The 57356-nt window shown below is 70.3% G+C and carries 50 protein-coding genes and 1 tRNA gene (1 of these 51 running past the window's edge); 20 read left to right on the top strand and 31 right to left on the bottom strand.

The window, feature by feature from the left end; genetic code table 11:
• Positions 1-50: 50 nt before the first annotated feature.
• The 5 genes from ITJ50_RS05370 to ITJ50_RS05350 form a co-directional block, all read right to left on the bottom strand.
• Positions 51-254 (bottom strand): cold-shock protein, encoded by a 204-nt coding sequence (locus ITJ50_RS05370; RefSeq protein ID WP_017888049.1) that lies wholly within the window; start codon positions 252-254, stop codon positions 51-53.
• Between the two features lie 180 nt (positions 255-434).
• A complete protein-coding gene (locus ITJ50_RS05365) occupies positions 435-1046 on the bottom strand; it encodes a LytR C-terminal domain-containing protein (RefSeq protein WP_017888050.1) in 612 nt (203 codons plus the stop codon).
• Positions 1043-1354 (bottom strand): DUF3263 domain-containing protein, encoded by a 312-nt coding sequence (locus ITJ50_RS05360; RefSeq protein WP_231564081.1) that lies wholly within the window; start codon positions 1352-1354, stop codon positions 1043-1045. The genes ITJ50_RS05365 and ITJ50_RS05360 overlap by 4 nt, the downstream gene beginning before the upstream one ends.
• A gap of 96 nt (positions 1355-1450) precedes the next feature.
• Positions 1451-2530: a DUF2332 family protein gene (locus ITJ50_RS05355; RefSeq protein ID WP_159557002.1), complete on the bottom strand. Its 1080-nt coding sequence runs from the start codon at positions 2528-2530 to the stop codon at positions 1451-1453.
• Complete coding sequence (locus ITJ50_RS05350) at positions 2530-3003, bottom strand: GNAT family N-acetyltransferase (RefSeq protein ID WP_031260216.1); 474 nt, start codon at positions 3001-3003, stop codon at positions 2530-2532. The genes ITJ50_RS05355 and ITJ50_RS05350 overlap by 1 nt, the downstream gene beginning before the upstream one ends.
• Positions 3004-3068: 65 nt before the next feature.
• On the opposite strand from ITJ50_RS05350, the gene msrB reads away from it, so the two are divergent.
• A complete protein-coding gene (gene msrB, locus ITJ50_RS05345; protein WP_017888054.1) occupies positions 3069-3476 on the top strand; it encodes a peptide-methionine (R)-S-oxide reductase MsrB in 408 nt (135 codons plus the stop codon).
• Positions 3477-3513: 37 nt separating this feature from the next.
• Positions 3514-3589: transfer RNA gene (locus tag ITJ50_RS05340), tRNA-Thr, on the top strand.
• 201 nt (positions 3590-3790) lie between these two features.
• Here the strand turns inward: ITJ50_RS05340 and ITJ50_RS05335 are convergent.
• Entirely contained in the window at positions 3791-4822 is a 1032-nt protein-coding gene (locus tag ITJ50_RS05335) for an aldo/keto reductase (protein ID WP_042539305.1), read from the bottom strand.
• Between the two features lie 53 nt (positions 4823-4875).
• Positions 4876-5661, bottom strand: a complete 786-nt coding sequence (locus tag ITJ50_RS05330; protein WP_042539307.1) for an alpha/beta fold hydrolase — start codon at positions 5659-5661, stop codon at positions 4876-4878.
• Between ITJ50_RS05330 and ITJ50_RS05325 the strand changes: the two genes are divergently transcribed.
• On the top strand, positions 5660-6463 hold the full coding sequence (locus ITJ50_RS05325; RefSeq protein ID WP_031260218.1) for an NAD(P)H-hydrate epimerase: 804 nt from the start codon (positions 5660-5662) through the stop codon (positions 6461-6463). The two genes, ITJ50_RS05330 and ITJ50_RS05325, sit on opposite strands and share 2 nt — an antisense overlap.
• 13 nt (positions 6464-6476) lie before the next feature.
• Here ITJ50_RS05325 and ITJ50_RS05320 read toward each other — a convergent pair whose 3' ends face one another.
• A complete protein-coding gene (locus ITJ50_RS05320; RefSeq protein WP_194590045.1) occupies positions 6477-7619 on the bottom strand; it encodes a glycerol dehydrogenase in 1143 nt (380 codons plus the stop codon).
• Positions 7620-7719: 100 nt separating this feature from the next.
• Between ITJ50_RS05320 and ITJ50_RS05315 the strand changes: the two genes are divergently transcribed.
• The gene (locus ITJ50_RS05315; RefSeq protein ID WP_042539313.1) at positions 7720-8613 is read left to right on the top strand and encodes a neutral zinc metallopeptidase; all 894 of its coding nucleotides are present in this window, start codon (positions 7720-7722) and stop codon (positions 8611-8613) included.
• A gap of 102 nt (positions 8614-8715) precedes the next feature.
• Here the strand turns inward: ITJ50_RS05315 and ITJ50_RS05310 are convergent, their stop codons facing one another.
• On the bottom strand, positions 8716-9648 hold the full coding sequence (locus tag ITJ50_RS05310; protein WP_071250284.1) for a DsbA family protein: 933 nt from the start codon (positions 9646-9648) through the stop codon (positions 8716-8718).
• Positions 9649-9891: 243 nt separating this feature from the next.
• On the opposite strand from ITJ50_RS05310, the gene ITJ50_RS05305 reads away from it, so the two are divergent.
• Together ITJ50_RS05305 and ITJ50_RS05300 are read left to right on the top strand one after the other, a co-directional pair.
• Entirely contained in the window at positions 9892-10992 is a 1101-nt protein-coding gene (locus ITJ50_RS05305; RefSeq protein ID WP_017888061.1) for an ABC transporter ATP-binding protein, read from the top strand.
• 84 nt (positions 10993-11076) lie between these two features.
• Positions 11077-12393 (top strand): DUF4032 domain-containing protein, encoded by a 1317-nt coding sequence (locus ITJ50_RS05300; protein WP_194590044.1) that lies wholly within the window; start codon positions 11077-11079, stop codon positions 12391-12393.
• Between the two features lie 434 nt (positions 12394-12827).
• Here ITJ50_RS05300 and rlmB read toward each other — a convergent pair whose 3' ends face one another.
• From rlmB to ITJ50_RS05280, 4 genes are read right to left on the bottom strand one after another with little or no spacing between them, the layout of a single operon-like run.
• Complete coding sequence (gene rlmB / locus ITJ50_RS05295) at positions 12828-13838, bottom strand: 23S rRNA (guanosine(2251)-2'-O)-methyltransferase RlmB (RefSeq protein WP_017888063.1); 1011 nt, start codon at positions 13836-13838, stop codon at positions 12828-12830.
• A gap of 28 nt (positions 13839-13866) precedes the next feature.
• Positions 13867-15276 (bottom strand): cysteine--tRNA ligase, encoded by a 1410-nt coding sequence (gene cysS / locus ITJ50_RS05290; protein WP_042539317.1) that lies wholly within the window; start codon positions 15274-15276, stop codon positions 13867-13869.
• 32 nt (positions 15277-15308) lie between these two features.
• On the bottom strand, positions 15309-16577 hold the full coding sequence (gene ispD, locus ITJ50_RS05285; protein WP_416354613.1) for a 2-C-methyl-D-erythritol 4-phosphate cytidylyltransferase: 1269 nt from the start codon (positions 16575-16577) through the stop codon (positions 15309-15311).
• Positions 16574-17056, bottom strand: coding sequence for a CarD family transcriptional regulator (locus ITJ50_RS05280; protein WP_017888066.1), 483 nt, complete (start codon positions 17054-17056; stop codon positions 16574-16576). The genes ispD and ITJ50_RS05280 overlap by 4 nt, the downstream gene beginning before the upstream one ends.
• A gap of 141 nt (positions 17057-17197) precedes the next feature.
• Between ITJ50_RS05280 and ITJ50_RS05275 the strand changes: the two genes are divergently transcribed.
• Positions 17198-17800, top strand: a complete 603-nt coding sequence (locus tag ITJ50_RS05275; RefSeq protein ID WP_156463876.1) for a hypothetical protein — start codon at positions 17198-17200, stop codon at positions 17798-17800.
• Positions 17801-18091: 291 nt separating this feature from the next.
• Here ITJ50_RS05275 and ITJ50_RS05270 read toward each other — a convergent pair whose 3' ends face one another.
• Together ITJ50_RS05270 and ITJ50_RS05265 are read right to left on the bottom strand one after the other, a co-directional pair.
• The gene (locus ITJ50_RS05270; protein ID WP_017888068.1) at positions 18092-18772 is read right to left on the bottom strand and encodes a response regulator transcription factor; all 681 of its coding nucleotides are present in this window, start codon (positions 18770-18772) and stop codon (positions 18092-18094) included.
• A complete protein-coding gene (locus ITJ50_RS05265; RefSeq protein ID WP_017888069.1) occupies positions 18769-19935 on the bottom strand; it encodes a sensor histidine kinase in 1167 nt (388 codons plus the stop codon). The genes ITJ50_RS05270 and ITJ50_RS05265 overlap by 4 nt, the downstream gene beginning before the upstream one ends.
• Positions 19936-20081: 146 nt before the next feature.
• Here ITJ50_RS05265 and phoU point away from each other — a divergent pair, with 146 nt between their 5' ends.
• Entirely contained in the window at positions 20082-20750 is a 669-nt protein-coding gene (gene phoU, locus ITJ50_RS05260) for a phosphate signaling complex protein PhoU (RefSeq protein WP_017888070.1), read from the top strand.
• Between the two features lie 31 nt (positions 20751-20781).
• Entirely contained in the window at positions 20782-21330 is a 549-nt protein-coding gene (locus tag ITJ50_RS05255) for an AAA family ATPase (protein ID WP_042539320.1), read from the top strand.
• A gap of 183 nt (positions 21331-21513) precedes the next feature.
• On the opposite strand, the gene ITJ50_RS05250 is transcribed toward ITJ50_RS05255, so the two are convergent.
• The gene (locus ITJ50_RS05250; RefSeq protein ID WP_042539322.1) at positions 21514-22260 is read right to left on the bottom strand and encodes a phosphoglyceromutase; all 747 of its coding nucleotides are present in this window, start codon (positions 22258-22260) and stop codon (positions 21514-21516) included.
• Positions 22261-22304: 44 nt separating this feature from the next.
• Here ITJ50_RS05250 and ITJ50_RS05245 point away from each other — a divergent pair, with 44 nt between their 5' ends.
• Positions 22305-23078: an SAM-dependent methyltransferase gene (locus ITJ50_RS05245; RefSeq protein ID WP_017888073.1), complete on the top strand. Its 774-nt coding sequence runs from the start codon at positions 22305-22307 to the stop codon at positions 23076-23078.
• 96 nt (positions 23079-23174) lie between these two features.
• Here the strand turns inward: ITJ50_RS05245 and ITJ50_RS05240 are convergent, their stop codons facing one another.
• The 3 genes from ITJ50_RS05240 to ITJ50_RS05230 all read right to left on the bottom strand — a co-directional run bounded on the left by ITJ50_RS05240 (position 23175) and on the right by ITJ50_RS05230 (position 25278).
• Positions 23175-24257 carry a YgfZ/GcvT domain-containing protein gene (locus ITJ50_RS05240; protein WP_194590042.1) on the bottom strand — a complete coding sequence of 361 codons (1083 nt, stop codon included), beginning with the start codon at positions 24255-24257 and terminating at the stop codon, positions 23175-23177.
• The gene (locus tag ITJ50_RS05235; RefSeq protein WP_194590041.1) at positions 24257-24859 is read right to left on the bottom strand and encodes an FABP family protein; all 603 of its coding nucleotides are present in this window, start codon (positions 24857-24859) and stop codon (positions 24257-24259) included. Before ITJ50_RS05235 ends, ITJ50_RS05240 begins: the two co-directional genes overlap by 1 nt.
• Before the next feature lie 137 nt (positions 24860-24996).
• Positions 24997-25278, bottom strand: coding sequence for a hypothetical protein (locus ITJ50_RS05230; RefSeq protein WP_140448504.1), 282 nt, complete (start codon positions 25276-25278; stop codon positions 24997-24999).
• A gap of 248 nt (positions 25279-25526) precedes the next feature.
• Here ITJ50_RS05230 and ITJ50_RS05225 point away from each other — a divergent pair, with 248 nt between their 5' ends.
• Genes ITJ50_RS05225 through ITJ50_RS05215 form a run of 3 tightly spaced genes read left to right on the top strand, consistent with a single transcriptional unit; the run spans position 25527 to position 29101 of the window.
• Entirely contained in the window at positions 25527-26210 is a 684-nt protein-coding gene (locus ITJ50_RS05225; protein ID WP_017888078.1) for a response regulator transcription factor, read from the top strand.
• On the top strand, positions 26210-27037 hold the full coding sequence (gene mshD / locus ITJ50_RS05220; RefSeq protein WP_194590040.1) for a mycothiol synthase: 828 nt from the start codon (positions 26210-26212) through the stop codon (positions 27035-27037). The genes ITJ50_RS05225 and mshD overlap by 1 nt, the downstream gene beginning before the upstream one ends.
• A 48-nt stretch (positions 27038-27085) precedes the next feature.
• Complete coding sequence (locus tag ITJ50_RS05215) at positions 27086-29101, top strand: serine/threonine-protein kinase (protein WP_194590039.1); 2016 nt, start codon at positions 27086-27088, stop codon at positions 29099-29101.
• 100 nt (positions 29102-29201) lie between these two features.
• Here the strand turns inward: ITJ50_RS05215 and ITJ50_RS05210 are convergent, their stop codons facing one another.
• From ITJ50_RS05210 to ITJ50_RS05200, 3 genes are read right to left on the bottom strand one after another with little or no spacing between them, the layout of a single operon-like run.
• On the bottom strand, positions 29202-33467 hold the full coding sequence (locus ITJ50_RS05210; protein WP_194590038.1) for an FtsK/SpoIIIE domain-containing protein: 4266 nt from the start codon (positions 33465-33467) through the stop codon (positions 29202-29204).
• A 39-nt stretch (positions 33468-33506) separates the two neighbouring features.
• Positions 33507-34925, bottom strand: a complete 1419-nt coding sequence (locus ITJ50_RS05205; protein WP_052481812.1) for a hypothetical protein — start codon at positions 34923-34925, stop codon at positions 33507-33509.
• On the bottom strand, positions 34922-37540 hold the full coding sequence (locus tag ITJ50_RS05200; RefSeq protein ID WP_194590037.1) for a hypothetical protein: 2619 nt from the start codon (positions 37538-37540) through the stop codon (positions 34922-34924). The genes ITJ50_RS05205 and ITJ50_RS05200 overlap by 4 nt, the downstream gene beginning before the upstream one ends.
• 391 nt (positions 37541-37931) lie before the next feature.
• On the opposite strand from ITJ50_RS05200, the gene ITJ50_RS05195 reads away from it, so the two are divergent.
• Positions 37932-38525 (top strand): hypothetical protein, encoded by a 594-nt coding sequence (locus tag ITJ50_RS05195; RefSeq protein ID WP_194590036.1) that lies wholly within the window; start codon positions 37932-37934, stop codon positions 38523-38525.
• A gap of 33 nt (positions 38526-38558) precedes the next feature.
• On the opposite strand, the gene ITJ50_RS05190 is transcribed toward ITJ50_RS05195, so the two are convergent.
• The 6 genes from ITJ50_RS05190 to ITJ50_RS05165 all read right to left on the bottom strand — a co-directional run bounded on the left by ITJ50_RS05190 (position 38559) and on the right by ITJ50_RS05165 (position 47188).
• The gene (locus ITJ50_RS05190) at positions 38559-38762 is read right to left on the bottom strand and encodes a hypothetical protein (RefSeq protein WP_194590035.1); all 204 of its coding nucleotides are present in this window, start codon (positions 38760-38762) and stop codon (positions 38559-38561) included.
• Positions 38763-38856: 94 nt separating this feature from the next.
• Positions 38857-39138 (bottom strand): hypothetical protein, encoded by a 282-nt coding sequence (locus ITJ50_RS05185; protein ID WP_042539270.1) that lies wholly within the window; start codon positions 39136-39138, stop codon positions 38857-38859.
• 390 nt (positions 39139-39528) lie between these two features.
• Entirely contained in the window at positions 39529-40059 is a 531-nt protein-coding gene (locus tag ITJ50_RS05180; RefSeq protein ID WP_194590034.1) for a hypothetical protein, read from the bottom strand.
• Positions 40060-41013: 954 nt separating this feature from the next.
• Positions 41014-41394, bottom strand: a complete 381-nt coding sequence (locus ITJ50_RS05175; RefSeq protein WP_139179603.1) for a hypothetical protein — start codon at positions 41392-41394, stop codon at positions 41014-41016.
• A gap of 104 nt (positions 41395-41498) precedes the next feature.
• Positions 41499-46799 (bottom strand): DUF6531 domain-containing protein, encoded by a 5301-nt coding sequence (locus ITJ50_RS05170; protein WP_194590033.1) that lies wholly within the window; start codon positions 46797-46799, stop codon positions 41499-41501.
• Positions 46800-46906: 107 nt separating this feature from the next.
• Positions 46907-47188: a hypothetical protein gene (locus tag ITJ50_RS05165; protein ID WP_017888088.1), complete on the bottom strand. Its 282-nt coding sequence runs from the start codon at positions 47186-47188 to the stop codon at positions 46907-46909.
• 207 nt (positions 47189-47395) lie between these two features.
• Here ITJ50_RS05165 and ITJ50_RS05160 point away from each other — a divergent pair, with 207 nt between their 5' ends.
• From ITJ50_RS05160 to pstB, 6 genes are all read left to right on the top strand, one after another.
• Positions 47396-49561 (top strand): RNA degradosome polyphosphate kinase, encoded by a 2166-nt coding sequence (locus ITJ50_RS05160; RefSeq protein ID WP_071404719.1) that lies wholly within the window; start codon positions 47396-47398, stop codon positions 49559-49561.
• The gene (locus tag ITJ50_RS17775) at positions 49558-50505 is read left to right on the top strand and encodes an NUDIX hydrolase (protein WP_071250259.1); all 948 of its coding nucleotides are present in this window, start codon (positions 49558-49560) and stop codon (positions 50503-50505) included. Before ITJ50_RS05160 ends, ITJ50_RS17775 begins: the two co-directional genes overlap by 4 nt.
• A 381-nt stretch (positions 50506-50886) precedes the next feature.
• On the top strand, positions 50887-51993 hold the full coding sequence (locus ITJ50_RS05150; protein ID WP_017888091.1) for a phosphate ABC transporter substrate-binding protein PstS: 1107 nt from the start codon (positions 50887-50889) through the stop codon (positions 51991-51993).
• A 238-nt stretch (positions 51994-52231) separates the two neighbouring features.
• Entirely contained in the window at positions 52232-53182 is a 951-nt protein-coding gene (gene pstC, locus ITJ50_RS05145) for a phosphate ABC transporter permease subunit PstC (protein WP_017888092.1), read from the top strand.
• Positions 53183-53195: 13 nt separating this feature from the next.
• Positions 53196-54281 (top strand): phosphate ABC transporter permease PstA, encoded by a 1086-nt coding sequence (pstA, locus tag ITJ50_RS05140; RefSeq protein WP_017888093.1) that lies wholly within the window; start codon positions 53196-53198, stop codon positions 54279-54281.
• Between the two features lie 49 nt (positions 54282-54330).
• A complete protein-coding gene (gene pstB / locus ITJ50_RS05135; RefSeq protein WP_017888094.1) occupies positions 54331-55110 on the top strand; it encodes a phosphate ABC transporter ATP-binding protein PstB in 780 nt (259 codons plus the stop codon).
• A gap of 203 nt (positions 55111-55313) precedes the next feature.
• Here pstB and ITJ50_RS05130 read toward each other — a convergent pair whose 3' ends face one another.
• The 3 genes from ITJ50_RS05130 to ITJ50_RS05120 form a co-directional block, all read right to left on the bottom strand.
• Positions 55314-56189 carry an anti-sigma factor domain-containing protein gene (locus ITJ50_RS05130; protein ID WP_194590032.1) on the bottom strand — a complete coding sequence of 292 codons (876 nt, stop codon included), beginning with the start codon at positions 56187-56189 and terminating at the stop codon, positions 55314-55316.
• A complete protein-coding gene (sigK, locus tag ITJ50_RS05125; protein WP_056071845.1) occupies positions 56186-56785 on the bottom strand; it encodes an ECF RNA polymerase sigma factor SigK in 600 nt (199 codons plus the stop codon). The genes ITJ50_RS05130 and sigK overlap by 4 nt, the downstream gene beginning before the upstream one ends.
• 524 nt (positions 56786-57309) lie before the next feature.
• Positions 57310-57356, bottom strand: partial view of a hypothetical protein gene (locus ITJ50_RS05120; protein WP_017888097.1) — the 3' end only. The gene runs 583 nt beyond the window's last position; 47 of the gene's 630 nt are visible here — the last part of the coding sequence; the start codon falls outside the window, past its right edge — the gene reads right to left on this strand; it ends in the stop codon at positions 57310-57312.

Genomic DNA, 57356 nt, shown 5'->3' with positions numbered 1-57356 from the left:
GACGAACGCGCCGCCCCTGACGGGACGGCGCGTTCTGGAAGTGGTGCCGCTCAGGCGGGGCGGACGGATTCTGCCTGCGGGCCCTTCGACCCGGTCCCGACGTCGAACACGACGGCCTGGCCCTCCTCGAGGACCTTGTAACCCGACATGTCGATGGCCGAGTAGTGCACGAACACGTCCTGGCCCCCTCCATCCACGGTGATGAAGCCGAAGCCCTTTTCAGCGTTGAACCACTTCACGGTTCCGTTGGCCATGATCTCTTGCTCCCTGGTACTGCAGTGCGGAACGACGTGATCGTCGTCTGCATGGGACTCTGACCGAACGCGCCGGATCAGGCAAGAGGTGTGACGTTGTTTCACGTCGATTCCGTCAGAATTCAACGTGCCCGAAACACACCCGTCACACAATGCGCGAAAAACGCGGTGGTGCCGGGATCAACCGGTGTAGTCCGCGCCGAGGACGACACTCACGTCCGCGTTCGGGAACGCCGCCGACTGCTGCACCGCGGTGACCCCGAGCTGCTTCGCGATGCCCTGCGCGACCGCCGCCTGCGACGCCTGCTGGTAGTAGACGATCGTCGACGTCGAGCCCGTCGTGCCGGCGTCACCGGTCGAGGCGACCTGCCAGCCGGCACCGGTCAGCGCCGCACTCGCCCGGCTTGCCAGGCCCGTGGTGGTCGTGCCGTTCAGGACCACCACGGTGGTGGTGCCCTGCTGCGCCGGCGTCGCGGCCGCGGCACTGCCCGCGCCGGACCCCGCGGAGCCCGATCCGGCCGACGAGGACGCGGACGGCTTCGACGTCGCCGAGGGCTTCGCGGTGGCGGACGCCGACGTGGACGCCGACGGAGAGTCCGAGCTGTTGAAGGAGTAGCTGCCGTTCAGCAGGGCGAGCACGAGCACGCCGATGCCGACGAGCACCCCGGTGGCGAGTGCCGCCCAGGCGAAGGCGATCCAGCCACGGCCGCGACGCTGGGCACCGCGGTGCGCACCGACCCGCGGGCCGTCGGCGACGTCGTCGAACCGGTCTCGGGGGAATCTCGTGCTCATCGTTCCTCTTCACGTCCTTCGGGAGCCACGCCTGGCGCGACGAAGCTGCGCGTGGCCCGGGCGCTGGTGCGCGCGTGCCGGAGCCGCTGCAGCCGGCTGACGAGCTGCGGGTCGTACGCGAGTGCCGCGGGCGAGTCGATCACGCGGTTCAGCACCTGGTAGTAGCGCGCCGCCGACATCTCGAACTCGACCCGGATCTCCGCTTCCTTCGTGCGGTCGTGCCGTGCCCGGTCCTGCTCGAACGACAGCACGCGCTGGGCGAGCTCACTGAGCTGCTCAGTGCTGCGTTCGTCGGTGGGGCTGGTCACGGCGGTTCCGATCACGGTCGGGTAACGGGTCTCGCACATCGTAGGGGTGGAGTCGATCCGGACCCTGGCACGGGGCTGGACTGTCGCGAACACTGGTCACAGGTTCGGCGCACGGAACCAGCGCACGCGGGTACCGAACGGGTCGGAGACGGCGACCGCGACCCCGTCGATCGAGGCCGTCGCGAACGCGTCCGGGTCAGCGGCGTCGACGTCATCGGGGAGCGTCGCGGCCACATCGCGCAGGATCCCGGTGCGCTCGAGGGCGATCCAGTGCACCCCCCGCTGACGGATCCGGTCCACGAACCGTTGCCGGTCCGCGCCCGGCACGTAGACCAGGGTCCCGGTGGTCAGGACGACCGGTTCGACGTCGTCCGGCAGGGCGTCCAGTGCACGGTCGAGGTCACCCGGCAGCGTGCCCCGGATCCGCACGGGAGGCACGGCGAGCGTCGCGCGCGCCGCCTCGCGCATCAGGGCGATCCGGTCCGTCGCCTCGGGCGGGACGGCCTCGACCAACCGGTCGAACGCGCCCGGTGCGGCGAGGTCGATCGGGTTCGGGTCGAGGGCGATCCGTGCGCCGATCCGGATCGGCCTGCTCGCCGGAGCTGGAAGGACCCCGGAGACGTCCGCGACGAGACGGACCGCGGGTTCGTCGACCGCCGTGTGCATCCGGACGAGCTCGGTGCGCGCCCCGCCGTGGTCGTCGCGCCCCGAGGAGTCGGGGCGCGACGACGGCACCGGGGCGCGTTCCGCCGGCACTCCGGACTCCGACGTCCGGTGGTCGAGCGTCACCCGGTCCGGGATCGAGCACAGCCCGGCGGCGGCCCCGGCATCGACCAGGCCGAGCGGCCGTACGGAGCGTTCGGCGAGCGCCGCGAAGAGCGGGACGACCGGGGCGAGCCGCCGCGGGTCGTTGGCCTGCACCGTGGCGGACGCGAGGGCCGTGACCAGCGCGGGGCGGGCCTCCAGGCCGAGCGCGCCGAGCGCACCCGGGTCCGACGGGTCCGCGCCCAGCCGCCGCGCGACCGCGAAGAACAGTTCCGGCTGCCGCTGCTGCTCGGGGACCTCGGCGAGGAGCGCGACGATGGCGTCGTCGAGCGACCGTGCCCAGGCGGCGTACGACGGTGAGACCGCCTCGATGCGGTCGGCGTAGGCGGCGTACCGGGCCCGGGTGTCCATCAGCGCCCGGGCCGGTGCATGCCGACGTGGCGGATGCCGGCCTCCACGTACGGCTCCCCGAACCGCACGAAGCCGTACCGCTCGTACAGGGCCGCGACGTACTCCTGGGCGTGCAGGACGAACGGGTCGTGTCCGTGTTCGTCGAGGACGGCGGCGACGAGCCGGCCGGCGATCCCCTGCCCGCGGTGCTCCGGGTCAGTCGCGACCCGCCCGATGACCCACGCCGGCGACTCGGCGCCGTCCGGGTGGACCTCGTCCACCGCCGGGCGGATGAGCCGCAGGTACCCAACCGCAGCGGTGTCCGTGCCGAACCACCAGTGCTCGGTGTCGGGCTCGCGGTCACGGCCGTCGAAGTCCTCGGCGGTGACCCGCTGCTCGAGCGCGAACACGCGGTTGCGCAGCACGACGATGCCGTACAGTGCGTCCGTCGTCAGACGGGTCCAGCGGGCGTGGTGCACGGAATGCTCGGACATCGTGGCGAGTTTACTGAAGTGGTCGGGAGTGCCCGGAAGAGCCCGACCGGAAGCAGGAGGAACCAATGGCATACAACGTCGACAAGTCCGACGCCCAGTGGCGCGAGGAGCTCTCCCCGGACCAGTACGCCGTCCTCCGCCAGGCGGGGACCGAACGACCGTGGACCGGTGAACTCCTCGACGAGGAGCGCGCCGGCGTCTACACCTGTGCGGCCTGCAACGCGGAGCTGTTCAAGAGCGGCACGAAGTTCGACTCCGGCTGCGGCTGGCCGTCGTTCTACGAGTCGGTGAACCCCGACGCCGTGCAGCTCATCGAGGACAACTCGCTCGGCATGGCCCGGACCGAGGTCCGGTGCGCGAGCTGCGGTTCGCACCTGGGCCACGTGTTCCCCGACGGGTTCGGCACCCCCACCGGTGACCGGTACTGCATGAACTCGATCTCGCTGAACTTCTCGGAGAAGTCGGGCGAGTGAGCCCCGGACGCCCTCACCGGTAGGATGAGCGGCGTCAGCCGGCATGGCGCAATTGGTAGCGCACCGTACTTGTAATACGGGGGTTGCGGGTTCAAGTCCCGCTGCCGGCCCCAGACGAAGCGATGCCCCGGGCGAAGTCTCGCCCGGGGCATCGGCACACGGAACGCGGATCAGGGGGCGTTCCGGGCGCTGGACGCGGTAACCAGCCGGTCGTGCGACGAGGATGACACCTCACCGACCCGCGCGTCCACACCCTGACCCCACATCCGCGGAAATCCGCACGATGTGCACGAACGCGGAGCGGCCCTGTCCGCTCAGCGCCCGCCGGTGATCTTCCGCTCCCGCTGCGCGACGCCCGCGGTGCCGTAGGGGTAGTCGTCGATGCGGGGCGCGCTGGCGTCGATCAGCCGGGCGAGCTCGTCGTCGGTGAGCACCAGGTCGGCGGCACCGAGGTTGTCCTCGAGCTGCGACAGGGTGCGGACACCGAGGATCACGCTCGTGACCGCGGGCCGGGCCAGCAGCCAGGCGAGTGCGACCTGCGACTTCGACGCGTCGTGGGCGTCGGCCACCTCGGAGACGGCGTCGAGCACCTCCCATGTGCGCTCGTCGCCGTTGCGGGCCTCCCACGCCTCCATGCCGCGCTCCGGGTTCTCGCCCAGGCGGGTGGCGCCGGACGGGGCCTCGTCGCGCTGGTACTTGCCCGACAGCCAGCCGCCGGCCAGGGGCGACCAGGGCAGCAGGCCGATGCCGGCGTCGAGGCAGGCGGGCACGACCTCGTGCTCGATGTCGCGGACGAGCAGGTTGTACTGCGGCTGCAGGGTGACCGGCGGTGCCCAGCCGTGCGCCTTCGCCTCGTAGACGGCCTTGGTGACCTGGTAGCCGAGGTAGTTCGAGAACCCGTACGAGCCGATCTTGCCGGCGGACACGGCGTCGTCGAGGAACCGCAGGGTCTCGTCGATGGGGGTCAGGGCGTCCCAGGCGTGCATCTGGTACAGGTCGATGTGGTCGACGCCGAGCCGTTCGAGCGAGGCGTCGAGGGCCACGCGCAGGTGTCGTCGGGACAGCCCGAGGTCGTTCGGACCGTCGCCCTGCGGGAACCGGCCCTTGGTGGCGAGGACGACCTGCGCCGCCTCGGTGGGATGTGCTGCGAGCCAGCGGCCGATGATCCGCTCGGACTCGTTGCCGGAGTAGACGTCCGCCGTGTCGACGAGCGTGCCACCGGCGGCCACGAAGGCGTCGAGGATGGCGTGTGAGGTGGGTTCGTCGGCTTCGCTGCCGAACGTCATGGTGCCGAGGGTCAGCGTCGACACCGATGTCCCGCTGTTGCCGAGGAGTCTGTAGTCCATGGCGGGGACGGTACGCCCGGTGGGGTCCGACCGAGGGGACCCACGAGTACCCCTCAGCGCGGGGCGGACAGGAACCGCAGCGCCGCTTCGCGGAACGGCCGCGAGGTCGGTGCGTTGAAGTGGTTGCGCCCCGGGATCTCGAAGAAGGTGGCGTCCGGTGCGGCCTCGGCGAGCCGGACCGCACTGTCGCGGATGCCGTCCTCGCTGCCGGCCGCGATCAGGAGCGGCTGCGCCGGGGCGTTCTGCGGGGTCGGCTCGATGCTGTTCCGCATCCCCTCGACCATGGCCACGAGCGCGCCGAGGTCGTTGCCCTCGACGTTGCCCGCCATCGTCAGGTAGCCGTTCGTCACGCGGTCCTCGATCGGGGTGCCGTCGGCGATGTAGGCCTTCGCCTGGTCGACGCGGACGCGACGCATCGGGTCGGCGTCCGGGATCCCGCCGAAGACCGCTCGCGAGATCCGGCCGGGCAGGCGTTCGGCGGTGTGCCAGCCGACGCGGGCGCCGAGCGAGTAGCCGAGGTACGCGACGTCGTCGAGCAGGTACGTGTCGATGACCGTGGTGACGTCGGCGACGAGCAGGTCCATCGAGTAGGCACCCGGGTCGTGCGGCTTCGCGCTCGCGCCGTGCCCCCGCTGGTCGAGCGCCAGCACGCGGTAGCCGGCACGGACCAGGTGTCGCGTCCAGCCCGATGCGTGCCAGTTGAGCACCGCGCCGGAGGCGAACCCGTGCACCGCGATGACGGCCGGGGCGTCGGGGTCGCCGAAGTCGTAGGTCGCGAGTCGCAGCCCGTCGGGCGACATCACGAACCGGGGGCGGGGCGCTTCGGGGACGAGTGACATGTCCTCTCCAGCGTATCGGGGCAGTGTGGTCGCCATGGACGGCTACGGCGGCGATCAGATCCGGGCGGCGGAACGCCCCCACCTCGACGCGGGGGAACCGCTCATGCAGCGAGCCGCCGCAGGGCTCGCGCGCATCGTCGGCGACCTGCTGGACGACCCGGCCGTGCGGCCGGTCGACGGGCCGGGATCGGTCCTTGTGCTGGCGGGCAGCGGCGACAACGGCGGGGACGCCCTGTTCGCGGGTGCTCGCCTGGCAGCGGCCGGGAGGCACGTGGCGGTCCTGCGCGTCGGCTCCCGTGTCCACGCGGCCGGCCTGGCAGCGGCGCTGGACGCCGGCGCCCGTCTGCTCGACGGCGCGTCCGGCACCTCGGGACCGAACGCGGGCGGAGCGGCCGACATCCTGCGGGCAGCCGGCCGGAGCGACGGCGAGCGCCTGGCCGCCGTCGCGACCGAGGCGGCACTCGAGGCCGACCTGGTGCTCGACGGCATCCTCGGCATCGGGGTGCACGGCGCGACCGCACTGCGGTCCCCCGCCCGCGAGGTCGTGGACGCGATCCGCGAGCTCGCCCGCGACCAGCGCGCGCCGTTCGTCGTCGCGGTCGACGTGCCGAGCGGCGTCGACGTGGACACCGGCGGCGTCGCGGACGACCACGTCCTGCACGCCGACGTCACCGTCACGTTCGGCGGCGTGAAGGCCGGACTGCTGACCGGACCCGCCGCCACCCTCGCGGGTCGGATCGAACTCGTCGACGTCGGGATCGGTGCGGACCTGGCGACGATGGAACCGCTGATCCGCACCTGATCCCGCGCCGGGGTCAGTGGTGCTCGTACAGCACGGGCTCCGGCAGACCGTGCTCGGCGCGGATGCTGCGCGCGATGCCCTCGATCGCGACCAGGGCGTCGACCACGAGCTCCGGCGTGACGGGGAACGGCATGTTGTGGATGGTCTCGCCCTCCGCCGTCGCGGCCTCGGCCACGGCCTGCAGCACGTCGCGGTCGTCCACCGTCAGGCCGATCTCGGTCAGGGTGTTCGGCAGGCCGACCTTCGTGGTGAAGACGACGAAGTCCTCGATCTCCTCCGCCGGGGCCCCCTCGAGCACGAGCTGCGCGATCGTGCCGATGTTGACCTTCTGCCCGTGCGCCAGGCCGTGGGCCTGCGGAGCGGCGGTCAGCCCGTTGTGGATCGCGTGGGCGGCGGCGAGCCCGCCCGACTCGAACCCCAGGCCGGACAGCAGCGTGTTCGCCTCGACGACCTTCTCGAGCGCGGGGGTGACGACCTTGGCCGTGACGGCCTCGATGGCCTGCAGGGCGTTCTCGTGCAGGAGCCTCCACGACAGGTCGGCCAGCGCGACGCCGGTCTGGGTCTGCAGGCCGCCGGCCATGGTGTCGGCGTTGGCACGCTTCGCGGCACGGGCCTCGACCCAGGTCGCCAGCGCGTCGCCGATGCCCGCGACCAGGAACTGCACCGGGGCGTTGGCGACGAGCCTGGTGTCGATGAGCACGAGGTCCGGGTTGTGCGGGAAGAAGCGGTACTCGATGAACTCGCCCTCGGCGGTGTAGATGACGGCGAGCGCCGAGGTGGGGGCGTCGGTGGACGCGGCCGTCGGGACGCTCGCCCACCGGATGCCGGCCAGGTGTCCGGCGGCCTTCGCGGCGTCGATGGCGGAGCCGCCGCCGAGTCCCACGATGACGTCGGCGTCCTTCGCGGCGATCTGCTCGACGAGCTCGTCGACGGCTTCGGGGGTGGCGAAGCGGCCGAACCCGACACGCTCGACGGCCAGGTCGGCGGACCGGAAGCTCTCGGTGACGGCGGTCTCGACGATGCCCCAGACCACGTCGTCGGCGACGATCAGGGGCCGCTTGCCGATCGGGGCGATGAACTCGCCGACGCGGGTGATCGCGTCCTTGCCCTGGACGTAGCGGGCGGGGCTCATCACGGTGCTGATGGGAGTGGCCATCGTGCGGTTCCTTCCGGTTGTACGACAGGTGTACGTCAGGTGTCGGGGTGGCCGACGCCGCCGACGGTACGCGGGGCCGCTGATCGGTAGGTTCGGGGCCATGACGTTCAACGACGATGCTCGGCTCCGGGGCGGCAAGGTCAAGCGGCGGGGTCGCACCACGGCGATCGGCGGTGGTGCCGTGGGTGTCGGCGCCGTCGTGGTGTTCCTGATCCTGCAGTTCACGGGGGTCGACCTGAGCGGGATCGTCGGCGGCGGCAACGGTCTGACGACGATCCAGCAGGGGGGCGAGTCCGCCGACGCCGCCCCCGAGTGCCGGACCGGGCGGGATGCCAACCTGCGCGTCGAGTGCCGGATGGAGGGCGCAGCCGAGTCCCTCGACGCCTACTGGACGTCCGAGGCACGATCCCTCGGCATCTCCTACACCTCGCCGGAGTTCTTCCTGTTCCAGGACTCCACCGACACCGCGTGCGGGCAGGCGTCCGCCGCGACCGGCCCGTTCTACTGCCCGCCGGACCGGGCGGTCTTCCTGGACACCGCGTTCTACGACGACCTGCAGTCGCAGTACGGCTCGTCAGGCGGTCCGCTCGCGCAGATGTACGTCGTCGCGCACGAGTGGGGGCACCACATCCAGCAGCTGCAGGGGTCCTTCGCGAGCACCGACCGCTCCGGCACGGGGGCGTCGTCGGACAGTGTCCGCGTCGAGCTGCAGGCGGACTGCTACGCCGGGGCCTGGGTCGGCGACGCCGCGACCACCGAGGACGCGGACGGCGAGACCTTCTTCGAGCCGATCACCCGGACACAGATCACGGACGCCCTGTCGGCGGCGAGTGCGGTGGGCGACGACAGCATCCAGGAGCGTGCGACCGGCCGCGTCGACCCGGACTCGTTCACGCACGGGTCGAGCGAGCAGCGGCAGCGCTGGTTCCTGCGGGGCTACCAGCAGGGTGCGACGCACTGCGACACCCTGAGCATCCCGGGTTCGGCCCTGTAGCCGCGCCGTTGCGGACGTCAGGCCCGGTGCCAGCCGGCACCGGGCCTCCTACCCGTGGTCAGCGCGTCAGCGCTCGTCCGGACGTCAGCGCTCGTCCGGACGTCAGCGCTTGGTCGGCGTGGGCGTCGGGGTCGCGCTCGGGGTGGGCGTCGGGGTCGCGTCGGTCGTCCCGGCGGCCGTCACCACGAAGGTGCGGAAGTCGTCGTTCGTGACCGGCGAGGTCAGTTCGTACCGCTGGCCGTTCACGAGCACGAGCGGCGTGCCGGGGAACTCCTTGAGCGTCGACCCGGGGATGGTGCCGTCGGACACCTTCGACGTCTGCTCGTCCACCCACTTGGCGTAGTCCTGGTCGGTGATGCAGCTCCGGACGGCGCTGCGCTCCTGGAGTCCCTGCACACCCGTGACGACGTCGGTGAGCTCCGCGTCCGTCAGGCCCGCCGTGCCCTCGTCCGGCTGCTTCGCGAAGAGCGCCTGGTTGACCGCGTAGAACTGGTTCGGCGAGTGCTCGGCGACGCAGGCAGCGGCGTTCGCGGCGCGGAGCGAGTACTTCGTGCCCTGCGAGCGGTTCGACAGGATCGCGACCGGGTGGATGTCGACCGTGGCCGCCCCGGAGTCGACCAGGTCCTTGATGTAGTCACCGTTGGCCCGCTCGAACTGGCCGCAGCCGGGGCAGAGGTAGTCGACGTACAGGGTGATCCGGACGGTCCCGGCACCGTCGGTCTCGGTGTTGCTCGGGGCGGCAGAGGCCGATCCGGATGCGGACGCGGTGACCGGCTTCAGGTCCTGTCCGATCGTGATGCCGCCCTGCGACATCGTCGACGGTCCGGGCCCGGCGGGCTTCACGGAGTCGACGAGGACGAGCGTGACGATCGTCGCGGCGGCGAGGAGCACGACCCCGAGCCCGATCTGCAGTCCGAGCCGGACACCGCGCTGGCGTCGCTTCTGCTGGGTCCGGGCACGCTGGGCTCGCTGGCGGGCGGCTTCACGGCGCTCGTTCCGCGCGGCGCGGGCAGCACCCTCGGGGCGGTTGTTCATCGGTGCGTCGTCCTCCTGATCGGTGTCCGCTCGGCGTTCCCCTGCTCGGCGGACGGACCCGGCGATTGTAGTGGGGCGCTCTGGGAAGCAGCCGACCAAGGGGGAAAACACTGGCGCACCCGGGTGAACTCGTGTTGTATGAAGCTCGACAGTCGACGACGACTGTCCGGGGCCCGTACGGGCACACCGCTTCACTCGGATCGTCCGGCACGTACCTGCCGGTGAAGGAAGGACCGAACGCTCATGGCGTCCGTCACCTATGACAAGGCAACCCGTCTCTACCCCGGAGGCAACCGTCCCGCGGTCGACTCCCTCGACCTGGACGTCGCCGACGGCGAGTTCCTCGTCCTCGTCGGCCCCTCGGGCTGCGGCAAGTCCACCTCGCTCCGCATGCTGGCCGGCCTCGAAGAGGTCAACTCCGGTCAGATCCGCATCGGCGACCGCGACGTCACGGACGTCCCGCCGAAGGACCGCGACATCGCGATGGTGTTCCAGAACTACGCGCTGTACCCGCACATGACCGTCGCCGAGAACATGGGCTTCGCGCTCAAGATCGCCGGCGTCGGCAAGGAAGAGCGCGCCACCCGCGTGCAGGAAGCCGCCAAGCTCCTCGACCTCGAGGACTACCTCGGCCGCAAGCCGAAGGCGCTCTCCGGTGGTCAGCGTCAGCGTGTCGCGATGGGCCGTGCGATCGTCCGTCAGCCGCAGGTGTTCCTCATGGACGAGCCGCTGTCGAACCTCGACGCCAAGCTCCGCGTCCAGACCCGCACGCAGATCGCGTCGCTGCAGCGTCGTCTCGGCGTCACCACGGTCTACGTCACGCACGACCAGACAGAGGCACTGACCATGGGTGACCGCATCGCGGTGCTCAAGGACGGCATCCTGCAGCAGGTCGGCACCCCGCGCGACCTGTACGAGAAGCCGAACAACGTGTTCGTCGCCGGCTTCATCGGTTCGCCGGCCATGAACCTGCTGCCCGCCGACGTCATCGAGGGCGGCATCAAGTTCGGCACGCTCAACCACGCGATCGACCGCGACACCCTGTCGAACGCCCGTGCCGCACAGATCACGGTCGGCATCCGCCCCGAGGACGTCGTCGTGTCGCAGTCCGGCGAGGGCCTGCCCGTCACGGTCGACGTCGTCGAGGAGCTCGGCGCCGACGGCTACCTCTACGGTCACGCCGACGTGAACGGCCAGCGCGCCGACATCGTCGCCCGCGTCGACGGTCGTGCGCACCCGTCGATCGGTGACACGATCGTCATCACGCCGAAGCAGGGCCACGTGCACGCCTTCGACACCGAGTCGGGCGACCGCCTCGACGACAAGGCCGTCGTCAGCGCGTAACCAGCGCACTCCCCCGAGAGCCCGCGCCCGCCTCACCAGGCCGGACGCGGGCTCTCGGCTGTCCCCGACACCAGAGGAACCACCGTGCCCGACTCGATGTCCATCACCGCCGCCACCGTCGACCCCGGCCTGCTCGACCTGCCGTGGGACCTGCCGCTCGCCGACTGGCCCGACGACACGATCGTCGCGCTGCCGAAGGGCATCTCACGGCACCTCGTGCGGTTCGTGCACCTGAGCGGGTACGTCGCCGCGGTGAAGGAGACCGGCGAAGAGGTCGCCCGGTCCGAGTACGAGATGCTCCGGACCCTGCAGCGCATGGACGTGCCGTGTGTGGACCCGGTCGCGGTCATCACGAACCGCGCCGATGCCGACGGTGAACCACTGCACCCTGTGCTCGTGACTCGTCACCTGCGGTTCTCGCTGCCCTACCGTGCGCTCTACTCGCAGACGCTGCGCCCGGAGACCGCCACCCGTCTGGTCGACGCCCTCGCGCTGCTGCTCGTCCGCCTGCACGTCATCGGCTTCTACTGGGGCGACGTGTCCCTGTCGAACACGCTGTTCCGTCGCGACGCCGGCGCCTTCGCCGCGTACCTGGTCGACGCGGAGACCGGCAAGCTCTACCCCGGCGGGCTGTCGAACGGCCAGCGCGAGAACGACCTCGAGGTCGCCCGCGTGAACATCGCCGGCGAGCTCCTCGACCTGGAGGCCGGCGGACGGCTCGACGAGAACGCCGACCCCGTGGACGTCTCGAACCGCATCGTCGCCCAGTACCGCACGCTCTGGACCGAGCTCACCGGCACCGAGCAGTTCGACATCAAGGAACGCTGGCGCATCAACGACCGCGTGGAGCGCCTGAACGAGCTGGGCTTCGACATCGAAGAATTGTCGATCCACACGACCGAGGGCGGCTCGCAGGTCCGGATCCAGCCGAAGGTCGTCGACGCCGGGCACCACCAGCGCCGACTGCTGCGGCTCACCGGGCTCGACGCCGGCGAGAACCAGGCCCGGCGCCTGCTCAACGACCTCGACTCGTACCGTGCCCGCAACGGCCGTGACGAACTCGACGAGGAGATGGTGGCGCACGAGTGGGTCTCACGGGTCTTCGAGCCCGTCGTCCGGTCGATCCCCCGTGACCTGCGCGGTCGGCTCGAACCCGCCGAGGTGTTCCACGAGCTGCTCGAGCACCGCTGGTTCATGTCCCAGCAGGAGGAGCGTTCCGTCTCCCTGCCAGAGGCCACGACCGCGTACATCAACGACGTGCTCCGCCACCGTCGCGACGAGCGCCTGCTCATCAACCCGCCGACCTCGTCGATCACCGTGCCGATCCCGGTGCTCGACGACGACGCCGCCGATGAGTCCGACGAGTCCGACGACGTGGACGACTGGCGCGCCACCGTCTGACGCGGTCCCCGGTCGGTCACGACGCCCCGCCGGGTGGGTGCCGACTGGTCACAGACCGTCGCCGGCGGCGTCGCGCAGCGACGACGCGTGACCACACGGCCGACACCCGCCGACGGGTCGTGGCCGCTCGGGGTTCGAGAACGCGACCGCCTGGAGGCCCGGCGTGCGTCCCGGAGACCGGTGCCGGCCCTCCAGACCGTCACCTGCACCGCCGGTGGTGCCGTTGGACGTCGAGCGGTCACGACACCCCACAGGTGCACGTCGGCCGGTCACGAACCGTCGCCTGCGGCGTCGCGCAGCGACGACTCGTGACCACACGGCGGGCATCATCCGACGTGTCCTGACCCGTCGGGCCTGCCCCGGTCGGCGCCGCACGCAGGAACGGCCGCCTCCCACGAGGGGAGGCGACCGTTGCTGCGGACGAAGCGCCGGGGCTACGCGGTGCGGCGGCGCCGCGCGACCTCCCACAGGGTGACGCTCGCGGCGATGCCGGCGTTCAGGGACTCGGTGGCGCTCGAGATCGGGATCGACACGATGGCGTCGCAGGTCTCGGTGACCAGGCGCGACAGGCCCTTGCCCTCGGAACCGACGACGATCACGATCGGGCGGTCGGCGAGCTCGAGGCCGTCGAGCTCCACGTCACCGTCGCCGTCGAGGCCGAGGACGAACAGGCCCATCGACTTGAGCGACTTCAGGGTCTGCGTCAGGTTCGGGGCCATCGCGACGGGGGTGCGGGCCGCGGCACCGGCCGAGGTCTTCCACGCCGACGCCGTCACACCGACCGAGCGACGCTGCGGCACGATGACGCCGTGTCCACCGAAGGCCGCGGTCGAGCGGATGATCGCACCGAGGTTGCGGGGGTCCGTGATGCCGTCGAGGGCGACGAGCAGCGGGACCTGGTCGCGCGAGAACGCCTGCTCGACGATGTCCTCGGACACGGCGTACTGGTACGCCGGCACCTTGAGGGCGACTCCCTGGTGCACGCTGTCGTGCCCGGTGATGCGGTCGAGCTCGGGACGCATGAGCTCGATGATCGGCACGCCACGGTGGTTCGCGAGCGCGAGGATCTCCTTCACACGGTCGTCGACCTCGATGCGCGACGCGATGTAGAGCGTCGACGACGGGGTCTTCGTGCGCAGCGCCTCGAGCACCGAGTTGCGCCCGGTCACCAGCTCGGAGTCGTCGGTCTTGCGTGCCGGCGGACGGCCGGTGCGACCCTGCGGGGTGCTCGAGGAACCGTGCCGACCCTTGGCTGCCTCGAAGCGGTCCTTCGCGGCCTTGCGCTTGCCCGCGGGGTGGTACGGGCGGTCCTCGGCCTTCGGGGTCGGCTTGCGGCCCTCGAGCGCCTGCGCGCCCTGTCCGCCGGAACCGACCTGCTTGTTGCCCTTGCGACCGGCGCGGACGGCGCCGGGCCGACCCTTCTTGCTTCCCGAGACGTTCTTCATGCGTAGCTCCTGTTCGGCACTGCCGTGTTCAGGCGATGCTCCAGCGTGTTCCGGACGGCGTGTCCTCGATCGTGATGCCCGCGGCGGCGAGGTCGTCGCGCACGCGGTCGGCCGCGGTGAAGTCCCGTGCTGCCCTGGCGTCCGCGCGCTCCTGCACGAGGCGTTCGACGAGGGCGGCGAGCGGGCCTGCCGAGGTGTCGTGGCCGCCGCCCGACCAGTGGGCGGCTCGCGGGTCGATGCCGAGCACCTCCACCATCGCAGCCACCTGATGGTACGCGGTCCCGAGCGTTTCCGCATCGTCGGCGTCCAGGGCGGCGTTGCCGGTGCGCACGGTCTCGTGCAGCACGGCCAGGGCCTGGGGCACGGAGAGGTCGTCGTCCATGGCCGCGGCGAAGGCCTCGGGCACGGATGGGGCATCGGTGAGGTGGACGCCCTCGAGCCGGGGCTCGGCGCGCTCCAGGAACCCGGCGATGCGGTCGTACGCCGCCTCGGCCTCGGCCAGGGAGCCCTCGTGGTGGTCGATCGACGAGCGGTAGTGGGCGGCGCCGAGGAAGTACCGGACGACCGCGGGACGAGCAGATCCGATGAAGTCCGCGGCGAAGATCGAGTTGCCGAGCGACTTCGACATCTTCTGCCCCTCGACCGTCACCAGGCCGTTGTGCAGCCAGTACGACGCGAACGGGTCCCCGGCGGCCGTGGACTGCGCGAGCTCGTTCTCGTGGTGCGGGAAGCGCAGGTCGAGCCCGCCGCCGTGGATGTCGAACGCGGGGCCGAGGTACCGACGTGACATCGCCGAGCACTCGATGTGCCAGCCCGGACGGCCGGCGCCCCACGGGGAGTCCCAGTTGGCGGTCGACGGTTCGCCGGGCTTCGCACCCTTCCAGAGCGCGAAGTCACGGGCGTCGCGCTTGCCACGCGGATCGGCGTCGGCAGCCTCGACCATGTCCTCGCGCCGCTGCCGGGTGAGCACCCCGTAGTCGGCCCAGCTGCCGGTGTCGAAGTAGACGTCGCCCGAGCCGTCGTCGGCGGCGTAGGCGTGCCCGCGATCGATGAGACGCTGGATGATCTCGTGCATCTGCGGCACGCTCGCCGTGGCCCGCGGCTCGTAGGTCGGGGGCAGGATGCCGAGGGCGTTGTACGCGGCGGTGAACTCGAGCTCGACCCGGTAGGCGCGTGCGAACCACGCTTCGTCCGTGCCGGCAGCCAGGTCGAGGACCTTGTCGTCGATGTCGGTGACGTTGCGCACCAGGGTCACCCGGTACCCGCGGTGGGTGAGCCACCGGCGCCAGATGTCGTAGACCAGCGCGGACCGCAGGTGCCCGATGTGCGGCGACGACTGCACCGTCGGCCCACAGACGTAGACGCTCACGTGTCCGTCGACCAGGGGCACGAGGTCGACGACGGCTGCGGCGCGGGAGTCGTAGAGGCGAACGGTCACGCCTCAACCCTAATCGGCGCGGGGCCGCGGTTTCAGGAGGGACGCACGAGCGCGGTGGCGATCGCGGCGAGCCCCTCACCGCGGCCGGTGAACCCGAGTCCGTCCGTCGTGGTGCCGGACACCGCCACGGGTGCGCCGACCACGGCGGACAGGGCGTCCTGCATCTCGTCACGGCGACGACCGATGCGCGGCCGGTTCCCGATGACCTGCACGGTGACCGACACCGGCACGAGCCCCGCGTCGGCGAGCAGCGCGACCGCGCCGCGGACGAAGACGTCGCCCGTGGCGCCGGCGTACTGCGGGTCGGCGGTGCCGAAGCGGCCGCCGATGTCGCCGAGGCCCCCGGCGGAGAGCAGGGCGTCGCACACCGCGTGCGCCACCGCGTCGCCGTCGCTGTGGCCGGAGAGCCCGGGTTCGCCGGGGAAGTCGAGCAGCCCGACGCGGCAGGGCGAGGCGTCGTCGAAGGCGTGCACGTCCACCCCGAGCCCGAGTCGGACCGCGACGGCGTCCGCCTGGCCAGCACCCGCCGCACCGGCACCAGCACCAGCACCGGCTTCGGACCGCGCCCGCACGATCGACTCGGCCCGGCCGAGGTCCCACGGCGTCGTGATCTTGAAGGCGTCGGCGTCACCCGGCACGAACCGGACGGTGCCCCCGACGGCCTGGAACACGCCGGCATCGTCCGTCTCGGACTGCGACGACACCGCGTACGCCCGCCGGAGTGCGGCGAGGGGGAAGCCCTGCGGCGTCTGCACCCCGACGAGTGCGGCACGGTCGACGGTCTCGACGACGACGTCACCGTCGACGCGCTTCACGGTGTCCGTGACGGGGAGTGCCGGCACGACGCCCGCACCGTCCCCGGCGGCGACGGCGTCGAACACCCGCGCGAACTGCGCCGCGGGTGTCAGGCACCGTGCCGCGTCGTGCACGAGCACCGTGGTGACGGAGTCCGGCAGCACGGCCAGGCCGGCCTCGACCGAACCGTGGCGATCCGCGCCTCCGGCCACGACGGCCGTGTACGCGACCGCAGCACCCGCGACGGAACCGACCACCTGCCGGCACTCGTCCAGGTGCGACGCCGGTGCGACCACGACGACGAGCGTCGGCGACGGCAACGCGAACAGGGGCTCGAGTGCCCGCGCGAGCATCAGCGAACCGGCCACGGGCACGAACGCCTTCGCCGTCCCGATGCCGAGCCGGGTGCCGGACCCCGCTGCAACGACGACGACCGCCCGGTCCACCCCGTCGGGGAACCGTGCGGTCGTCGTTCGTGCTGTCGCGCTCAGTGGTTCAGCGTTCAGGAGGCCAGGACCTCGTCGAGGACGGTCGATGCCTTGTCCTCGTCGGTCTTCTCGGCCAACGCGAGCTCGGAGATCAGGATCTGCCGGGCCTTGGCCAGCATCCGCTTCTCACCCGCGGAGAGCCCGCGGTCCTGATCGCGCCGCCAGAGGTCGCGGACGACCTCGGACACCTTGATGACGTCACCGGAAGCGAGCTTCTCGAGGTTCGCCTTGTACCGGCGTGACCAGTTCGTGGGCTCTTCCGTGAACGGCGCCCGGAGGACCTCGAACACCTTGTCGAGCCCTTCCTTGCCGATCACGTCGCGGACGCCGACCAGGTCGACGTTGTCCGCCGGGACCTCGATCGTCAGGTCGCCCTGCGTCACCCGCAGCTTCAGGTAGACCTTTTCCTCGCCCTTGATGACGCGAGTCTTGACTTCAGAGATGGTTGCCGCCCCGTGATGGGGGTAGACGACGGTCTCGCCGACCTCGAATTGCATGTATCAGGCTCCGTTCCCAGACCTCCAGTTTACCACAAGGGCCGTTCCGGTAAGGGGACCCTCAACGCTCACCCCTCCCGGTGATCGCTAGGATGGGCGCGGGGACCGCCCGGTCCTCATCGTGACTTACGGAGGAATCTCTTGCGACCTCGGGTACTCGTGTCCGTCGCCGTTGCGGCAACCATCGCGCTCGGCGCCACCGGGTGCGAGTTCATGTCGCCGGCCCACACCGTCGACATCAAGCAGATCACCGACGGCGTGGACGTCTCGACCGGCAAGGTCGACGTGCGGAACGCCCTGCTGATCTCGGACGACGGTGAGAGCGCCCGCTTCATCGGCACGCTCGTGAACAACGACGACCAGGACGACTACACCGTCTCGATCGAGATCGGCGGCGACACCCGGACCGTCGACGTGCCGGCGAACAGCCACGTCGACCTCGCCATGGCAGCGGGTGCGGGCAGCGACGCCGAGTCGAGCGTGCAAGAGGGCGACACCACCCAGGGCACCACCGCCGCCGACGCCGAGCCGATCGTGTTCGACAACGCGGACGCGAAGCCCGGGTCGCTCGTCAAGGTCTACTTCAGCTACCCCGACGCCGAGGGCACCTCGGCGAACGTGCCGGTGCTGACCAGCTCGCAGGAGGAGTACCAGACCCTCGCGCCGAGCCCGACCCCGGAGCCGACCGACACGGTCACGCTGCCGACCTCGACCCCGACGGCCACGCCGACGGACGGCCAGTAGTCCGTCCGCGCTGACGCGCTGACGCGACGCTCGACCACTGCAGACCGGGAGGCCCGGTGCCGGTCCCAGGGACCGGCACCGGGCCTCCTGTCCGTGCGGTGCACACACCAGCCGTCGCCAGCCGTCGCCAGCCGTCGCCAGCCGTCGCGCGCGCCCTCGCGCGCGGCCCGGTCATGACTCGTCGCAGACCACTCGTCGAGTGGTCACGAACCGTCACTGCAAGGCGCCGGAGGCGACGACTTGCGACCACTCCCAGGACGACGCGCGGTGAGTCGTGACCGGTCGCGGGGCCTACGCCTCGATGCGGTAGCCGAGACCGCGGACCGTCACCAGGATCTCGGGGGTCGACGGGACCCGCTCGATCTTCGAGCGGATGCGCTTGATGTGCACGTCGAGGGTCTTGGTGTCGCCGAAGTAGTCGGACCCCCAGACCCGGTCGATGAGCTGACCACGGGTCAGCACGCGGCCGGCGTTCCGGAGCAGCAGCTCGAGGAGCTCGAACTCCTTGAGCGGCATCGGCGTCTCGGACCCGTCGACGGACACCGTGTGGCGCTCGACGTCCATCCGGATGCCGCCGACCTGCAGGATGCCGCTGTCGGCCGGGTCGTCCTCGGTACGCCGGCGGAGCACCGCACGGATCCGGGCCAGGAGCTCCCGCGTGGAGTACGGCTTCGTGACGTAGTCGTCGGCGCCGAGTTCGAGCCCGACGACGATGTCCACCTCCGAGTCCTTCGCGGTCAGCATGATGATCGGCGCGTTCGAGCGGGTCCGGATCTGCCGGCACACCTCGGTGCCGCTCAGGCCCGGCAGCATGAGGTCGAGGAGCACCAGGTCGGGGTTCTCCGTGTCGAACTTCGACAGCGCTGTCACGCCGTCGGCAGCGACGGAGGTCTCGTACCCCTCACGCTGCAGCAGGAACTCCAGGGGCTCGCTCAGGGCCGGCTCGTCGTCGACGATGAGGATCTTGGTCACGATGGCTGCTCTTCCAGTTGCTCTTCGAGGGCTGTGGTCAGTTCGGGATCTGCCTCGGGCAGACGGATGGTGAAGGTCGAGCCCTTGCCGGACTGCGACCAGACGCGCACGTCACCACCGTGGTTGCTGACGACGTGCTTGACGATCGCGAGCCCGAGGCCGGTGCCCCCGGTGGCGCGCGACCGTGCGGGATCGACACGGTAGAACCGTTCGAAGACGCGGTCGAGGTCGGCCTCGGGGATGCCGACACCCTGGTCGGTGACGGCGATCTCGACGAAGCCCTTCGACGACCGGACGCCCACACCGACGCGGGTGCCGTCCGGCGAGTACTTCACCGCGTTGGCGATGAGGTTCGACACCGCGACCTGCAGCAGGCCCGGGTCGCCCATCACCCGCAGCTTCGACTTCTTGGCGCGGATGATCTCGATCGACCGGGCGCGGGCGACGACCTCGTTGCCGTCGATGGCGGCCTGCACGATCTTGTCGATGCCGGTCTCCTCGCTGTTCTCGAGCGCGTCGACCGACTGCAGGCGGGACAGCTCGATGATGTCCTTCGTCAGCGCCCCGAGCCGCTCGGACTCGGTGATGAGCTGCGCGGCGAACTTCTTGACGTGCGCGGGGTCGTCGGCGGCGAGCACGAGCGTCTCCGACAGCAGCCCGATGGCACCGATCGGGGTCTTCAGCTCGTGCGAGATGTTGGCGACGAAGTCGCGGCGGACCTCGTCGATGCGGCGGCTCTCGGTCAGGTCGTCCGCGGTGAGCAGGACGTACCGGTTGCCCAGCTGGGCCGCGCGGAAGCTGAGGTAGCCGATGAGCTCCCCGTGGCGGCCGCGTGGCAGCTCGAGGTCCTCCGCCCCCATCTCCCCGCTCTTGCGCACCCGGTCGATCAGGCCGAGCAGTTCCTGGTGCACCAGACGTCGGCGCACGACGAGCCCCGCGGTGAGTGCCTGGGGCGATGCCGCGACGACGGTGTTCGACGGGTCGATGACGACCGCCGGGTTGTGCATCGTCGAGATGACCGCTGCGACACCGTCCGGCAGGGTCCGCTCCGCCACGTCGGCAGCACGTGCCGTGCGCTCGGCGGTGATGATCAGCACCACGACGCCCGCGCCGAAGACCCCGCCGAGGAGCATCGACAGTGGCACGAGCCACGCGTTGTCCATGCCGCCAGTGTAGGGATGGTCATGCGGGGTTCCGGTACCGTTCACCGTCCGCGGAAGGCCAGAACGCGAAGCGTTCAGCCCCGCGTCACCGTTCGTTCACCTGCGCTGACGACACTCGTCCGGTACGCAGAGAGAGGTACTCCCCCATGCGCGAAGTCTTCCAGCAGGAACTCCAGGACGTCCAGGAGCGACTGACCGAGATCGCCGGGCTCGTCGAGTCCGCCATCACCCGAGCCACGCAGGCCTTCGGCGACTCCGACGTCGCCCTCGCCGAAGAGGTGATCGCCGACGACGAGAAGATCGACCTCGCTGCGAACAGCCTCGACGAGATCGCGATCGACATCCTGGCCCGCCAGGCGCCGGTGGCCCGCGACCTGCGCGTCGTCGTCACCGCCCTGCGCGTCAGCTCCTCGCTCGAGCGCATGGGAGACATGGCCGAGCACATCGCGCAGCTCGCCCGCCAGCGCTTCCCCGAGAAGGTCGTGCCGAAGGGCCTCCGCAGCACCTTCAAGGAGATGGGCAAGCACGACGTCGCGATGGCGCAGAAGCTCACGCGCCTGCTCGCCACCGAGGACATCGCACTGTCGGCCGAGATCCGCGACGAGGACGACGCCGTCGACGAGCTGCACGCCAGCGTCTTCGACTTCGTGCTCGGCGAGGCCTGGAAGGGCGGCCCGATCGACACGGTCGACGCCACCCTGGCCTCCCGCTACCACGAGCGCTTCGCCGACCACGCGGTCTCGATCGCGAAGAAGGTCGAGTACCTGGCGACCGGCGACTGGACCGGCGCGTCCACCTCGACCGCGGCGGTCTGACCCGACCCGATCGGTCTGCGAGGATCGTGGCATGGCCCAGGTCGCGATCATCGTCAACGGCATGCCCGGTTCCGGCAAGAGCACGATCGGCACGGCACTCGCCGAGGTGCTCGGCTGCCCGTTCCTGTCGAAGGACCGCATCAAGGAGCCCCTGGCCGACGTCGTCGGCCCGATGATCGCCTCGCGTCCGCTCGGCGGCATCGCCATGGACACGATGTGGTCCATGGCCCGGGCCGTCGAGAACGGGGTCGTCCTCGACGCCGTCTGGCTGCCGTCCCGCGACCGGGACCGCCTGGAGGCCGGGCTCGCCTCCGCCGGGTCGCCGCGCGCCGTCGAGGTGTGGTGCGACACGGACCGCGCCGCCGCCGAGCAGCGGCTGCGGGACCGGTACGACCCGGGCACCGTGCCGGTGCGGCACGAGGTGCACGGGGACATGGCCGACGTGCTGGCCTTCTGGGACGAGCACGGCGACGACGCGCACCCGGTCGGGCTCGCCGGTGTCCCGGTGATCCGGGTCGACACCACGAAGCCCTACGACGTCGGGGCCCTGGTGCAGGAGATCGCGTCGCACTTCGTCTGACCAGCCACGGCTCGTCGAGCCGACCGTGCTGCCGGAGCGACACGTCGTCGACGGGGCGATCCGTTCCTCCTGGCAGAGCGACAGGAGTCGGCGGAACGTTGGCGGCCCACTGTCGCTTCCGGGAAGCACGGCACACGCACCAACGCCCCGCCCGGATGCCGGACGGGGCGTTCTGCGTGGGCGCTACTTCTTGGCGCCCTGGGCGGCCACGGCGGCGGCGCCGGCAGCGGCGGCCTCGGGGTCCAGGTAGTACGCGGGCTTCGTCGGCGTGAAGTCGTCGTCGAGCTCGTACACCAGCGGGATGCCGGTCGGGATGTTCAGACCGGCGATGTCGTCGTCGGAGATGCCGTCGAGGTGCTTCACGAGCGCACGCAGCGAGTTGCCGTGGGCAGTGACGAGCACGGTCTTGCCGGCGGCGAGGTCCTTCGTGATGTCGGACTCCCAGTACGGCAGCAGGCGGTCGATCACGAGCTTGAGCGACTCGGTCCGGGGCAGCTGGTCGCCGAGCTCGGCGTAGCGGCGGTCACCGGACTGCGACCACTCGGCTCCGTCTGCGATGGGCGGCGGCGGGACGTCGAACGAGCGGCGCCACTCCATGAACTGCTGCTCGCCGTACTCGGCCAGGGTCTGGGCCTTGTCCTTGCCCTGCAGGGCGCCGTAGTGGCGCTCGTTGAGGCGCCAGTCGCGCTTCACCGGCAGCCAGGCCAGGTCGGCCTGCAGCAGCGCGATGTCCGCGGTCTGGATCGCGCGGGTCAGGAGCGAGGTGTACAGGACGTCGGGGACGATGCCGGACTCGGCGATGAGGTCGCCGGCGCGCTTCGCCTCCTTCTCGCCCAGCTCGCTGAGCCGGACGTCGACCCAACCGGTGAACAGGTTCTTCTGGTTCCAGTCACTGTTGCCGTGACGGAGCAGGACGAGCGTGGAGGTCATGCCTCCGAGTCTACCGAGCGGTACCGGCCCCGTACCCTTGACGCATGCCCATCGGGAACGTGACGCGCGGGACGACCGGGTACAACCGGCTCCGCCGCGTCGACCGGTGGATCGCGACCCTGCCGGTGCTGCGCCGGACGGACGACCCGCTCGTCGCCGACGTCGGCTACGGGGCATCGCCGACCACCACCCTCGAGCTCCGCGACCGGCTGGCGGCCGTCCGACCGGACGTCGAGGTGACCGGCATCGAGATCGAGCCCTCGCGGGTCGCGCTCGCGAACGCCGGGACCCGCGACGGCGTGACCTTCCGCCTGGGTGGCTTCGAGACGCCGACGCCCGGGCAGCGCCGACCCGCCGTCATCCGGGCCTTCAACGTGCTGCGGCAGTACGACGAGTCCGCGGTGGTCGGGTCGTGGCGGATCATGCAGGACCGGCTGCAGCCCGGCGGTGCGCTCGTCGAGGGGACCTGCAACGAGGTCGGCCGGGTCGCCTCGTGGGTCACGCTCGACGACGTCGCGCCACGGACCTTCACGGTGTCGCTGCGGCTCGCCGGGCTCGACGTGCCCTCGATCGTCGCCGAGCGCCTGCCGAAGGCCCTGATCCACCGCAACGTGCCCGGCGAACGGGTGCACGCGTTCCTCGGCGACCTCGACCTGTCGTGGGCGGTCGCGGCTCCGCTCGGCACGTACGGACCCCGGCAGCGGTGGATCGCCACGGTGCGCGGCATGCGCGGCCGCGGGTGGCCGGTGCTGCACGGCGTGACCAGGTGGCGGCTCGGCGAGCTCAGCGTCCCCTGGTCGGCCGTCGAGCCCGCCTGACGCAGCGGCGCAGAACACCGGTGTTCGCGCTCCGAACACCCGCGAACCGCGGTGCGACCGGCGAACACCGGTGTCTTGCGACCGTCAACGCGCAGGCTAGGAGCGCTTCACGGCTCCGAGACGGGGCAGGCGCGGGACGTTCGCCGTCGCACCGGCCTCGGGCGGGACGATGGTCTCCTGCGCCGCGGTCACCACGACGTCGTCGGCCTCGAGGCGCAGCGTCGCAGTGGGGTCGAGGGAGCGCTTGACCACGGCGAGCCCGATCGGACCGAGCTCGTGGTGGATCGCCGACGCCGACAGCCGTCCGACGGGCTTGTCGTCGAGCAGCACCGGGGTGCCGGGCGCCGGCAGCACGCCGTCGGACCCGTCCAGGTGCAGCAGTACGGCCCGACGCGGCGGGTGCCCGAGGTTGTGGACCTTGGCGACGGTCTCCTGCCCGCGGTAGCAGCCCTTCGACAGGTGCACGGCGGAGCGGAGCCAGTCGAGCTCGTGCGGGATCGTCCGCTCGTCGACGTCGGACAGGACCGGTCGCCAGGCGGCGATCCGCAACGCCTCGTACGCCAGGAGCCCCGCGACGGGGACGTCCGACGCGGCGATCGCGGCCGCGGTGCCGGGGGTGACCACGGCGATGCGGAGGGTCCAGTCGGAGCCGGGGTGGGCCTCCTGAGCGGCGTAGCCCCACCCGCCGGGCGTGACGACGCCCCACGGGTCGACCCACTCGGCGACGGGCGGTTCCGGCAGTTCGACGGAGGCGAACGGCGCGGCCTCGCCGAGCCAGCCGAGGGTGGCGAAGTCGGCCGAACGGTCGGCGACCTCGACCCGGAGCATGAAGCGCATCGAGTCGAGCCAGCCGGCGAGCGGTGCCGCGTCAGCGCGCTCGGAGAGCAGCCAGGCGGTCGCACCGTCGTCCACGATCCGGGCCGCGTGCTCGACGCGTCCGGCCTGGTCGAGCACGAGCGTCTCGGTGCTGACGCCCGTGGGCAACCCGGTGAGCTGCTGCGAGGTGATCGAGTTGAGCCACGACAGGCGGTCCGGCCCGGAGACCGTGACGACACCCAGACCGAGCTCGACGACGGCGCGGCCGCGGGACAGCAGTCGCTGTTCCCCGATCGGGTTGCCGAAGTGCGCGGCGACCGAATCGGCCGCGACGAAGCCGTCCCGCGCGGCGAACACCGACATCAGTCGACCTTCGCGAGCTGCCCCGAGGCGTGCGAGGTGAGTTCACGGCCGAGCGCGGCGATGTCCCACGCCCAGAAGAGCTTGCCCTCGACCAGGCCGTACAGGCGGGTCGCCGCGGAGTAGTCCTTCGCGTTCGGCGAGCGCAGCACGGCGTCGGTCGACAGGTCGATCCGGCCCTTCAGCACACGGCCGATGTAGAGCTCGTTGACGCCCGTCGGGTGGATGATCGCGGCCTCGACGTCGAAGCCGTCGGTCGTGTTGCGGAGCGCCTCGACGCTCTCGACCGTGCTGAAGGGCGTGGGCCCCTCGCCCAGGAGCATCGCGGGGCCGCGGTCGCCGGGCTCGGTCGGACGGTCGATCCGCCAGTAGCCCATCTCGGCGGCGAGCGGGGTGTGGTCGTCGTCGAGCAGCCACGTGGTGGACGAGTAGTTCAGGTAGGGCAGGCCGTCGTGGCTGAAGCTGACGCGCTGGCCGAACTCGTAGTTCCGGACCTCGTCGTCGTCACCGACCGGGTACTCGACCACACCGGTGCCCTCCCACACGCCGACCAGCCACGACAGCGGGACCAGTTCGGGGGCGAGGCCTTCGGGCAGCTCGATCAACGCTGACCCTTGAACAGCTTCACGACGACGACCACCGAGATGAACGCGATCGCGAGCGACGCCAGGCCGAGGAGGCCGACGTAGAAGAGCTCGAGCGCAAGCAGCGAATCCATGGTCCCGAGTCTACGCGGCTCGGCTCAACGCGCCAGGAGCACCACCGCGGTGACGAGCACCACGACGAACGCCCCGGACGACGCGATGCTGATCCGTTCGACCAGCCCGTCCTTGGTGGCGGTGATGAGCTGCAGCACGAAGCTGACCATGACGCAGGCGACGAAGACGAGCAGCAGCCAGGCGAACGAGTCACGCTCGGCCAGGGTCAGGACGAGCACCGCCCCGACGACCGCCAGCACCCAGACCGGCAGGACGGACGTCAGCCGCAGGCGACGCTGGTCGGTGGGGTGCACGGGCTCGGTCACGCGATCCATCATGACAGGGGACGTGCGGAATGCTCGCACCGTCGGGTGCGGTGCTCGTGCGGGACGCTTGCACCGCCGGGTGCGGTGCTCGTGCGGGACGCTCGCACCGCCGGGTGCGGTGCTCGTGCGAGACGCTTGCACCGCCGGTGCGGTGCTGTGCGGGACGGCGCGCAATCCGTCCGGCCGGATGAGTCCTTCCCGAGCATCACTAGGATGTCTCCACGACGTCATCCACCTCCGGAGGTCCTGTGGCACAGCTCCTGGTACTCACCTCGACCGCGCCCGGAGACGTCCTGCCGAGCCTGGGCCTCCTGAGCCACCGGATCCGCCACGTGCCGGCCGAGGCCGCGCAGCTGGTCAACGCCCCGCAGAGCGACCTGATGTTCGTGGACGCCCGCACCGACCTGGTCAGCGCGAAGGCCCTGTGCAAGATCCTCGCCTCGTCGGGGTCGACCACGCCGATCGTGCTCGTCGTCACCGAGGGCGGTCTGACCGCGGTGAACAGCGACTGGAACGTCGACGACGTCGTGCTCGAGAGCGCCGGCCCCGCCGAGATCGACGCCCGCATCCGCCTGTCGGCCGGTCGTGCCGCGAAGGGCCAGACGAGCTCGAAGATCCAGGCGTCCGGTGTCGTCATCGACGAGGCCAGCTACTCCGCCAAGGTCCGCGGTCGGCCGCTCGACCTGACGTTCAAGGAGTTCGAGCTCCTGCGGTTCTTCGCCACCCACCCGTCACGCGTCTTCACCCGCGAGCAGCTGCTCAGCGAGGTCTGGGGCTACGACTACTTCGGTGGCACCCGCACCGTCGACGTGCACGTCCGACGGCTCCGCGCCAAGCTCGGCGACCTCGAGTCACTCATCGGCACCGTCCGCAACGTCGGGTACCGCTTCAACGTCTACGACGACGAGGCCGAGCGCCTGATGGGGCAGTAGTGCTGCCCGACCTCGGCGCCTTCGTCGCCCCCGGCGAGGCCCCGCCGTTCTCCGACCAGACCCTGGTGGACGTCCGCGCCGGGCGCGCGAGCGTCCTGTCCGTCGACGACGGGGTCGCCGTGGTCCGTGACGGTGAGCTCGAGATGGTCGTCGCCCAGGAGGCCCGCGGCCGCGGCATCGGCACCGCCCTGGTGACGCAGGCGCTCGCGCTGGGCGGCGGGGCCGCTCCCCGGCTCGCCTGGGCGCACGGGGACCACCCGGCAGCGCGGGCGCTGGCCGACCGGTTCGGCTGGCGCGCGGTCCGCACGCTGCTGCAGCTCCGGGCGCCCGTCGCCGACTCCGAGGAAGACGTCGCCGCCGACGTCGAGCTGCCCGACGGGTTCAGCCTGTCGGCGTTCCGCCCGGGCACCGATGACGAGACCGACTGGCTCGCGCTGAACGCCGCAGCCTTCGCGCACCACCCCGAGCAGGGGCGGATGACGCTGGACGACCTGCGCGCCCGCGAAGCCGACGCCTGGTTCTCCGGCGACGACCTGCTCTTGCTCCGCGACGCCTCCGGGCAGCTCGCCGGGTCGTGCTGGCTCAAGGTCGAGGACGGCATCGGCGAGTTCTACGCCGTCGCCGTGCGGCCCGACCTGCAGGGACAGCGGCTCGGTGGTGTGCTCATGCGTGCGGGAACCGCCCGGCTGCACGGCCGTGGGCTGACCGCCGCCGCACTGTACGTCGAGGGGGACAACGAGCCGGCGCTCGCGCTGTACCGGCGCTCGGGGTTCACGCAGCACGCGATCGACGTGCAGTACGCGGCGCCGGAGCAGCCCGGCCGGTAACATTGCGTGGTCGGCGAGGGGTCGGCCATCGGGGGAATCGGGGAACGCGTGGCGCAGGACCGTCAAGGGCAGTACGGCCAGGGCGAACCGCTCGGTGCGTCCTACCGACTGGTCGAACTGCTCGGGACCGGTGCCACCGGTGAGGTCTGGCGCGTCGAACACACTGCGACCGGTGAGGCCTTCGCAGCGAAGCTCCTGCGTGCCGAACTCGCCGCCGACCCGCAGATCGTCGAGCGCTTCGTCCGGGAGCGCTCCGTGCTCCTCGCCCTGCAGCACCCGTCCGTCGTGCGCGTCCGTGACCTGGTCGTCGAGGGTGACCGGCTCGCGATCGTCATGGACCTGGTGCCGGGCGGATCCGCCCGCGACCTGCTCGCGGCGAACGGGCCGCTCACTCCGCGTGACGCCCTGACCATCACCGCCGAGACCCTCGACGCCCTCGCTGCGGCGCACGAGCAGGACGTCACCCACCGTGACGTCAAGCCCGACAACGTGTTGCTCCAGGCCCCGTGGGAGTCCGGCGCGACCGGCGACGTCCGGGTCAGCGACTTCGGCATCGCTTCCGTCGTCGCCCAGCGCGAGCGCACCACCACCGGGCTCCTCGGCACACCGCAGTACATGGCACCTGAGTCGATCAGCCACGGCCGCTCGGGTCCGGCCGCCGACGTCTACGGCGCCGGGGTCATGCTCTACGAGCTGCTGTCCGGTCGCACGCCGTTCGCCGGGCCTGGCACGGACTTCGCAGTGGCGTACCGGCACGTCACGTCGAACCCGCCCCCACTCGACGTGCCGGACCCGTTGTGGACGGCGGTGTCTGCCCTGCTGGCGAAGGACCCGAACGCCCGGCCGTCGGCGGCCGACGCGGCGGGGACTCTCCGTCGGCTCGCACGGTCCCTCGCCTCGGCATCCGCGCTGGTCGCTTCCAGCGACCCGGACTCGTTCGACGAGGTCGAGCGTCCGGCGACCGTCGTCCGTGGGGTCCGCCCCGACGACGCGACGGGATCCCAGACCACCGCCACCGGGGACGACACCGCGGTCGTCGGGCCGGCCCCGGAGCTCGGCCCCGCCGGGTCGCAGACCGTCATCCGGCCGATGGCGCGGCAGCCGCTGCCCGCCGCACCGGCCGCCGAGCCCGAACCGACGCGTCGGTTCGCCCGCCCCGAATGGCTGACCAACCGTGCGCTCCTGTTCGGCGGCATCGGCGTCGTGCTCGTCGCCGCACTGATCGTCGGTGGCGTCGTGTGGCTGCCCGGAGCTCTCCAGAAGACGCCGGGGCCCGGTTCCGCGACCGCACAGGCCGCCAACGCCTACCAGCAGGACCAGCCGCTTCCCACCGGCCTCGCGACCACACGGCGTGCCACCATCGACCCGGCGAAGGGCACCGTGGACCTGCGCATCACGTACGCGGCGCAGGCGGCCACCCTCAGCGGACCGTTCCTCGAGGTGCTGCCAGGTGCTCGGTCGGGAGCCTCCTGCCCCGCGGCCACTTGGTCCGGCGAGGGCATCACGGCGAAGCGCAACCAGCCGTCGCTGACCGGTGTGGACACGGCGTGTGCGTGGAGCCTGTCCGGCGTCGAGGTCCCCGCCGGTGGAGACGTCACGGTCGAGGCCTCTGTGCCACTCTCTGTCAAGGACGGTGCCGCGCTGCAGACCTGGCTCGAGGGTGTCGGCGAGGTGACCACCACAGCCGTGACCGACGACGCCGTCCGCGGGACTGCCTACCCCGTCCAGCGGCTGCAGGGCGTCGAGGTCCGCACGCCCGACCGGACGGTCAGCCAGACGGCGCTGCCGGTGACCCTGGTGCCGGTCTGGCCGAACGGTGCCGACGAGCTCAACCCGCTCTACCGCAGTCCGAGCAGCGGGCGGCCGTCGCAGATGCTCGTCGACGTGGCCGGCGGTGAGTCCGGCGTCCGGTTTGCCGACGGCTGCTCGGGCGCGTTGGCCGTGTCGTCCGACGGGCTCGTGGTCACCGCACTCTCCGTCGCCCCGTCGTGCACCGTCCGGGCGACGGTGGGGAACTTCACGAACCTCGAGAGCTCGCCCTTCGGGATCACGACGCGCGACTGAGCGGGCCTGTCGGGGCTGAGCGGGTCGGTCGCGCGACCAGCTGACGGCCTGGAGGCCCGTGGCGGCGTCGCCACGGGCCTCCAGTCCGTCAGTCAGTCGGTCAGCTGCCTGCGGACGCGGTCTGCACGAGGCGGACGGTGCCGCCGGAGGACGCGTAGCCGCGACCCACGGTCAGCGCCACCGGTGCTCGGCGCGGGAGCGTGACGCCGAGCAACTCGCCGTCGTAGTCGACGTCCGGCTGCAGGAGGACGCCGCAACGCGACTTGCGGACCGCTCGTGTCCAGTGGCTGTAGAGCGATCGGAGGTCCGCCGAGCGGCCCGCCGCGACGACGCAGAGCCCGGGGCGCTCGGTCGCGAGCAGCGTCGCGATGGCCTGGTCGCCGTCATCGAAGCGTTCCGCGTCGTCGATCAACAGCAGCACCGGTCCACGCTCGAGCCGCAGCCCGGCCAGCAGAGCCGGGACCTCGTCGGGGCCGACGGCGATGCGGTCGAAGGCGCCGGAGGCGAGCGGCGAACGGCGATCACAGATCGCCCAGACCGCCGGTCGCACGCCATCCGCGGCGCGAGCGAGGGCCGCGAGCGCCAGGAGCACGGTCGACTTGCCCGACCGGGCTGGACCCGCAACGAGCACGTGTTCGCCTTCGTAGACCTCGAGCGCTGCGGGACGGAGATCGTCCTCGGCGACCCCGATCGGGATCCGCCACGGTTCCCCCGCGAACACCGCACCCGCACCGAGTTCGTCGACCAGGACGGCGTCGGGCAGCCGACCGACCGCACTCGCCTTCGGAGCCGTGCCGGGCCAGCGCTCGACGAGGCGATCGACGGCCTGCGCCAGCGGGACGTCCGGCGTCGCCACGTGGGACTGCAGCCGCAGGATCGAGTCGATGAAGCGACCGGGTACGGGCGGTGGGACGTCCTTCGGGCGGACGCCGATCGAGGCGTAGTCGTACGGGTCGGCCAGGCGGAACATCCACTTCTGGGTCGTCACTTCGTCCATCGCGGACGGCACGGCCTTGGCGCGGGTCGTCGAGACGGCGAACGATATGCCGAGCGCGGGCCCCTCGGCGTAGACGCGGTACAGGGCGTCGAGCAGCAGCTGCCCCTCGAAGTCCTGGTACTCGTCGCGCAGGGCCGCGAGGCCGTCGATCAACACGACTGCCCGGCGGCCACCCGGAGTGGCGCGACGTCGCTCGAGCTCGACGCGCAGGTGCCGGAGGAACCGCGCCTGCACCTCCCCCGCGCCGGCACCGGAGCCGACGTAGGCGGTCGTGTGCGGAAGCTGCGCGAGGGGCGCCAGGTCGCCTGGACCCATGTCGAGCACCAGCAGGTCGAGGTCGTCCGGGCTCGTCGCCTCGGCGAGCTGCAGGGCGAGGGTGGCGAGGGCCGTGCTCGTCCCGCTGCCGGGGATGCCCATGAGCATGAGGTTGCCCTCGTCGAGGTCCCACCCGGTCGTGACCTGGCGCTGGTGGTCCGGGTCGTCGGCCAGGGCGACGGGCACGGTCCGCAGCGGTCCGACGACGGGCGCCAGCTCGGCCAGCTCGACGCGATCGCCGAGGGCCTCGGGCCAGATCGGTCGCGGCGGGGCGTACCCGGCGGCGGCGTTCGCCTGCGCGATCGCCTCGATGAGCTGGTCGAGGTCGGTGACGTCGGCCGCCGTCGGTGCCGGAGCGGGCATCGGAGCGGGCACGCCGAAGACGTCGGTCGATCGGACGGACACCGGTTGCTCCGCACGCTCGTCGCGAGCACGGCCGGTGACGAGCGCGGTCTGCACCGGGGTGATGTCGTCCTGCCCGAGCTTCACGTACGCGCGACCGGTCTGTTGGCGACCGATACCCGCGGCGGTGGGCACGCCGATCACGTTGGTCGAGTCCTCGCGGCTCTGCACCCGCAGCGCCACCCGCATGTTGGTGTTCGCCAGGATGTCCTCGCTCACGACGCCAGCAGGCCGCTGGGTGGCGAGGATCATGTGGACGCCGAGTGTCCGACCGACCGCGGCGACGGCGACGAGCGAGGTGAGGACGTCGGGGAAGTCCTTCGCCAGCATCGCGAACTCGTCAACCACGAGGAGCAGGCGCGGCATCGGTTCGTCGGGCATCGTCGCCAGGTAGGCGTCGAGGTTGTCGATGTCCGCGCCGGCTGCGGCGAACACCCGCTGACGACGCTCGAGTTCGGCCTCGAGTGCACGGATCGCACGGTCGGCGAGTTGCTCGTCCAGGTTGCTGATGGTGCCGATGGTGTGCGGCAGTCGCTCGCAGGCAGCGAACGCGGCGCCGCCCTTGAAGTCGACGAGCAGGAAGTTGAGGCGGGTGGGATCGTTGCGTGCAGCGAGCCCGGCGACGAGCGAGCGCAGGAACTCGCTCTTGCCCGAACCCGTCGTGCCACCGACCAGACCGTGCGGCCCGTCGCGGACCAGATCGAGCTCGAGGACGCCGCTCTCCGAGGACCCGATCGGGGTCGAGAAGCCGGTGCGGGCGCCCCACGCCGCTCGGATCGTGTCGACGGGGCTCGTGGCCGCCTGGGTTCGCGGGACCGTGTCGTCCCCCGCGAGCAGCTCCGGCAGACGGACGAGCGACGGCAAGGACGCCCCCGGAACCAGCAGTTCCGGATCGTCGAAGTGCGCCACGCTGCGGGCGCTCCGTTCGGCTGTCTCGACGCTGAGTCCGGCGAGCACGACGTCCTCGACGCGGGTCCGGTCCTCCGGCCGGTAGACCGTCGCGGCGGCGTCGGCACCGACCGTGACGATCGTCGTGCAGGCTGCGGGAAGCTGCTGCTCGTTGGTCGCGATGACGATCCCGCTCACCCGGCGTGGCTGCTCACCGGGACGGAGCGACTGTCCGGGGACGGTGCGCCCTTCGCCGAGCAGGTTGCGGGCGGGCGCATCGCGCCCCTCGGTGAGCACCTCGGAGTCGACCACGACGAGCAGGTTCGGGGTCGGTAGCTCGTCGAGCGACTCCCGCAGCCCTCGGAGCATCGCCGCGCTCTGGTCGCGCTGTGCCGACATCCAACGTGCACCGGTGCTGCTCGCCGCCACGCGCGCGTGCGGCAGCCACGAGGCCCACCCCCAGTCATCGGCACGGCCAGCGTCACAGAAGATGCCCACCGTCAGGTCGGCGGGACCGCAGTGCACGGTGGCCTGCGCGAGCAGGCTGCGCGCCAGCGCGAGTGCTCCCTCGCGGTCACCGACGATCCCGACGACGCCGGCGTCGGACAGGTCCGCCACGACCGGCGCAGCGGTGAGGCGACTGTCGGCGATGGCGGCCTTCGCCTCGTCCTCGAGCTTGGACGACGCCGCCCGCTGATCGAGTTCGGGGCGCCACGGTGCGTCACCGGTGCCGGCGTGCAGGCTCAGGAAGTCGGTGTCCTCGGAGCGTCGCTGCCACAGCAGGGTGGTGGGGAGCTCGGCCCGGCGGACGACGGTGGCCGGGTCGGGGACGAGTTCCTGCCGACGGGCCGCCTCGACCGCTGCGGCCTCGGCGATCTCACCCCGGAAGGACTCCACGGCCTCGGCGAAGCGGGTGTCCTCCTCCTTCAGGTTCTTCGCCCGACGGTGCTTCTGCTCGAACCACATGCCGATCGCGGTGACCGGCGACAGTAGCGCGAACAGGGCGAACCGGGCGTCGCCGAGCAGGAGGACCATCGCACCGGCGAGGACCAGTGGCGCTGCGACGGTGATCCAGCTGAACTTCGATGCCTGCGGGACCTCGCGCTTGGCCGGCGGGTCGACGGTCTCGGTCTCGGTGTTCCGCCCGGCTCGGGGCGGGCGGTTGAACGGCGCGGTCGCCGCGGGCGTCAGGTTGGCCAGCGAGCCCGCGGCCGGCACGGGGACCTCGTCCAGCGCTGGCCGGACCAACAGCACGGCGCCGCCCACGATGACGCTCGTGGTCCCGGTGAGCAGGACTCCCTCGGCATCGATGCGCTCGCCCGCGATCACGGTGCCGTTCGTCGACCCGGCGTCACGCACGCGGACCCCGTCGTCCTCGCGCTCGATCGTGCAGTGCTCCCACGAGGCGCTCTCGGTGGGCAGCACGACGTCGGCCTGCGGTGCCCTGCCCACGACGAGCTTCCGGCTGCGCGGGATCGGCACGACCAGACCCGCGTCGAGCCCCCCGGCGAGTGTGACACTCCAGTCGTCGACCAACTGCGGGCGCTCCTGCGGCGTGCGTCCGACACGGGACCCCTCGAGCAGGACGAGGTCACGCAGCGGAGTCGCCGCGCTGGTTCGGTGTCCGTCGACCGCGAGGGAGGTCTCGGCGTCGAGCTCGACGCCGATCGTGGCGGCGACGAGTTCTCCGAGGGAGGACGCGCCGGACCATCCGTCCACCTCGACCGCCTCGCGACGGTCGTCGAGCTCGATCAGCAGGCGCATGCTCGCGTTGTCCTTCTCGGGGGTCCGTGCGTGGGTGGGTCAGCGTGCGGTGGAGTCCTCGAACCACACCAGCGAGGTGGCCTGGGCCGCGTCGTCGCCGGATGCGTCATCGGAGCCGCCAGCGGCGACGTTGGCGGGTCGGAGACCGAGCTGCTGCGCCGAGGCCGACAGCACGGTCGCGCGCGCGCCGAGCGCCTGCTGCCGGGTGAAGTCGAGCGGCGGGCCGGCGATCCCCGCCGCGGAGTCGAGGTCGAGCGTGGCGAGGGCGTCGGTGACGTCGGTCGGCTCCACGCTCTGGGCCTTCCCGACCGCGCGGACGAGCGCGACGACGGCGTCGTGGCTCCGGGAGTCCGCTGCTCCCGCCACCGCCGAGAAGGGCCGGTCGCCCGTCAGGTTCTGGGCGTCTGCATCGTCCGCGAGCACCCGGACACCACCGAGGAACGCAGACATCGCCCGCCCCTCGGCGTCGGAGGAGAGCGCCCGTGCGTCGTCGGTGGCCACTCCGACTGTCCGGAAGGTGCCGCTCAGGCTGCCACCGCCGTCGACGAGCGCTGCGCCGAAGGCCGGGCTCGTCGCGTCCGGGGTGAGGATGACCGGCACCGTGACGTCGGCGGCCTGGAGTGCTGCCACCAGGGCGCCCTGTCGTTGCGCCGAACCGCTGATGACGACCGCATCGGAGTCCGGGTCCACCTTGCGGTCGGTGTCCTGCGCTTCGTCGGCACCCTCGCCCGCACCGCTCACACCGGTCCGTGCGGCGATCGTCTCGGCGAGCGAGCCCGTGTCCGAGGTGTCGTCGCCGTCGATGACGTGCGCCACCCGGAGCCCTGCAGGAGCACCGCCGCCGAGGTCGACGAGGAGCGGTGATCCGGCGTCACCGAGCGCAGCAGTCATGGCACTGCTGACCGAGCCGGCTGCCGGGGCGGTCGTCCAGGAGTCCTTCTCGGCGGGTGCGTAGGGCAGCACGACCGGGACGCCCTTCGCCGCCGCAGCGGTGAGCGCTCCGGTCACGTGCGCTCCGGACGAAGCGACGACGATGCCCGCGACGCCGCTCTCGGCGAGGTCGGCGACAGCGGCCTTCGCCCCAGCGATCGTCCCTCCGTCGTTCTTCGTGACGAGGGTGATGTCGGTTCCGCCGAGCGCGAGTCGTCGCTCGGCGACGAGGGCGCCCTGCGCCGCTTCGTTCCACTCGGAGCCCTCGCCGTCGCCCAGGGTGACGACGACGCCGATCTTCGTGTCCTCCGGAACGCCCCTGACGGTGACGCCCACGGGCACCGTGGCCGGGACGGCTTCGGCAGGCGCGCTGCTGGCGATCGCCCGGAACGTCAGGACGGCGGCGACCACCGCGGCCACCAGGAGCACGGCGATGCCGACGATGAGCAGTCGGCGTCGGTTGCGCGGACGCCCGGCGTCGGTGCCCTCGGTCTGGTTGATCGTCTGGTCGGTCGTCTGGTCGCTCATCGCTCAGCCCCGATCCGGAAGGTGTACAGCGTGGTCGACGTCGCACTGGCCGGCACCTTGAGCTGGAACGCCGGCAGCGTCGTCGCCGCGTCGATCGAGGCGCGGAACTGCTCCTGCTGGAGGAGTATCCCGGCGACGTCCTCGGCGCGGACGTTCGCGTAGCCGGCGGCGTTCTGCGATGCCAGGGCGAGCTGGTAGTCCGCAGAGTCGGACTTCGCCGCGCTCGTGGCCATCGCGCCGAGGATGCCGGATCCGTTGACCTTGCGGTCACCCAGGTCGAGCATCACCCGGTTGAGGTCGCCCGTCAGCAGTGTCGACGCGCCCTGGACGTCGCGCGTCGAAGCACTCGTGCTCGCGGCGATCTGCTCCAGGCTCGACGCCGTCTGGCGGTCGACGGCGGACGCCAGCTCGGAGCCTTCCCGCTCCAGTGTCCCCCGCTGCTCGTCGATCGTGCCCTTCGAGTCCTTCGTGACCTCGCCAGAGGTGGAACGGAGGCCGGCGATCGACTTGTCGAAGGCCGAGATGACGGCGTCACGACTGCCCTTCGCCGTCTCGCTGACCTGCCGCACCTGCTGGTCGATGATCTTCTGGACGTCCTTCTCGGACTGGGTGGACGCGTCGGCGAAGGCCTTGCGGACGGCGTCCTGCAGCTCGGTCTGCTGCGTGCTGATCGCGGTCAGCTGGGTGCCGACCACTGCGCTCGACTTCGTTGCCTGCTCGACGAGTTCCTCGAGCTGGCGGGCTGCGCCGTCGACCGAGCCACCGTCGTTGCGCACCGCTCGACGCACCTCGGCGATGCCGTCGTCGAGCGCTTCGACGTCGTCGGACAGCGTCGTCACCGCGGCACCGATACCGGTCGCTGAACGGAGATCGGTCGCCGCGACCACCGCATCCCACTGCTCCGCCTGGTCCGTGAGGCGTTCGTCCATCGGGGTGCTGAACCGCCCACCGGGCTTCAGCGTCGTGCCTTCTTCGGCACCGGGGCACGGCGTCGTGGTCAGGTACCCGCGCAGCGCATCCGCCTGCTCCGCGTCGAGCTGGTCGGTCGCCGCGAGAGCGCAGAGCTGGTCGGCGACCTCGCGGTTCTGCGCCTGCATCGAGGTGCTGAACAGACCGTCGCCGGCGCCGCCCACGAGGGCGCGCGCTGCGATGGCCTGCCGGTTCACCGTCGTGACGGCGTCGCGCACAGGGCCGAGGTCGTCAGCGGTCTGGTCACGCAGGTCCTGCAACGCCTGCAGGGTGCGCGCGACCTCACCGGTGCCGTCGCTGCCGAGCGCCTGCACGGCGGTGTCGATCTCCCCGAGCTTGGCCCGCAGGGCGTCCGACTGCTCGATCGCCGCGTCCGCGAGCTTGGGGTCGAGCTGGTCGGCGAGCTGCTGCCCGGTGTTGACCAGACCGATCAACGAGGTGCTCACCGCACGCGACGATTCCCAGAGCGCGCAGGTCAACGAACCACGGGCCTCCTGAGGGGCGCACGTCGCCGCGTCCGGCGACGCCGGGCCGACGGATCCCGCCAGCTGCGTGCTGACCTGCTGCTTGCACGCCTCGCTGGCGTCGGCGTAGCCGGTGAGCTGCGCCGAGACGCGGAGCAGGTTGCCGTAGACGCTGCCCCCGGCGGACGGGGTCTTCGGTGTGGCCGCGCAGCCGTTGCCGTCGAGCACCGTTGCCGGCGCGGTCGCGGACGTGTCGCCGAGCAGGCTGTCGAGGCTCGTGGTGGTCTGCTGGAGCTGCTGCAACACCGTCGACTGCGTGGCCTTCACGGTGGTGCCGAGATCGCCGTTCAGGGAGCCGAGCTGCCCGGAGAGCGACTGCATCGTGCTCGCCAGCGAGGAGCTGCTCTCCTTCAGGCGTTCCGCCGTCCTGACGCCGAGGGTCTCGGACGTCGTCTCGAGGTTGGACCGGACCTCGGTGATGGTGCCGCCGGCACGGGCAAGCACCTCGTTGACCTGCGCGATGAGGTCGATCGTGCGGCGCTGCAGCGCCAGTTCGGAATCGTTGTCGGACCCGAACGCCGCGTTCACGACGCCGGTCGAGGACAGGTCCGTCGACAGCCCGGGCTGCGCCGCGACGTCGATGGTCGGCGCGGTGAAGTCCTCGACGTCGGCGACGAGGTGCAGCGTGCTGCTCGCGCCGGAGGTCGGCGGGGCGAGCAGCCGTCCCCACTGGACGACCGCGTCGCCGTCCTCGTTGGTGCTCACGACACCGTCGGTCGAGGAGCCGGAGTCGGCGGAGTCCGTCACGACGCGGTCCGCGGCGGTCCCCGTCAGCACGGTCGACGCAGCGATGCTGAAGGGCGCGCCCACGAGTGCCGGGGTCGAACGCGACGTGCCCGCGACGTCGTAGGTCAGGTTCTTCGACTTGACCGTCAGGTTCTCGATCGTCAGGTCGATCGACACCCGACCCGAGTAGCCGTCGAGGTCGGCGAGGTCCGTCCCGGTCTTCTTCTTCGTCGAGTACTGCGTCGTGATGCGCAGTGGCAGGTCACTCGCCGCCTTCGCGGGGTCGTGCTCGGTCATCGCAGACGACGAGTCCTTGCCGGCGACCGAGATCGCTGTGTCCGAGATCGACGTGATCGAACCGTCCGCGGCGAGGCGCGTGTCGACGGTCTGCAGCACCCGCGAGGGGTCAGCAACGGGCTTGTCGTCGGAAGTGCAGCCAGCGAGTACCAGCGCAGCGATCCCCGTCACGGCGACCGCCCCCACGAGTCGGCGACTGGTGCTTCGTGTTCCGGTGTTCCCGGCACGCTGGTTGATCACGGTCTTCCCCCCAAGAGAATCGTCGAGCACATCGATGCTAGTTGCTGAACAGCGTCGGGTCCGGGCGGGTCAGCCCCGTCAGCCACCCCCGTTCGGGCCACAGCTCGCCGCTGAAATCCAACATAGAGCATCTACGGGCTTGCCCGTCCCTGTCCACAGCCCGCTGATACTCTGCACGCATGATCCAGGGGGACCAGGGCGTCATGCCCTTCGAACGACCGCGCACGAACGCACGAACAGGGGCGGGCCGGTGAACATCAACCTGTCGCCGGTGGTGATAGCCCTGGCCGCGATGGTCGCCATCCCGGCCGTCGTCAGCGCGCTCGTCCGTCAGAGCGACAGGAAGCGGCCACCGTCCTCCGTCGTCGGCGACGAGGCGTACGGCGTGCTCTTCACCGTCCGCGCGCGCCGGTTCAGCTACCTGCTGCTCCGCATCATCGGCATCGTCTTCGTCGTCGTCGGCGGGTTCTTCTTCCTGGCCACGCTCAGCCTGCTCGACGACCCCGATGCGATCGGCATGCTCATCGCCGGCGTCGGCATGGTGCTGTTCGGGATCCTGTTCGTCTACCTCGGCGTCGGTCAGAAGCGCCGTCGCGTCGAGGCGTACGACTCGCAGCTGGTCGTGACGCCGATGTTCCGTGCCGCGCGGACCGTCGACCCGGCGGCGATCAAGCGCATCCGGCCCACCACCAACCGGTTCGGTGGCCTGGACATCAAGGTGAACGGCCAACGCGGCGTGATCAGCGTCCTGTCGATCGACGCCGCCTATCCCGAGCTCTGTGCATGGCTCGAGCAGCGGGCGCCCGCGCAGTGGGGTGAGTTCGTCGGGGCCTTCGGGCGCTGAGCGGCGCGCTGCTGCTGCACTGGGCCGACGGACCTACCGTGTTCGCACGGGCTCGAAGCTCTTCACGTACACGGCCTGGCGGATCGTGTTCAGGAATGCCCGCATCGTGAAGGAACCCTCGCCGGCGTTCAACCGGTAGCGCTCCCCCTCGATGACGTCCCGCGCCAGTTCGTCCCCGTTGTCGCGGCTCACACCCCAGCTCTGCACGAGCGTTCCGCAGTCGGACGTCTCGAGCACGACCTGCGACGTCGACGAGCCGACGCCCTTCAGGGAGTGAGACGAGTCCGCACTGCTGTGCGCGGAGCTGACGCTGCAGCCGTTTAGTCCTGGGTCACTCGACTGCAGCCCCGATGTCCGTCGTACGGTGCGGGCCAACTTTCCGTCGCACCGCTTCGGAAAAGGCCAGCACCAGCGCCCCCAGCTCGCTCTCGTAGGGCCAAGTGTCGGCAACAAGGCGGGCGGCGCCCTGTATCCCGCTGCGGTATGCCGGATGGTCGGGCGCCTGCTCGAATGCGGCAATGAGGACAGATCGTACGGCGGCTATTTGCACAGCCGACGCGGCGTCCTCGACGGCGTGGTCGTCGAGTTGCTTGAGCAATTCCGACAAGGTCATGTTCTGCCGTGCCCCTTCAGCGCTGGAACAGCGAGTCCATCACGGGAATGTGCGCGTCACCCGCAGCAGCGCGGAGAGTGACCGCTGGAACGCTTCGGTCGCAGGGACATCGCCCGCGCCGTCAGGCGTGACCACGAACATGTCGCCCATGCCCCCTGCCCCCGTGTTCGACGCGGAGTAGATCCTTCGGTAGATCCGCCGCCGAGCAAGCCACGCCTCCTCGACGCGGAGTGCCTCGGCCTGGCGGAGGTAAAAGCCCTCCGCCTCACGAGCCCCCATCCGGCAGAGGAATCCGGCCACCTCGTTGCACAGCACGACGACCTCGTCCCGTGTGCTCCTTCGTCTCAACATCACCGCTCCGGCTCACTCGTCGTTTGGGCTGTCACGCAATCAACGCCGGGGCGTCTCCGAGGCGAGCACTGCGGTGTAGCTGTAGATCTCCGGCGCTACCTTCAGGACCTTGAGGCCGGCACGCAGCCTGAAAGAGCCAGCACCGACAGTGAATCGGTAGCGCTCGCCTGGTTCCACCGCGGACGCTATCCGCTGCATGCTGGACCGATCGACGCCTTCCAGGTAGAGGAGATTCCCGCAATTCGTGTGGAAGGTGACCTGGGGTTGTGCACCGTCGGCTCCCTTCGCGGACCGGGAAGACGACATGTTCGCCTCTGCCGAATCGACCCGACACACAACCTTCATGCGGTGCCCATCGTCGTACCGCCCGAGAATCGACGGGCCGAAACCGAACGTGGCCACCGGGAGCCCGATGATCAAGAACAACAGTCCGACGGCCTGCAACCGCTCAAGAAAGACACGTGCAGGGCTCTTATGAGCAGGACGAAACGTGCCATCAGAAGCAGCACTCACCAGTAAATGATCGCCTCCAGCCGCCTTCTTCGCCAACCGGACGTTCGGTGTCTCCACGTGCCATGGATCCCCGCATCGCGTCCGCTCCGCTGGGAAGTCCGGGGTCGAGGTGGATAGTAGAAAAAGCGAGGTCACTGGCTTCGGTCGATAGCTCATCTTCCACACAAACCTGTTCGAAATCCCGTAGAGGAAAGCAGCTAGGTGCTTCACTGAACTCTTTCGCCCCTACTTGCGGACTTGGCTATAGCCGTAAACCGTCGGAGCTACTTTGACAAACTTGAGACCCTTCCGCAGATTGAACGAGCCAGCACTAACTTCGAACCGATACGGCGCGTTCGATTCAACCGAGCCGGCTATTCGTTTCATACTCGATCGTTCGACCCCGTCTGCGTAGATGAGATTCCCGCAGTCTGTATGGAAGGTCACCTGCGGTCGCGAGCCTCCCGCGCCTTTCGCAGACCGTGAAGAAGCAATGTTTGCTTCGGCGGAATCAACTTTGCAGGTTACTTTGATTCGATGAGAATCATCGTATCGCCCGAGCCAGGTCGGTCCGACCGTTAATGCCAGGAGAGGAATCACGATGACGCCTAGCACGATTGCTACTGCAATCACTCGATTCCCCCAGACGGGTGCCCTGCTTTTCCTCTTTCGGAGCAGCTTCGACGCAACCCGATCGTCTTCGGTGGACTTCACCAGCCGACCCTGGCCTCTGTGCGCGGCTGGGACCCGCACATCGGCTCTTCAGCGCCGCGTATGGCCCCGCTCAGTAAGGTCCTGCCGAAATCATCGCCTTGCACGTCCGGCCACCGCCATCGAGGGCACGGACCGCCGAGGACCGAGTACGGCGTCGCTGCGAAAGCATGATCACCAGCGAGCACGAGGGGCAAGGCGATTCCGAGTGCACCGATCGTCGCCGCAGCCATGAGGACGCCGCGATGCTGCTCGACGCCACCCGCGTGCGGGGACCCAACCCCTAGAGACCATGCGTGAACGTCGAGACCGCGTCGCACGCTACTCCTGGGTTGCCTTGAAGTCGCGCACATCAGGTGCGACCTTGACCAGCTGAAGAACCGAGCGCAACCGGTAGGTCCCCTCTCCAACTATGAATCGGTAGCGCTGCCCCGCCTTGAGTTCGTCGGCCACCCGATCGACATTGTCCTTGTTGATACCTGAGTCGATCAGCAACCGCCCACAGCCTTTTGTCTCGATGACAACCTGACTGCCCGAACTCCCGACGCCCTTCAAGGAACGACTCGAAGTACTCCCCGCTTTTGCGGATTCAACAGTGCAAGTTACGGACATTGGGTGAGAATCGTCGTACACGCCCAAAGCGATCGGCGCTACAAAGAATGCCAAGATCGGGAAGACAACGACGAGGAAGAGCAAGAGCACGGCGATGGTGCGGTTCCGAAATACACGCCGCCGGGCGACGTCCGTCCCAAGCCGGGTCTCCGTATTCGGCACGGTTACGCTCTCTTTCTCTCGTCGCCCGCCACTCATGGCGCACGATGTGAAGTGACGGTAGGACCCCGCGCCCCTGCAAGGAACCCTGTTCCAAAGGTCTGGACAAGGTTTGCGCGACTCTGATCCCCGCCCGGGCGGACCAGCTCATTTGCCACGGCACCAAAGCCGCCTGCACTGTGGTTCACCGCACCACCGATCAAAGCGGTCGCTGATGGAGAACTGAGGTCCAAGTTCTTGACGATCTTAGCTCCGAGCGCCCCGGATCCCAGGCTGAAGCCCGCCCCCAGACCGAAGCCGGACGCCGCAGACGCCGCGTAACCGCCGGCAGTGTGCGAGACGTCTTCGTCGAACATGTACCCGCCGACGTTCTGCGTGGCACCTGACACTCCTGACGAGATCGCCGAGCGAGTAGTCGATGTCAAGGCCTGCGTGCCGATCCGCTGGAGCACTGGAGCACCTGCGCGAGCAGCCGCTGTCCCGAGTTTCGAGAGACCCAGCGCGCTTCCCCCTCCGGCAGCTCCCGACACACCACCAACGAGAGTGTCCAGGCCGACCTTTCCCCAATCGACCTTGCCGTTCTCCCCCCTGTTTTCCTTGATCGATAGCCCCCCGGCCAAAGCAGCTCCGCCGCCTGCCATCACGGCAATCGCGACTACCGGGCCGATCGGTGTGCACATCGCGAGGACTGTCGCTGCGACGCCGAGGCCGATGGCGATGTTCGAGATCAGCTCCGAGTGCTCGTCGGCCCAGTCACGCACATTGGCGATTGCACCCTGATTCGCATCCCGGTACGCCTGCAAGTCCTTGTCAGTCGCCGGCCGCAACCCGAGCGGGTCGACGGCCTGCAACGGATCGTTGCCCGCGTACGAGTACGGGTTCCCCGACCACGCGGCACCCAGGATCGGCACGAGCGGATCAACCGTCAGGAAGCCCCGCGCCGCAGGGTCGTACACACGGGCCCCGAGCCACTCCAGCCCTGCGACGGACACCCCACCCGAGCCGGTCAGGGACACCCCCGCGGGCAGCCCGACGTCGGTAACGGCAGCGAGCGCAGCCCACGGGTCCGCAGCATCGGTCGCGCGAGCACTGCGCCAGGCGGGCTGCGTCACGGCATCGCCGATCGCGGTGACACCCCCTGGCAGGTCGAGCAGCGACGTGTCGGCGATGCTGATGAGCGACGGCACGACCGCGGCGGAGTCCCACCACGTGGCGACCCCACCCACCTCGGCGAGCTCACCGAGCGCGTCGACCCAGACGTCGAGCCGACCGGTCTCGGCGTACGAGGCGTCGCGGTCGACGACGGCAGCGAGGTGCCCCAGGTCGGACCATGCGTACTCGGTGGTCGAACCATCGGCTGCTGTCCGCCGGATGCGGCGGCCGAGACCGTCGTGGACGTACTCGGTGCGGCCGGCCTCGGTGGTCGTCGCGACCAGCTGTCCGGCAGCGTCGTACTCGTGGCGCGTCTCGACATCGCCGACGGATTCGACGACGAGTCGCCCACCGTCGTCGTAGGCCCACGTCGAGTCCCCGGCGCGCACGAGCTGCCCGGCGGCGTCGTACTCGTACGACACCGCCCCGGACGGTCCGTCGACCGCGGTGATCCGCGCGTCGGCATCGCGCTCGATCCGCGTACTGGTGGCACCGTCGAGCGTGGTCGAGGTGTGCGCGACGAGGGCGCCTCCCTCGTACGACCACGACTGCACCAGGTCGCCCGTGGCCGCCTGGACGATACGACCCGAGGCGTCGTAGGTGAACGCGCCGGCAGCGGTGCCGTCACGGTCCACCTCGACGACACGGCCGACGGCATCGCGACGGTAGGTGGTTCGGGTGCCGTTCGGGTCGACCCGAGCGGCGCGGTTGCCGTCAGCGTCGTACTCCCACGCGACGGACTGGTCGCCCCGGGCTCGGCGGACGAGCAGGCCACGGCGGTCGTGCTGAAGCTCGTGCTCGATCGTCCGCCCTGCACCACAGGTGTGGTCCGACACGACGACAGTTCGGTGGACGGCGTCGCGGGTGATCTCCGACTGCACCGCACCGTCGACGAGCACGGCCCGCTGTCGACCGGCCGCGTCGTAGGTCCATTCCGTGGTCCGGCCGTCGGGATCCGTCTGGCGGATCTGGCGCCCGGCCGGGTCGTAGGCCGCCGTGGTGGTCCGTCCGAGCGGATCGGTGACAGCGACCACGTGGTCAGCGGCGTCGTACTCGCGTCGGGTGGCCCCGCCGACAGGGTCGGTGATCGTCACCAGGCGCCCGCGCTCGTCGTACTCGAACGAGGTGACCCCGTCGAGACCGTTGACGACCTGGATCAGCTGCCCGGCGGGGTCGTAGCGGAACCGACGACGGCCGAAGCGTGCGTCATGGCTGGAGACGAGCCTCCCGGCCTGGTCATAGCGGAACCGCGCGGTACCGGAACCCGGAGTCGTCTGCGTGACCACGCGCCCGACGGCGTCGTACGTGATCTCCTCGACCTCGCCGGTGGGCAGGGTCCGGGCCACGACACGGGAGTCCGCGTCGTAGGTGAGCGTCGTCCGCGCCCCCGCGGCGTCGGTGGCTGCGGCGGGACGCCCGCAGGCGTCGTACTCGTACGTGGAGCGCGCGCCCGAGGGGGCGACCAACGCGACGACGCGACCGGCGAGGTCGCGCTCGAGTCGGGTCAGTCCGCCTTCGCCGTCGACGAGTTCGACGGGGCGACCGGCGGCGTCGTAGGTGATGAGTTCGGAACCGGTCTCGTCAGACGTGGACTCGACAGGTCGGCCGTACTCGTCGAACCGGACGGTCGCGGTGTCGAAGGCGTCGCGCAAGGTCGCGACGCCGGTCGCGACGTCGTCCGAGAACTCCTGGCGGACGCCCGTCGGGTCGACGGTCGCCGTCAGCTCGCCGACGACGTCGTACTCGCGACGCCACGTCGCGCCCGCGGGGTCGATGACGGCCTGGAGGCGCGACAAGGCGTCGTGCGCGAACGTCCAGACCGCGCCGCCCGGCAATGCGAGCTCCGCCAGGTTCCCCTGGTCGTCGAACGTCCGTGAGACGCGGCGACCCAGCGGGTCGGTCGTGGTCGCGAGCTCGCCGTTCGGGGCGTACTCGAGCGTCGTCCGTGCTCCGAGCGGGTCCGTGATCGCAGCGATCCGCGCTCCGGCGGCGTACTCGAAACGCCAGACGGCTCCGTCGGCGTCACGTCGTTCGACGAGGAGCCCGGCGGCGTCGTAGCGGTACTCGCTCCGTGCGCCGGAGGGGCTGATCGCGGCGACCGGGTGACCGGCAGCGTCGCGCTCGATCCGAGCGGTGTCGCCGACGGCGTTGGTGGTCGAGACGAGCTCACCGAACGCGTCGTAGGAAAGCGTCAGGACCACGCCGGTCGGGTCGACGACGTGGGTGAGGGAGCCGTCCTGCCAGGTCAGCTCCGTCCGGCCGCCGACCGGGTCGACGATGACCGACGGGTCGCGGTCGTCGCCCACGTACTCGTAGCTCACGACGGCACCGGCCTCGGTTACGACCGTCGTCACGCGGTCCTGGTCGTCGTACCCGTAGGTCAGGTCGCCGCCGGACGGCGTGACGGTCCGGGTCTTCCGGCCTCGGTCGTCGTGCGCGTGCACGGTCACCGAGCCGTCGCGCTCGGTCGCGGACACGAGATTGCCGTGCCGGTCGTAGCTCATCGACTGGCGTCGGTCGTCGGAGTCGATGACCCCGACGAGACGCCCCTTGGCGTCGGCGATGTAGGAGTTCGACCGCGATCCGTCGTGGTCGGACACCACCGTGACGCGGCCGGGCAGGTACGCGAAGCGCACGGTGCGGCCGTGCGGGCTGATCTGTTCGACCACGCGGCGCTGGTCGTCGTAGGTGTTGTCGACCTCGACGACACCGGCCGCACTCGTGACCGTCGTGATGAGGTCGTCGTCGTTCCAGCCGTAGGTCCGGGTGCCGACGGCGTCGGTCACCGAGACGAGTCGGCCGCGCTCGTCGTACCCGTACTCGACCCGGCGACCGTCGGAGGCGCGGAGCACCGCCACTCGGCCGTCGACGTGGTCGATGTCGATCGAGCGCCCGCGCTCGTGCAGCAGGCGCACGACGACGTCGTCGGCGTCCCGCTCGACGCGGACCGCGGTGCCGGCCCCACCGCGCTGTCCGAGCCACAGCCCGGACGGCGAGAAGTCGATGCGCTCACCCTGGTTGTCGCGGACGACGAGCCGGTTGCCCTCGGCCGCGAGCCAGCGGTTCTCGCCGACGCCGCGGGCCCACCCCTCGCCGTCACGTGGGAAGCGCACCTGACGACCGTCGGCGCCGACGAACGACGCGCCCTCGTCGTCGAGGAGCAGGCGGGTCTCGAGGATCGACGCCCACCCCGGACCGAAGAGGCCGACGTGCTGGTCGAGGGAGTTGTACATGCGGGTCACCTGCAGCGCCGCAGATGCACCGGTGAACGCCAGGTCGAGCTCCGGCTCGAGGAAGTTGCCCGTCGTGGTGTTCACCGGGTCCATCGAGAATCCGGTGGTGGGCTGAGCGCCGTAGGCCGATGGTGGATCGAACTGCAGGTCGGTGCGGGACTGCGCGACCCCGGCGGCAGCCAGGGCTGCGGCGAGCGCAGCATCCGAGACGGTGGACACGGAGCCCTCGCCGCCAGCGGCCGCGAATGCATCGGCGATCGTGTTCGCCCACTTGACGTCCTGGTCGTTGGCAGCAAGCCACTTGTCGAACGCCGACACGAGCCCGTCGGCGTTGATCGTGCCCCACGAGCACTTCGTCGCGAAGTCGTCGAGCTTGCCGCGGAGCCCCGCGGGCTTCCCGGTGAGGTCGCTGTTGAGCGAGGTCGATCCGGCGGCGAAGGAACGCAGATCCTCCGGCTTGGCGGACGAGGTCCCGCCGCCACCACTCCCACCCGCGCCCGGGTTCGGGGTCTGGCGCGTGGTCGACTTGGCACTCGCGGGCGCGAAGGTCGGAGGGTCTTCGTGCTCGACCTTGGGCGGCTCCGGTGCGCCGGCGACCTTGTCGTGCATCCACTCGAAGAAGTTCCGGTCACCGTACTCGGCGTACCAGTCGCGGGCTTTCTTGCGACGGGCGTTCTCGCGCTCGGCGGCCGCCTTCATCTCGTCGACCCAGCCCGCGACGGTGCGCAGGTTCGTGGCGATGTCCTCGGCGTCACTCTTCGCGGTACCGGCGTTCTGCGCGAAGAGCTCCGAGAAGTGCCCGCGGAACTCCTGGGACGCGGTGTTGACGTAGGACTGCCGCGAGCCGGCCTGGCCCTCGATCGACTCGGCCGCGCCGTTCAGCGCCGTGCTGAGTGCATCGGCCGTGCCGTTGTCGAACTTGACTGGCTCATTGCCGTGCAGGTCAACCATGGTTCATCCCCCGAAGTCGTGCTGATCGTGCTGGTGAAGCGGCCCCACCGACCGCGAACGCCCGGACCGCCGCGAATGCGACGGTCCGGGCGGGAACATGCTGGTGCTTACGCGCCGCCGCCTGCGGTGAAGATGTCCTGCGAGATCTTGTCGAGCTGCGTACGGAGCTGCTCGAGCTCGGTCTTCGCCTTGTCGAGAGCAGCCTTGGTCTCCGGCCAGGTGGACCCACGGAACGTCGCCGCGAGCGGGCCGTCCCAGACGTTCGAGTCGGAGAGGATCCGGCCCTGAGCGTCGAGCTGCGAGATCTGATCGGTGAAACCACCGTTGACGATCGACTGGACCTGACGGATGGCGGTCTTGGCCTGCTCGGTCGAAAGGACACGCGACATGATGAACCTCTTTCATTCGTAGCTGCACCCCCGCGCAGTGGAATCCCCCCGGAGGCTCTGACACGGCCCACCATACCCACAAACCCGGGCAGATGTCACCGTCGGTATATCGTGACCGTTCCTCCACACACGAACGGTTCACCACCGGTTTCCACAGCGTCCACCGGGGCCCCTCCGACAGCAGGGGCCGGGTGGCAGGATGTGGGGATGGACACCGAACCGCAGCTCGACGGCGAATCCGTCGCACCCGACCTCGACGACTTCGACGAGGTCGTCGAGATCGAGCACGAGTCGCTGCCGACGGACCGCTACTTCGACCGCGAGCTCAGCTGGCTCAGGTTCAACCAGCGCGTGCTCGAGCTGGGTGAAGACCGCACGCAGCCCCTGCTGGAGCGAGCGAACTTCCTGGCGATCTTCGCGTCCAACCTCGACGAGTTCTTCATGGTCCGCGTCGCCGGCCTGAAGCGCCGCATCGACACCGGCATCGCCGTCCCGACCAACGTCGGCCGTGCCCCCAGTGACGTCCTGCGCGACATCGCGAAGAAGGCCCACGAGCTCCAGGACCGGCACGCGCAGGCGTTCATCGGGTCGCTCAAGCCGGACCTCGACGCCGCGGGCATCCACATCGAGCACTGGTCCGACCTCGACGAAGCCGACCGGCAGCGGATGCGGGAGTACTTCAACGAGCAGATCTTCCCGGTGCTCATGCCGCTGGCGGTCGACCCGGCGCACCCGTTCCCCTACATCTCCGGGCTCTCGCTCAACCTGGCGGTGCGGGTCCGCAACCCGAAGTCGCAGCGCCAGGAGTTCGCGCGCCTCAAGGTGCCGCAGAACTTCTCCCGTTTCATCAAGCTCCCCGACGACAACTCCGGCCGGATGCGCTTCATCCCGCTCGAAGACCTCATCGCGAACCACCTCGACGACCTGTTCCCGGGGATGGAGGTCCTCGAGCACCACGTGTTCCGGGTCACCCGCAACGAGGACGTCGAGATCGAGGAGGACGAGGCCGAGAACCTCATCCAGGCCCTCGAGCGCGAGCTCCTGCGCCGCCGGTTCGGCCCGCCGATCCGCCTCGAGATCACCGAGGACATGGACCCGGTGACCCTCGACCTGCTCGTGCGTGAACTCGACATCACCGAGGAAGAGGTGTTCCGGCTGCCGTCGCCGCTCGACCTCGGCGGGCTGTTCGAGATCTCGAAGATCAACCGCCCGGACCTGCACTACCCGAAGCACGTTCCGACGACCCCGGTGCAGTTCCAGCCGGGTGAGCCGAACACGAAGCCCGACCTGTTCCGTGCGATCAAGGCGAACGACGTCCTCGTCCACCACCCCTACGAGTCCTTCGCCACGAGCGTGCAGGCGTTCCTCGAGCAGGCCGCCGCCGACCCGAACGTCCTGGCGATCAAGCAGACGCTGTACCGCACGTCCGGCGACAGCCCCATCGTCGAAGCGCTCATCGACGCAGCGGCCGCCGGCAAGCAGGTCCTCGCCCTGGTCGAGATCAAGGCGCGCTTCGACGAGCAGAACAACATCACCTGGGCCCGCAAGCTCGAGAAGGCCGGCGTGCACGTCGTGTACGGCCTGGTGGGGCTGAAGACGCACTCGAAGCTGGTGCTCGTCATCCGGCAAGAGGGCGGGACGCTCAAGCACTACAGCCACATCGGCACGGGCAACTACAACCCGAAGACCTCGCGCATCTACGAGGACATGGGCCTGTTCACCTCGGACGACACCGTGGGCAAGGACCTCACCCGCCTGTTCAACGAGCTGTCCGGCTACGCCATCGAGAAGAAGTTCAAGCGCCTGCTCGTGGCACCGCTGCACCTGCGGAAGGGCCTGCTCAAGCGCATCCAGACCGAGGCGGCGAACGCCCGTGCCGGCAAGCCCTCGGGCATCCGGATCAAGGTCAACTCGATGGTCGACGAGCAGATCATCGACGCGCTCTACCTGGCGAGCCAGGCCGGGGTGCCGATCGACGTCTGGGTCCGGGGCATCTGCTCGCTCAAGCCGGGGATGGAAGGCGTCAGCGACACCATCCGCGTGCGGAGCATCGTCGGCCGCTACCTGGAGCACTCCCGCGCCTTCGCGTTCCACAACGACGGCGACCCGGCGGTCTTCATCGGCAGCGCCGACATGATGCACCGCAACCTCGACCGTCGCGTCGAGGCACTCGTGCGGCTGGTCGCGCCGGACCACATCAACGAGGTCCAGGAGATGTTCGACCTGGCGATGGCCGACACCGCCAGCTCGTGGCACCTGGAGTCCGACGGCGAGTGGACGCGGCACTCCACCGACGATGCGGGCCGCCCGCTCGAGGACGTGCAGAATGTGACCATGCGGAAGATCTCGGCTCGGAAGCGCTCGACTCGGTGAGCGGCGGTCCCTCGGGCCCCGTCGTCGCTGCGGGTGCGGTCGTCTGGCGCGAACAGGACGGCACACCCCTCGTGCTGCTCATCCACCGCGACCACCACAAGGACGTCTCCCTGCCCAAGGGCAAGGTGGACCCGGGCGAGGCCGTCCCGACGACCGCTGTGCGCGAGATCGACGAGGAGACCGGCTACCGCGTCCACCTCGGCGCTCCGCTCGGCACCGCCGAGTACGTGCTGCCGAACGGTCGCGACAAGGTCGTGCACTACTGGGCGGCCCGGGTCTCGGCCAAGGAGTACGCCCGCGCCGGGGCCTTCGAGCCGAACCACGAGGTCGCCGCACTCGAGTGGGTCACCATCGACGACGCCCGCAACCGTCTGACGTACGAGCGGGACGTCGCGATCCTCGACCGCTTCGCCGAACGCGCCGCCGCCGGACAGCACCGCACCTTCGCCCTGATCACCCTGCGCCACGCGAAGACCGTGCCCGGCTCGGACTGGGACGGTCCCGACGCCACCCGACCGCTGTTGCCCGTCGGCCGTTCGCAGGCCAAGGCCGCCGCGGCGCCGGTCGCGGCGTTCGGCCCGAAGAAGATCGTGAGCAGCACGGCGGCGCGGTGCCTCGCGACCGTCGAACCGCTCTCGGCCGCGACGAAGCTCGGCGTCTCGAGCACCCCGGACATCAGCCAGGACGCCCACGACCGCGGAGCCGCCGACGTCAAGGGTGTCGTCCGGCGCCGCCTCGACAAGGGCAAGACCGCCGTGCTCTGCTCGCACGGCCCGGTGCTGCCCGACATCATCGCCCGGATCGCCACCGTGACCGCCGACGACTCCGGCCGCTTCGACCTGCGTCGTGCGGCGATGTTGTCCGTCGGGGACTTCTCCGTCATGCACATCGCCGGAGACACGCTCGTCGCGGTCGAGACACACCGCAACACGATCCCGGCGTAGCCGGCCACCGCCGGACCGCAGCGCCGCCGGACCGCAGCGCCGCCGGACCGCAGCGCCGCCGGACCAGAGCACCGCAGCCGACGCGCTCGGCACCCGACCACATGACGGGGCCGCGCCGCGCCCGGAGAACGCGATCCGGGCCTCCCGACCGCCCTTCCGCGATCATGCGTGCGTATCTTCCGAACGCGCGCACAGTGCCCCCGATCCTGCTCCCTGCGCGGGCGCGGCGCACGCCGCCCCGACGCGGACAACCCCTCGTTCACCTTCCGTTCACCAGCGGGGGTGATCCCCGTCACCTCGCGTCCCTACAGTCGCTCCCGGGTCGGCACCGGCCCAGGGACCGCAGTGGTCCCACTGCATTCCATTCCCGAAGGGACCCCTGTGAACATCAAGCGAATCGGTTCGATCGCAGCAATCGCGATCGCCGGCGCAGTCGTGCTCTCCTCGTGCGCGGCAAACGAGGACGCGGGCAGCACCAAGTCCTCCTCCACCAGCGGCAGCGACTACTCGAAGCTCTCCGGCACCCTGACCGGCTCGGGCTCGTCCGCACAGCAGACCGCGCAGGCCACCTGGGCCGCCGGTTTCCAGGACGAAGCCAAGGGCGTCACGGTGAACTACACGCCGGACGGCTCCGGCGCCGGCCGCGAGAACTTCATGTCGGGTGCCGCGGACTTCGCCGGCTCCGACGCGGCGCTGAAGGACGAGGAGCTCTCGGGCAAGTTCGAGTCCTGCAAGGCGGACACCAAGGGCATCGACATCCCCGTCTACATCTCCCCGATCGCCATCGCGTACAAGGTCGACGGCGTCAGCGACCTGACCCTCGACGCGAAGACCATCGCGGGCATCTTCTCGGGCAAGATCACCAAGTGGAACGACTCGGAGATCGCCGACCTGAACAAGGACGCGAAGCTGCCGGACGCGAACATCACGGTCGTGCACCGCTCCGACGACTCGGGCACCACGCAGAACTTCTCGGAGTACGTCTCCGCGAACGCCGGCGACGTCTGGACCGAAGAGCCGAGCCAGACCTTCCCGTACTCGGTCGGTGACAGCGCGAAGGGCACCTCCGGTGTCGCCTCCGCGATGGGCAACGCCACCAACGCCATCACCTACATCGACGACTCCGGCGCCGGTGACCTCGACCGCGCGAAGCTGATGGTCGGCGACAAGGCGACCGAGATCTCGGCCGACGGTGCCGCGCAGGTCGTCGCCGACTCGAAGATCGCAACCGGCCGCGAGGACAACGACCTCGCGATCGACATCGACCGCAAGGACACCGCTGACGGTGCCTGGCCGCTGGTCCTCGTCTCCTACGCCATCGCGTGCCAGGAGTACAAGGACGCCGACAAGGCCGAGCTCGTGAAGGGCTACCTGGACTACGTCGTCTCGAGCGCTGCTCAGGACGCCGCTGCGAAGGAGGCCAAGTCGGCCGCCCTCTCCTCCGACCTGGCGTCGAAGGCCAAGGACGCGGTCGCGTCCATCAAGTAAGGCCCCCTGAGCGCCCGGACGCCGGTCCCACCCACATGACCGGCGTCCGGGCCCTCGCCCGTCCGGGCCCCACCGGGAGTGCAGCACCACCGCCGCCACCGGGAGCGCAGCACGACTGCCGCCACCGGGAGCACAGCATCACCGCTCCCACCGGGAAGAGCCCGCACCCGGACGTCCCACCCCGCTCCACCACCCGCACCCGTCGCCTCCCCCGGCGTTCCTCCGACTGGAGTACCCCATGACGACCGCACCGGCCCAGCCAGGGGCCACCGTCACCCCGATCAAGCCGAAGGCCGTCGTCCGCGTCGGTGACCGGATCTTCTCCGCCGCCTCGGTCATCGCCGGCGGCCTCATCCTCTTCGTGCTCGTGCTCGTCGCCGCGTTCCTCGTCTGGCAGAGCATCCCGGCGTTCTCCGCCAAGGTCGGCGAGCTGCCCGGGAAGGCCACGAACTTCTGGGACTTCGTCGGCCCCCTGGTGTTCGGCACCGTCTGGTCCGCGCTCATCGCGCTCGTGATCGCCGTGCCGCTGTCCCTCGGGATCGCCCTCTTCATCTCGCACTTCGCGCCGCGTCGACTCGCTCCGGTCCTCGGCTACGTCATCGACCTGCTGGCCGCGGTGCCGTCGGTCGTCTACGGCCTCTGGGGCATCGCCGTGCTGGCTCCCCTGGTGAAGCCCTTCTACGTGTTCCTGAACGAGTACCTCGGCTGGTTCCCGCTGTTCTCCGGTCAGGTGTCCGGCACCGGCCGCACGATCCTGACGGCCTCGATCGTCCTCGCCGTCATGGCGATCCCGATCATGACGGCGGTCATGCGTGAGATCTTCCTGCAGGCCCCGACCCTCAACGAGGAAGCGGCCCTGGCCCTCGGCGCGACCCGCTGGGAGATGATCCGCCTGTCTGTCCTGCCGTTCGCGAAGTCCGGCATCGTGTCCGCGATCATGCTCGGCCTCGGTCGTGCACTCGGCGAGACGATGGCGATCGCGCTGGTGTTGTCGGTCTCGACGAACGTCACGTTCGAGATGCTGACGTCGCAGAACCCCTCGACGATCGCCGCGAACATCGCCCTGCAGTTCGCCGAGGCTTCCGGGACGGCACTGAACGCGCTCATCGCGTCGGGTCTCATCCTCTTCGTCATCACCCTGGTCATCAACATGCTCGCGCGGTACATCGTCCGCAGCCGAGTCAGCTGAGAGGTCGCACCCGATGTCCCTCGCGCTCCGTCAGACCGGCACCGCCGGCAACGTCTACGCCAACGGCAAGCTGCACGCGTCCGTCCCGTGGCTGCTGCTGGTCGGCAGCTGGGTCGCCCTCGTCCTGGTCTTCGCCCTGCTCAACGCCGGTGGCGCCGTCAAGGACTTCAACGTCGTCGCCGCGATCTTCCTCGGCACGGTCCTGTTCGACGTGCTCATCGTCGTCGTCTCGCGCATCGTCGAGGGCGGTCGCAAGGCCGTCGACCGCCTGGTCACCTCGCTCGTCATCACGGCGTTCGTCATCGCGGTCCTGCCGCTGGTGTCGCTGCTCTGGACGGTCATCGCCAAGGGCGTCGCCCGCCTCGACGCGAACTTCTTCTCGTACTCGATGCGCGGGGTCATCTCCGAGGGCGGCGGCGCGGTCCACGCGCTCATCGGCACCCTCGAGATCACCCTGTTCGCGGCGCTCATCTCGGTGCCGATCGGTCTGCTCACCTCGATCTACCTGGTCGAGTACGGTCGTGGCGCGCTGGCGAAGGGCATCACGTTCTTCGTCGACGTCATGACGGGCATCCCGTCGATCGTCGCCGGGCTGTTCGCCTACGCGCTCTTCGCGCTGTTCCTCGGCCCGGGTGCCCGCTTCGGTCTGGTCGGCTCCGTCGCCCTGTCGGTGCTGATGATCCCGATCGTCGTGCGCTCCACCGAAGAGGTGCTGAAGATCGTCCCGATGGAACTCCGCGAGGCCTCGTACGCCCTCGGTGTCCCGAAGTACCTGACGATCCTCAAGGTGGTTCTGCCCACGAGCCTCGCGGGCATCATGACCGGCATCATGCTCTCGATCGCCCGCGTCATCGGTGAGACCGCCCCGCTGCTCGTCACGGCCGGCTTCACCGCGAGCATGAACTACAACCTGTTCCGCGACCCGATGATGACCCTGCCGGTGTACGCGTACACGCAGTACTCGCAGCAGGGCGCCAACCCGGTGCCGTTCGTCGACCGGGCGTGGACCGCGGCCCTGGTGCTCATCCTGATCGTGATGCTGCTCAACCTGCTTGCCCGGATCATCACCCGCCTCTTCGCCCCCAAGCTCAGCCGCTGACCGTCCGCCCCCGCGGATCCAGCGTCACCACCCACCCAGAAGGATCAACGTGTCCAAGCGCATCGAGGTCGACGGCCTCAACGTCTACTACTCGAAGTTCAAGGCGGTCGAGGGTGTCGACATCACCATCGAGCCCCGCACCGTCACGGCCTTCATCGGCCCGTCGGGCTGCGGCAAGTCCACCTTCCTCCGCACCCTGAACCGCATGCACGAGGTCATCCCCGGCGCATGGGTCGAGGGATCGGTCAAGATCGACGGCGACGACCTGTACGGCCCCGGCGTCGACCCCGTGCTCGTCCGCCGTCAGGTCGGCATGGTCTTCCAGCGACCGAACCCGTTCCCGACGATGTCGATCCGCGACAACGTGCTCGCGGGCGTCAAGCTCAACAACAAGCGCGTCTCCCGCTCCGAGGCCGACGACATCGTCGAGCGCTCGCTGCAGGGTGCGAATCTGTGGAACGAGGTCAAGGACCGCCTCGACAAGCCCGGCATGGGTCTGTCCGGTGGCCAGCAGCAGCGGCTCTGCATCGCCCGCGCGATCGCGGTCGAGCCGGACGTGCTGCTGATGGACGAGCCCTGCTCGGCCCTCGACCCGATCTCGACCCTGGCCATCGAGGACCTGATCGAGGAGCTCAAGAAGGAGTTCACGATCGTGATCGTGACCCACAACATGCAGCAGGCGTCGCGCGTCAGCGACAAGACGGCGTTCTTCAACATCGCCGGCACCGGCGCTCCGGGCAAGCTCATCGAGTTCGACGACACCGCGACGATGTTCTCGAACCCGTCCGTGCAGGCCACCGAGGACTACGTCTCGGGCCGCTTCGGTTGATCGGCATCCGTCCGTCGCGCTGACGGACGGCCTGGAGGCCCGGTGCACGTCCGCCACGGACGCGCACCGGGCCTTCGTGGTTGCGGCGGGTGCCGCGGCGGCCCGCAAGACGTGCGCATGTTCCGACGATCCACGCGTCGATCGACTCGTGGAACGACGAAAGGTGCCCGCGCATCGACTGCACGGGCACCTTCCGGAGGACCTCAGGCCGTGGTGGTGGGGACAGCCATGATCGGCGACGAGGTCGGCTGCTTCGAACCACCGGCGGGCTCGACCGTCATGCCGATCGTCGCACCCTCGGACATCGCACCCTTCAGCACAGCGGAGTGCACACCGTCCGCCGCGCCGTCGACCAGGCCGGCCGACTTGATGGCACCGCCCTGCTCCTCGGAGCCGATGTACCAGAGCTCGTATGTCTTGCCCTTCGGCGCCTGCTCGACGCCGTCCAGGATCACCGCGGACTTGCCGAGGTCGTTCGACCACACGACCGTCGCCGAACCGCCGCCCGCGACCTTGGTCGTGGTGCGCTGGAAGTCCGACGCGGCGTAGATGCGGTCAAGGCCGCTCGAGGCCTGCGTGGTGCCCGGTCCGGAGCCGTTCGGGTCGAAGACCGATCCGACGCCGAGTCCCCCGAAGAAGACCGCGGCGACGGCAGCAGCGGCCGTCAGCATCACCGCCGGACGCTGGAACCAGCGGCGGCGAGCCTCGGACGACGCCCGGCCACCGGCGGTGGGGCCGTCGGCGATCGAGGTGACGGGCGCGGCGGGCGCAGGGCGGGCCTCCTGGGCGGGGGTGGTCTCGGCGACCGGGGTCTGGTCGACCGTCGTGTCGGCGAGGGGTGCGGCCTGCGGGGTCGTGGCGATCTGGGCCAGCAGCGACGCCTTCAGCGACGCGGGGGGCTCGATCGGTGCGACGGCGTAGGCGAGCTGCAGCGCGGTCTCGCGCAGCGAGTCGTTCTCGGCCTGCAGCTCGGGGGACGTCCGGAGGGCGTCCTCGAGGAGCGCGCGCTCGTCATCGGACAGCGCGTCGAGTGCGTGGGACCCCGTCATCAGTGCGGGGTCGTCGTGGCGTTCGGTCATGAGGTCACCCCCATCTCGTCTCGGAGTCGGATCATCCCGTCACGGAGACGGGTCTTGACGGTGCCGATGGGGACACCGAGGTGTTCGGCCATCTCGCTGTGCGAGTAGCCGCCGTAGTACGCGAGTTGCACAGCCTGCCGCTGGAACTCCGTGAGCTTCGCCAGCGCTCGGCCGACGCGCTCGTGCTCGATGCGGATCTCGACGGACTCGGAGACCTGGTCGAAACCGGCCTCGAGGTCGCGGATGCCGATCTTGGTGTCCCGGTCGTGCGAGGACTGCGAGGCGCGGACCCGGTCGACCGCGCGCCGGTGGGCCATGGTGAGGACCCAGCTGGCGGCCGTTCCGCGCTTCCGGTCGAAGCGGGTGGCCTGCTGCCAGACTTCCAGGAAGACCTCCTGCGTGACCTCTTCCGACTGCGCGCGGTCCCGGAGGAGCCGCGTGATCAGACCGAGGACCCGGCCGGACAGTGCGTCGTAGAGGTCCGCGAAGGCGGCTTGGTCACCGGAGGCGACCCGGGCGAGGAGGTCGTCCGGCGATGCCTGAGCTGGCTCTGACGAGCTCCAGCGTTCGGTGTCGCTATCCACGAGGGCAAGCATTGCAGGTTTCCCTCCTCTCGGTTGCTTTCGTTGACCAGGCGGGTAGCACGAAGCCCCCGCATGGGCGGTCGAGACGAGGGGCCGGCGTGACCCACAGGGAATTGACCGGCGGTGCCGGTCCGGGTCACACCGGGCCTCTCGCTTCGTGACGGGCATTCCGTCCGCCACGATGATGATTCGGCGCGGTCCCCGCTGTGGATTGGGCGGGGATCGGGATTTCTCGGCGGCGCGGGCGCGGCGGGCTCCCCGCGGGCGGTGCGCTGGCACGCCCGGGGCCGGTTCTGTCCACCATGAGTGAACAGGGTCGAGTGATCAGCCGACGTCTCGTAGACTGGTGATCGCCGGGCCGCAGCAAGCCCCGGGCTCCAAAATTCGCCGCTTCGAGCGGCCTCGCGCCGAGAGGCGCTTTCTGCGGCTCGGCTTCTCCATGCCCGGATGCGTTCCGCGCTCGCGACCGTGCGCGTCGTCGCGAAGCTCCGCGCCCCTGGCCTGGAGGCTGGGTGCGGGTCCGCCCCGCCGCCCGCTCAGTCCAGGCTGTCGCGACGCCAGAGCGCCGCCGCCTCGGTCAGGT

Origin of the sequence: Curtobacterium sp. VKM Ac-2889, from assembly GCF_015350855.1 — a bacterium.
GTDB classification, from domain to species: domain Bacteria; phylum Actinomycetota; class Actinomycetes; order Actinomycetales; family Microbacteriaceae; genus Curtobacterium; species Curtobacterium poinsettiae.
This window is presented reverse-complemented; position numbering and strand designations above follow the sequence as displayed.

Coding starts and splice junctions, on each gene's coding strand:
- ITJ50_RS05370 (WP_017888049.1), bottom strand. CDS start 254: ATGGCCAACGGAACCGTGAAGTGGTTCAACGCTGAAAAGGGCTTCGGC.
- ITJ50_RS05365 (WP_017888050.1), bottom strand. CDS start 1,046: ATGAGCACGAGATTCCCCCGAGACCGGTTCGACGACGTCGCCGACGGC.
- ITJ50_RS05355 (WP_159557002.1), bottom strand. CDS start 2,530: ATGGACACCCGGGCCCGGTACGCCGCCTACGCCGACCGCATCGAGGCG.
- ITJ50_RS05350 (WP_031260216.1), bottom strand. CDS start 3,003: ATGTCCGAGCATTCCGTGCACCACGCCCGCTGGACCCGTCTGACGACG.
- msrB (WP_017888054.1), top strand. CDS start 3,069: ATGGCATACAACGTCGACAAGTCCGACGCCCAGTGGCGCGAGGAGCTC.
- ITJ50_RS05335 (WP_042539305.1), bottom strand. CDS start 4,822: ATGGACTACAGACTCCTCGGCAACAGCGGGACATCGGTGTCGACGCTG.
- ITJ50_RS05325 (WP_031260218.1), top strand. CDS start 5,660: ATGTCCTCTCCAGCGTATCGGGGCAGTGTGGTCGCCATGGACGGCTAC.
- ITJ50_RS05330 (WP_042539307.1), bottom strand. CDS start 5,661: ATGTCACTCGTCCCCGAAGCGCCCCGCCCCCGGTTCGTGATGTCGCCC.
- ITJ50_RS05320 (WP_194590045.1), bottom strand. CDS start 7,619: ATGGCCACTCCCATCAGCACCGTGATGAGCCCCGCCCGCTACGTCCAG.
- ITJ50_RS05315 (WP_042539313.1), top strand. CDS start 7,720: ATGACGTTCAACGACGATGCTCGGCTCCGGGGCGGCAAGGTCAAGCGG.
- ITJ50_RS05310 (WP_071250284.1), bottom strand. CDS start 9,648: ATGAACAACCGCCCCGAGGGTGCTGCCCGCGCCGCGCGGAACGAGCGC.
- ITJ50_RS05305 (WP_017888061.1), top strand. CDS start 9,892: ATGGCGTCCGTCACCTATGACAAGGCAACCCGTCTCTACCCCGGAGGC.
- rlmB (WP_017888063.1), bottom strand. CDS start 13,838: ATGAAGAACGTCTCGGGAAGCAAGAAGGGTCGGCCCGGCGCCGTCCGC.
- ITJ50_RS05280 (WP_017888066.1), bottom strand. CDS start 17,056: ATGCAATTCGAGGTCGGCGAGACCGTCGTCTACCCCCATCACGGGGCG.
- ITJ50_RS05265 (WP_017888069.1), bottom strand. CDS start 19,935: ATGGACAACGCGTGGCTCGTGCCACTGTCGATGCTCCTCGGCGGGGTC.
- phoU (WP_017888070.1), top strand. CDS start 20,082: ATGCGCGAAGTCTTCCAGCAGGAACTCCAGGACGTCCAGGAGCGACTG.
- ITJ50_RS05255 (WP_042539320.1), top strand. CDS start 20,782: ATGGCCCAGGTCGCGATCATCGTCAACGGCATGCCCGGTTCCGGCAAG.
- ITJ50_RS05250 (WP_042539322.1), bottom strand. CDS start 22,260: ATGACCTCCACGCTCGTCCTGCTCCGTCACGGCAACAGTGACTGGAAC.
- ITJ50_RS05245 (WP_017888073.1), top strand. CDS start 22,305: ATGCCCATCGGGAACGTGACGCGCGGGACGACCGGGTACAACCGGCTC.
- ITJ50_RS05240 (WP_194590042.1), bottom strand. CDS start 24,257: ATGTCGGTGTTCGCCGCGCGGGACGGCTTCGTCGCGGCCGATTCGGTC.
- ITJ50_RS05210 (WP_194590038.1), bottom strand. CDS start 33,467: ATGCGCCTGCTGATCGAGCTCGACGACCGTCGCGAGGCGGTCGAGGTG.
- ITJ50_RS05205 (WP_052481812.1), bottom strand. CDS start 34,925: ATGAGCGACCAGACGACCGACCAGACGATCAACCAGACCGAGGGCACC.
- ITJ50_RS05185 (WP_042539270.1), bottom strand. CDS start 39,138: ATGACCTTGTCGGAATTGCTCAAGCAACTCGACGACCACGCCGTCGAG.
- ITJ50_RS05170 (WP_194590033.1), bottom strand. CDS start 46,799: ATGGTTGACCTGCACGGCAATGAGCCAGTCAAGTTCGACAACGGCACG.
- ITJ50_RS05165 (WP_017888088.1), bottom strand. CDS start 47,188: ATGTCGCGTGTCCTTTCGACCGAGCAGGCCAAGACCGCCATCCGTCAG.
- ITJ50_RS05160 (WP_071404719.1), top strand. CDS start 47,396: ATGGACACCGAACCGCAGCTCGACGGCGAATCCGTCGCACCCGACCTC.
- pstC (WP_017888092.1), top strand. CDS start 52,232: ATGACGACCGCACCGGCCCAGCCAGGGGCCACCGTCACCCCGATCAAG.
- pstA (WP_017888093.1), top strand. CDS start 53,196: ATGTCCCTCGCGCTCCGTCAGACCGGCACCGCCGGCAACGTCTACGCC.
- ITJ50_RS05130 (WP_194590032.1), bottom strand. CDS start 56,189: ATGACCGAACGCCACGACGACCCCGCACTGATGACGGGGTCCCACGCA.
- sigK (WP_056071845.1), bottom strand. CDS start 56,785: ATGCTTGCCCTCGTGGATAGCGACACCGAACGCTGGAGCTCGTCAGAG.